This is a genomic window from Shewanella sp. MTB7 (assembly GCF_027571385.1).
Classification (GTDB): domain Bacteria; phylum Pseudomonadota; class Gammaproteobacteria; order Enterobacterales; family Shewanellaceae; genus Shewanella.
On record NZ_CP085636.1, the window covers coordinates 749,303 to 806,973 of the forward strand.

Genomic DNA, 57,671 nt, shown 5'->3' on the forward strand with positions numbered 1-57,671 from the left:
GCGGTCGAGATCGCGAAGAAGACCGCTGGTTTGCAAAGTTAGATTGGTACATGTCAGATGACCATTCAATTGGCTTCTCTGCAATGAATAACAAGCGTACATGGACAAATAAAACGTATGCTTATGATTGGGAAACCAATATTGTTGGTGAACAGCAAGGCGTAAATGCACCAGGTGAAGATGGTGGTAAAGTGTATAGCTTGAATTATAACGGTTATTTAACTGATGCTTTCTCAGTTTCAGCTGTTATTGGTCGAGTACAAGAAGATGTTGAAAATGTTGTGGCGTCAGCAAACCCTGGTGTTTGGGATTATCGTGATGGTTTTTCGACTTTAAGCCAACATACTAACTCGTCAGTATCAGAAGAACATTACACTCGTGACCAAGCTAGAATTGATTTCAGCTTGGATTTAGAAGATCACTCAATTCAATTTGGTGTTGATTATACCAAGGTTAAAGTTGATTATTCTTCGTCTCAAAACGGTATTGGTGATGCACAAGGTTGGTGGTCAATCTACACGGCTGGTGTTGATGATAACTCTGGTCAAACTCAGGGTGAAGACTATGTTGAACGCCGTGTGCGTGAACGTTTTACTGATTCGGACGTGACCTCTACTGCGTTTTATATCAATGACTCTTGGCAGGCAACTGATAACTTAGTGTTAAATCTTGGCTTACGTTATAGCGAGTTTGAAAACACCGTTTCTGATGGTCGTGCGTATGTGGAAATGGATAATCAATTTGCACCACGTATTCAAGCTATTTATGATGTATTTGGTGATGGTGAATCGAAAGTATTCGCAACCTATGGTCGTTACTTCCAGCCGGTTTCTGCGAATATGAATATTACTCAGGGCTCATCTTCTATTGAGTGGTTTGAGTATTCAGAACTTGATCAAGTCGATGCAGATGGACACCCCGTTATTAATGCCGACGGTTCGCCAAGCCGTGGTGCTATGCTTCGTGATCGTTGGGATCGTCAAAAAGGTATTACTGAACCAGGTTTGATAGCATCATCATCTCTTAAATCAATGTACTCAGACGAGTTTACTCTAGGCTATCAACAAGAAGTTTTTGAAACGATGACTGCTGGTGTGCGTGGTATTTATCGTGATTTAGGACGTAGTGTTGAAGACACTGATATTGGACCTGTTTTATCTAAGAAGCTTGCTGAGTTAGGTATCGAAGATAATGTTGGCCAGAGCTCTTATTACGTGCTCCTTAATCCAGGTGAAGATGTTGGTGTTTCATATGACTTCGATGGCGATGGCCAAGTAGATAACATTAACTTAAGTGCACAAGAGATGGCATTGCCTGAAGCTGAACGTAAGTATGTTGCGTTAGAATTTACTTTGGATGGTTCTGTGACAGATGATTTACGTATTAACTCATCGTACACATGGTCAAATAGCTATGGTAATACAGAAGGTCTAGTTAAAACCGATAATAATCAGGCTGACCCAGGTTGGACTACATCATACGATTATGGCGACCTAATGGATCACTCAAGTGGTGACCTACCAAATGACCATACTCATGCATTTAAAGTGAGTGGTGCATATAGCATTACTGAAGATTTAATCTTTGGTTTTGTCACTCGAGTCACTTCGGGTCGTCCTCAGAGTTATTTCTCACAGCATCCAGATGGTGTGGGTAGTTGTACTGCTGGGAGTCCTTGGGATGACTGTATAAGCCGTTACTACGACCAAGCTTCACACTATGATGAAAATGGTAATCCTGCACCACGTGGCACAGCGGGTAATCTACCTTGGGTTACTAATATCGATTTATCACTGACTTATATGACAGATATTTTTGATGGTGACTTTTCTATAAAAGGAACTGTTTATAATGTTTTAAATTCTGATTCTGCAATTAACGTGAATGAAGAAAGAGCACGTTATGCAGATACATCTTCAGGTTTAGAGCTTAGCCCTGACTATGGTATGACAACGGATCGTCAGGAAGAGCGATTCTTCTCAGTGGTGGCACGCTACGAATTCTAAATAGTTTATGCTAACAGGTAAGAAAGGCACTCATTGAGTGCCTTTCTTTGTTTATAACTTACCAACAATCAGTTCAGTATTTTGGCTAAATCTATCTCTAGAGAAGTTTCTGGTCGTTCGATAATCCGCCCTAACTCTTCACCATTTTGGCTAACAATAATGGTTGGAATACGGGTGAATTCGTATTGGGCTGCTAATCCTTCAGGATCTGATTTTGCTCTGTCGACACCGATATAAGTTACCTTGATATTCGGATTATTGACCTCTTCGAGAATACGAATTAAGCGGGGTGTTTCACGATGACAATCACCGCACCAAGTGCCGATAATAACCACAATTTCAGTTAACTCTTTTACATTTTTCAGTGGTGTAATGGCGGCTGTATCGACTTGGTATTCTTTATAGCCTTGTGAAAAATCATCCAGTTCAAGCATGGTTTGTGTTGCGACAGCTCCGGTTAAAATCACTTCCTGTATCTCCTCGTTGCATGTGGCAATTAAGCCGCTTTGATTCTCTTCGAATGCACAACCACTGCTGGCAAGAGTCTGGCAGCTAAAAAATAGGGCTGTAGTGGCAAGTAATGCCTTGATGTTATTGGTCACGATGATACCTCAGGCTTTGGAAAGTTGGCTAGTAATACTCGGCGCTGGAACGATATCTATTTAATCATTTAGCGCTGGGTTGGAAAAGTATCAAACTTGGTATTGGTTAGTTAGATCACATAGCAATGTTGTATTTGCTTGTGTGGGAGAGGAAAATATTGCCTCTCCCTACCTCGATTAATTATCTGACGGTAATACTGTCAATATTAAGTGGGTCACGCGTTGGTTTAGGTAAGCTTAATGCGGCGACTTTTGCAAATCCCGCATCAGAGATCCCACCTTCATATTGAGGTGTAGGATCGCCAGGATAAACAAAGGCTTTACTACCAGGGTTCCACGCGCGGAAAAAGTCACTTAGATCCGTTTGAGTTGCGTAAGACGCACATAGTAAGAGATGATCACTTTTACCTATGTTATCTTGTTGGTAACATAGGTTGTCGCCGTTAAGCGAAAACTGGCTATCATCGGGATTACGAGTTAAGCGATGCATCAGCTTGAATAGGTTCCATCCTTGCAAGCCTTTTTCATTGTCATAGTAAGCAGGCAACGTGCCTTGTGGATACCAATCATTGATCGTAAATTCAGTTTCTGCCCATTCTTTTAATTGAGCAAACATCACTAAACGCTCTCCTGCACCACCGGCAGCCCAAGCATGACCGTCTTCCGCTGCAACAAAATCAGGTGCTATACGAATATCTTGCTCTACCCGACTCATTTTGCCATGGTGTTTGTCTTGCATATAAAGTGCGAGCAGATTATTAACCACCTCTGTTGCCCCATCGATATTAAATGGTGCTTCAGCTGCATTATGGCCCACCTCGTGCCACAGTAACCAAGAGTTTAATGGCGATAACCCAATATTATCACTGCTGGCATTAAAGCCGTCACTCATCACTGGATAACCAGAGTGGGCATTACCTATGCTGATGGCCACATCGTTAACAAAGTGGTGGCGATTGGTTGGAATACTGCTGTCTGTTGCTTTGCGATTACGATCTCCTTGAAGACCTTCTTCACGGCTATAAAAGTCATTCATATCCGCGGCAAAGGTATCGAGTTCCTTAGCAAATAGCGCTGGGCTGCCCTTGTAATTGGTTGCCTTGAGGTTGGCTTTTGGCGCGGTATACGTAAAGCTTTGAGACATAACTTCACCAAGTGGAGCCGGAGAGTCCACTGGATTCAACCATTGCCCAACAGTACCGTTATATTGATAAAGAGGCGCGTCAACTGTAGCAGTGAAATTCAAGGTAACCGCTTGTCCATCCTGACCTTGGGCGTAAATTAAACCGCCATAGGGCGAGGTAATACTATAACTGCTGCCAATATCACCGACGTTTAGGGTAAATGATTGACTCATACGTGGTGGGCGTTTTAGCCCTAACTCATGCTTTTCACGTCCAGTAAGGTCATCAGCCAATGCCACAGTGATCGTAACGGGTTGATTGGTGCCGTTAACTGATACAGTAAACGGTGTTTGTGCTATTGCCCATTGGCCCGTTGGCTGACGGTTTCCAGCAAACCAAGCTGCAGTGTTATTGATAAAATCTAAGGTAATTGTTCCGCCGCCTTGAGAGCTTGTCGCTTCACCGGGGTACTGACGAGGATCGACTTTTACATCCAGATCCCAATAGGATCTGCCTAACATTAAGCGAGTCAGTGGTTTCTCCATGTAGTTCAGCGGATAACTCGGATTCATATATCCTGCGTATTTGCCTTGATCTTGTCCAAGTATCATCTGCTGCGTGAGCATCTGCTCTTGCAGTTCAGCGGGACACTCAGTACCGCCTTGAGCACGGTCATCGGTATAGCAGTTTAAAAACTGAGTAAAACGTTCGAAACCCAATTCGTCATCAAGGCTAGATTCATAACGATAGTCAAGATTGTTCCACAACCAGACGGTCATATTTTGGTAAATGCGGGTTAAATCCACATTGGTTAAACGAGATCCTTGGTCGCCTTTGGTACGGAAGTAGCGCTCGTGTTGATACAAACGCTCGATATTGGTGCCTAAATCTGCCGCTTTTACCATAGCACGGGCTTGTGCATCACCAAGATCGAGCTGAGTATATTGAGGGACTGACATCGTTCCAGTAACTGGGATATTGTTACCGGGTCGATATTCAAGGCAGTTGATCTCATAGTGAAAATTGGGATCTGTACACTCCTGATAAGCTGGAGAGCCATCAGATTTTGTGAATGCAGCTAAAATACGGGTTTTGGCTGCGTTTAGATCATCAGTTTGGCTCTCATCAATAAACGCGGTGTGGGTAAATTCTTTACCATCTTCTGTTGTTTCTACCCATTTAGCCACGGCCAGATTTGGTTTATCATCGGGTTTATTTTGTTGCTGGTATAGCCACTCTACACTGCCGTTTGCTTGGTTAATAATATAGGGAGATGTTTGAACTCCATCTTCACTTTCTACAGCGGCATAGCGTTCAATAATCCAGATGCCGTCGCCACGTTGATTGCGCACGCGATCTGCATAGCCGCCACTGGGTCCGTTACCATTGGCAACCACGGAGCCTCCCATACCAAACGCGATACCGGCACTATCAAGTAAACGCGATAATGCACCAGCATTATTTGTGTCAGCCAAGGTCTCCATGATCATGATATTGCCACCTTTGCTGACGTAATCCATCAAGGCTGTGACATCATCTTGGTTTAGTTTTGGCTTAGATGTATCTGCTTGCATAGGCAAAATATAGCCATTGTTGCCGGTATTAATGGTGTACTCAAAGCCATTAAGAATTAGCAACGGCATCGTTTGAGGGTCAATGCTTTGGAAGCTATCTAGCTGCTCAGTCGTAACACCGAAGATAGGGTCTATGACGTAGCTTTCTTGCTCTCCCATAACCTGTCCAGCACGTTTAAAGTAAACATGAGGAATATTGGTGCCAACGCTGTAGCCTGATTGGTTATTGGTCAGATATTTGAAGCTATTTTGGAAAAAATGCTTCATATCATCACTGTCACGACTTTCTCGACATTGACCGTTTTCGTCGATACCGCCATGCCAGCTATAGCCATTAGGGCAAACCAAAATAGAGTTATAACGTGCATTCCCCATGACCATTATTTTACCTAAACCTATTTCACCAATGCTGATAAAAGGCAGGTTATAGGTTGCCGTTTCGCCACTGACCTTGTCAGGGATAACTGTCGATGGTGCTTCGGTGATATATGCAAGGGTATCTTTGTCCCAGGCTTTGTTGGCGCCAAAGGGTAGCCAGTAGTTATTGTCATTACGCGCCATTAATACTGGAAAAGCACTATTGGCGATATTGACTGTTGCTTGACCGCGGGCATTACCTGTACTGCCATAAAAATTTGTACTATCGTGAAACACATGAAAAGCACTGACTTTATTCCAACCAACTTCAGATGTAGTGCCCCATAAACGTTGAATGTCAGCTAAAATTTGGCCACTGTCGTCGCTATTATTGACTGCTGCGTTAACATCAGTGCGATAAGATTGTGTTTCAGCTAGTAACTCCCTTTCTCTGACTGTTTGTTGGCAGTCGATATCACACAATAAATTATCTATGTCACTGGCTAACCCAGAGTTAAACTGATTACTAAACTCAGCTGGCAATATCTGTGTACCATTGCCTGTGTTTAATACTTTCTCTTTAGCATTTAATGATAAAGAGATAATTTCGTTTATCACGTTAGGGTATGAAGCAAAGACTTCTGCAACGCGTGCAGGCAATTGCCAGCCTTGTCCTTGAGTTGTGGCATAACGTAATACCAGCGCTTCGGCGTTGAGGCCGTTGTTGCCTTCGCCGAGCTGACTTAACGTGTAACTTTGCTGGTTACCGCGAACCTCTCCAAGCTCAAAAGTATCGATACCAAAGCTGATACTATCGCCCCAAGTAAATTGGAACGAACCATTATGGTCGGTTATCCCACGACCACTTCGATTAAAGTACTGAATGCCTGCAACTGGTTTCCCATGGGTGTCGGTTAATATTGCTGTTGATAGAATATTTTTCTCAGGCTTATATTGGTACGCCGTTTCTGCATCCGCCGCGACAAAATGCGCATTTAAATCTGTGGATGTACCGCTACTTACTTCAGGCTTTATATCAGGAATATGGGTAGAGGGGAGCTTATCTGCTTGAGCATCATTAGCTTGTTGCTCTAGTAATTCGCGGAATTCATCTTGATCCATAGACAAGCTGTTGAGGTAGATATTTTCGAACTGTAATGCCTGTAATGTCGATAGTTCAATATCGATCTGATTGCCTCGTACAATACCCATGGTTTTAATCAGTGTTTGGGCATTTGATGTTTCGACTGGCTTGCCTGTAAATTCATCAGCATTAGCCAATAATAGCTGTTTGCGTTCGGTCGGTGTTGACGTTTTGGCGACGTCAGGTCGAACATCACTAAAAGTAAGCAGTGCTAAATTGTTATATGAACAAGTGACGCTATCACCAATTTGTATTTCAAACCCATTGGGTTTTTGATCGTTACAAAGTATCGGCTCACCCAGTAATAATTTTCCATCTAGTGATACCGTTATGGCAAGTTTAATGGGTGTTGACGGACCGATTGGGATTGAGGGGATAGAAGGGGTCGGTGGTATCACTGGATCTGTATCATCGTTACACCCACCAAGGAGTGTCAATAACACCAGTGTCAAAATTGATTTTTTCATTGTAGTCCTAATCTGAGATTGTTTCTTATTCGTTCAGTTATATATGCGACATTTTTTCATTAAATATGAAAGCCGATTGTTATTTGGGGTGCATCTGCAACTTGAGTGTTTAGTAAAGGCAGTGGATGAGAATCGTCTCGCCATTATAAAAGTAAAATAATGGTATTTTAATTAAATAACGTATTAATAATTAACAAGACTATATTAATTTGTGAGCGTGATCACGTAGTTGGTTTTGGTGTCATCAGTATCTCGATAGAAAATACTCAGCAGCTTGCTAGAAACAAAAAAACCTCCGGATGGAGGTTTTAATTAAGGCTGAAAGATCTAGCCAAGGTTTATTTCACTTGATCTTCTTTTAGCCATTGAGCTGCATGTTTGGCAAAATAGGTCAGTATACCGTTTGCTCCGGCGCGTTTGAAGCAAAGCAGCGATTCCATCACGATGGCTTTTTCGGAAAGCCAGCCATTCTCGATAGCTGCCATATGCATGGCATATTCCCCACTAACTTGATAAGCAAAAGTCGGTACGCCTAGTTCACGTTTAACGCGGGTAACGATATCAAGATAAGGCATACCAGGCTTAACCATGACCATGTCAGCTCCCTCTTGAATATCGAGGGCGACTTCGTGTAGGGCTTCATCACTGTTGGCTGGGTCCATCTGGTAGCTGTGTTTATTGCCACCTTTAAGGTTACCCGCAGAGCCTACGGCATCACGGAATGGCCCGTAATAGTTCGATGAGTATTTAGCTGAGTACGCCATAATCAGCGTATTCACATGACCAGCAGCTTCTAAGGCTTGACGGATAGCACCAATACGTCCATCCATCATATCCGATGGGGCGATGATATCGGCACCTGCTTCGGCGTGTGATAGTGCCTGCTTAACTAAAATTTCTGTGGTGATGTCGTTAAGAATGTAGCCATCTTTATCTATGATGCCATCTTGGCCATGAGTCGTGAAAGGATCCAGTGCGACATCTGTCATCACACCTAATTCCGGGAAAGCGTCCTTCAGGGCCCGAACGGCGCGTTGTGCTAATGCATCGGCGTTATAAGCCTCTTCCGCTAATAGGGTCTTCTTTTCCGCTGGAGTCACTGGAAATAGTGCGATAAGTGGAATACCTAGCTTAACAATTTCTTCCGCTTCCTTAAGGAGTAGGTCGATTGAGTAGCGTTCAATGCCTGGCATTGAAGCGATCTGTTCAGTTCTATTATTGCCTTCTAATACAAACATCGGGTAGATAAGATCGTTCACCGAAAGTTGATTTTCAGCCATTAAGCGACGGCTAAAATCATGTTTACGCATGCGACGCATTCTGCGTTGTGGGAAGGCACTGGTAATAATATTCACGTTCGACTCCTAACTATATCCATTAGATGTAACTTGCCATTGGATGCTTGTTACTTAAGATTGGGTGTTGTTTATCTCTTTTTGAGGCCCAGGCGTATAAACCATTACTCGGTTACGCCCGTCATTTTTTGCACGATAAAGTGCTTTATCAGCTTGTTCCAATAATCTGGTTGGTTGAACCTCAGATTGTATGATTTCCGAACTGACACCGATACTTATGGTGAGAGGAATATCGATGTTCTCCCAAATAATCGGTAAGTTATCAATGGTTTTCCTTATCAGCTCTGCAACCCTTTCTGCACCAAGTTCATCTGTGTTTGGAAGTATAATAGCAAACTCTTCGCCACCAAAACGTGACACCAGATCAGCTGGTCGTTTTAATTTCTCTTTTAGTGTTTGAGCAATAAGTCGAAGGGTCTGATCACCTGCTAAATGACCGTAACTATCGTTGATTGATTTAAAGTGGTCGATATCAATCATTAAAATGGCCATAGGAGTTTGTTGTCTACGGCTTAATTTCCCCTCGGCTTGCAGGCGTTTATCGAAAGCCGCGCGGTTTTTTACGCCAGTTAAACTATCAGTCGTCGTCTGCTCGGTTAGTTTTTGATTTGCTTCGTTTAGTTCTCTCAGTGCAATCTCTAATTCTAGGGTTCGCTCTTGGACCATCTGCTCGAGCTTTTCATTACTATTTGCCTCGATGAGTAAGGCTTCTTCTTTGGTTTTATGGATCCGCTGTGACTGGAGTAATGCTTCCTTTTGGGTTTTAAGTTTTGATTTTCGCTCATCGTTATAACGAATAGCGAGAATGCTAGCCATAAAGATTATCTCGAAAGTGAGACCAATCATCAGCGGGGTTAGGTTTGCTATCGGCAATGAAAACAGCCCCAAATATAGGGAACCAGTGACAAATGAACCGAGCAGCATTCCGCTCCAAGCTAGGGTGTAAAGTTTAGCGAGTTTGTGTCCTCTCACTGCGAGTAAACAAGCGATAAACATAAGGAGCGCAGTCACAAATAGCACTGCAATTATGTTGATATACAGAGCTTGTGAATACTTAAGTAGTGGAGTGATAAACAGGAGTAAAAGTGCAAAGCTTGCACTGTAACGACACAATCTGAGTAAAGGGAGACTGTGGTATTTTAACTGCAGTACTTTCTCTGTGAAAAGTAACGCAAAAAACATACCTAAGGGGATTAAAAGTGTGATCATTAAAGGTTGGAATATTGGCCAGTTTGGCCACAGGAATCGAAAGGCAACCCCTTGAAGTGTGGCTACCAGTAAGGTGACCGATAACACATAACCAGCATAATAGCTGTAGCTAAATGAGCGCGATATTATCGCGATACAGAGACAAAAAAAGCCAATGGCAGTAAGCGCACCTAGTTGAAAGCCGGTTGATAATGAATGGGTTTCAGTGTATTGCACAAATGCAGTTGGCGACCATAAGCTTAGTGGTAAGTTGGCACTTCCCTCGGAGTCAATTTTAATATAAAAGGTGTGTAATACTTCAGGTTCTAATTTAAATGGATAGATAAACAGATTGTTGATAACCAGTCTTTGTGCAAAAGGAAGGCTATCCCCCATTTGGGTGTGATTAACCAGTTTACCTTGCACAAAGTGATAGATATCCAATTTATCTATGTGAGGATTCCCCAGCGAGATAAGCTTGTCGATAACGTTTGGCCCAGCATTATAGAGGTTAAATTTAACCCAGAAAGGATCGACATCAATGTGGTTATAGTTATTTTGTGGAAACCGCTCCCAGCGTGTTGAACTGAAGTTCTTAACTTGTTCAATATCTTGGTTATCAGTAGAAAATGCATAATACAGCCAAGAAGAGATCTCTAGGGCTTTATCTGAATCCTCGTTGAGGGCGAGTAAAGTTTCAGACTTAACCTGAGAACAGAAAACCAGACAAAGGGTGAGAAAAACTAAATTAATCAGTTTCATTGATCACCTATAACCCAAAAAATTTAATACTGTTTTGGTAAGTCTGTGCTGCAAAGTCCCTAGGGTTTTGCCCTCTCAGTATGGCAATATATTGTGCAATATAAGGTAGGTATTGAGGTTCGTTCTTACTGGATTTAGGCTTAGGCCTCATGCTTCTAGGCAATAAGTATGGGCTATCTGTTTCAATCAGTATTCTATTGTTGGGGATATCACCAACAAGTTCAGCTAGCTCAGCTCCTCTACGCTCATCGCAAACCCAGCCAGTGATCCCTAAATGCAGATCGAGTGCTAGATAGGCTTCCATACTCTCTCTATTACCTGTAAAACAGTGAAGCAGGGCATTTTTAAGATCGCTACGATATTCTTTAAGAATAGCTAGAAAGTCACCATGAGCATCACGTTCGTGCATTAACACAGGGAGTTGCAGTTCAACGGCTAAAGCTAATTGTGCTACAAAAGCCTCTCTTTGTTTTGAGCGTGGAGAAAAGTCGCGGTTATAGTCTAGCCCGCACTCCCCGATGGCAACCACTTTTGCTGATGTGGCGAGTAATCGCAGTTTATCGGCACTAGTGTCGTCCCATTCACTGGCGTGATGTGGATGGGTTCCGGCAGTGCAATATAGGTGTTGCGGATATTCAAGGCAGCAAGCTATCGCTTGTTCACTCTCTTTTAGATTACTGCCAATAACAATAAGCGGTGAAACCCCTTGGGCCACCGCTCGTTGAATAATCTCGTCTCTATTTTTTTCGAGGGCGCTGCCAATGAGGTTGACAGCGATGTCTATGTATTCAGACATTACTTTAGACGTTTCACTCGAATGGTCGAGTTGTGTGCGTCTGTGCCTAAGATAAAAGAGCCAAGCGCCGCTTTTTCGATAAATACAGTTTGATCCACTTTTAACTTGTAACGGCGACCGTCGGTTTGCTTCCAGACTTGGCCATTGCTAAAGCTAATTTTTAGTGCGCCGTAGGGGTCTTTGGTGAGTGAAGCGACTTGCAGATAGATCTTATCAATCTTATCTACTTCCGTTTTTTTGAGACTACCAAACTCATCTTCAATATTCGTTGGAAGCGTAACGGGAACGGGTCTAGCTGCAACTGTAGCAGATGCCACAGTCGCAAGAGTTGTCGGACTCTTTACTTTCACTGTTTGTGCAAGTGCGTCAAAACAGATAAGCCTATCAAGCTTATCTGTAATCGACGCGCAAGCTGATAGCTCTTGCTCTATGCCTGCTGTGGCATTAGCCGATATCAAGATAGCGGCTGTAGTGATCCAAAATTTGCGCATTAATATTCTCCCTTATGATATTTGAGCGCGCCATTATTTAGCTAATTAGCATGTGCCTATTTAACTTGTTGGCCAGGTTTATCCTGTTTTTCTTGCTCATCGTCTTCTTCATCATCCTTTTTACTGTAGAAACGAGCAGCAATCAATCCTACTTCAAATAATATCAGCATAGGTACGGCTAACATTGTCTGAGAAATGATATCTGGTGGAGTGAGCAACATACCAATAACAAAGGCGCCGACGACGATATAGGGACGTTTAGCTTTAAGCTCTTCTGGCGTAGTCACGCCAGCCCAACAGAGCAATATCACTGCAATTGGGATCTCAAATGCTAAACCAAAAGCAAAGAACAGCTTTAAAATGAAGCTTAAATAGCTCGTTATATCAGTTGCAACTTGTACACCCTCTGGAGCGACACTGGTAAAGAATCCAAATACCACAGGGAAGACAATATAGTAAGCAAATGCGATACCTAGATAAAACAAAAAAGTGCTACTAGCAAGCAGTGGCATCATTAGTCGTTTTTCATGCTTATACAAGCCTGGTGCGATAAAAGACCAGATTTGGTACAGGACATAGGGAATAGCAATAAAAAATGCTAAAACCAGTGTCAGCTTAAAGGGAGCAAAAAACGGCGCGGCAACATCGGTTGCAATCATACTACTGGCTTCGGGCATGACGTCCATTAGTGGCGTTGCCACATAATGGTAGATATCATTTGCCCAATATGCGATGCAGGCAAAGATTAAGAGTACACTGCCGACCGCGCGAAGTAATCTGGTACGTAGTTCAAGTAAATGACTAATGAGAGGCTGCTGTTGAGACATGGACTACCTGTTAGATTTGTCTGAGTTAGCGTTAACCTCAGCTGTTGGAGCCTCTGAAGGAGTGTTATCCGATGGCACAGAACTACTGGCCGAAGGTGTTTCTTCTACCTTATAAGGACGATTGACAGACTGAGCTGCTTCTTTTAACTGGTCGATCGATTCTTGTAACTCTGGAGAAAGATTTTTAAGACCTTGACCTTCAGCTTTTTTAAGATCTGAATGCAGTTGCTCAATTTTGAGTTCCTGCTCAAGCTCATCTTTGACAGAGTTAGCCATACGTTTCATGGCTCGGATCCAACCTGTGATTGAGCGAACTGCAACCGGAAGTCTTTCAGGGCCTAGTACTACTAGCCCTAAAATACCGATCAACAGCAGTTCCATAAAACCAATACCGTCGAACATAAGAGGTTATACCTGTTCTTTATCCTTGGACTCACTCTTTTTCTCTGCGTTTGGAGCTGTTTTCTCTACGCTAGGAGCCGTTTTTTCAGCAGTAGTTTCTTCAAGTGCTTTCTTCTCTTCTTCAGAAGACATGGCGTTCTTAAAACCTTTTACTGCGCCGCCTAAATCACCACCAAGTGAGCGTAATTTCTTGGTTCCAAATAATAATATTACGATCACAGCGATGATCAGAAGTTGCCAAATGCCCATATTACCCATGAAATTTTCCTCAAAAATATGTATATAGTTCTATTATGAACTTATCGTTTATTAGTGCTAGCTAAAGTTTGCTATTTTTTGGTCTAGATCGCCAGCCAAGTAACCAGGTTACCGTGCCAGCACAGATACTGCCATAAGACGCCCATAGTGTAGAGTGTTGATTGAGTAAAATCGTGCCGCAGATCACTAAAACAGCTGAAGTGATTAAAAGATAGTTACTCTTATGGGCTTTTTGTTGTTGTTTGACGTAGCGATCCAGCATCTTGTTCTGAGATCTGACGAAGTTTTTACCCATTTTAAGGTTGTCATAAACTAGCTCTGGGAGCTCAGGGAACTTGTCGATCCAGTAAGGGAACTCTTTTTTGATCTTACTCGCCATCCCTTTCGGGCCAACTTGTTGTGACATCCACTCTTCAAGGAAAGGTTTTGCCGTTTGCCACAGATCGAGTTGTGGGTAGAGTTGGCGGCCTAGGCCTTCAATATAGAGTAAGGTCTTCTCTAATAATACCAGTTGAGGCTGGACGACCATATCGAACCGTCTGGCGGTGCGGAACAACTCAAGTAGCACGTGGCCGAATGAAATCTCATCCAGTGGCTTATTGAACATAGGCTCACAAACGACTTTCACTGCTTGTTCGAACGCAGCGATATCAGTATCTGCTGATACCCAACCTGACTCAATATAGAGCTGGGCAATACGGTAATAATCCCGATTGAAAAAGGCGAGGAAATTCTCGGCTAAATAGCGCTTATCTTCATCGGTCAGGGTGCCCATAATGCCACAATCTAAACCAATATAATAAGGATCTTCTGGATGTTCTCGACTGACAAAAATGTTGCCAGGATGCATATCTGCATGGAAAAAGTTATCTCTGAACACTTGAGTGAAAAATAGCTCTACACCTTTTTCAGCCAAGATTTTAAGGTTAGTGCCTTGTGCTTTTAAGGCCGCCATATCGGAAACCGAAATTCCGTCGATGCGCTCCATAACGATCAAGCGGGTAAAACAAAGCTCTTCATACATATAAGGGATGTACAGTGAGCCAGAGTCTAAGAAATTATTTCTCAGCTTGACGGCGTTGAGCGCTTCGAGCTTAAGGTTGAGCTCACCTTCAATCGTGGTGCGATACTCTTCAACCACCTCAGCAGGGCGCAAGCGGTTGCCATTACCTAAGATGGCTTCCATAAAGTTCGCGACTTGAGACATTAACTGAATATCGGCATGAACCTGAGCTTCAACATTGGGCCTTAACACTTTAAGTACCACGGCTTTGCCATTGGACTTTAGTGTGGCGGTATGGACCTGTGAAATTGAAGCTGATGCGAGGGGAGTATTGTCGAAATCATCGAAATAAGTATCGATAGCGGTACCAAGCTCTGTTTCTATCATCTCTCTGGCAATCGCTGAATCGAAGGGAGGGACTCTATCTTGCAACATAGCCAACTCTTCGGCCCATTCATCATCGAGTAGATCGCGACGTGTCGACAACATCTGACCAAATTTGATATATACCGGACCCAGTTCCTGCATGGCTAACTTTAGTCGCTCGCCGCCGACTTTATTTTTGTGCTTGTTTCTAACCCAAAACAGGCTGCAACGTAGGAGTCTGAAGTACCATGGCGTCATTTTAGAGGGAATTAACTCATCTAAGCCATAGTGTAGGCTGGTTCTAATAACCTGATAAGCACGCTTGATACTGGAGACTGTCATGTTTTCGCTGTAGTCCTAGTTTGTAAGTCATTAATTCGCTTTTCTATGGCATCAATGTCGGCCACAAGATCATCGATTCTATCACCTAAATGAATAAACTCTATTTCATGGGGCGCCAATTTATACTCTTCGGTGGTTAATTGACCGACATGGTCGCGACTTTTACGAAACACGCGTCTTATATCGTTTTTTGCCTGCTCAATCCCAGTGATTAGCAAATGAGTCGGGGCATCACCCAAATAGTTAGAAATAGGTTCGGCGAAGTCGAATTCGACTTTTTGCAGAAAATGGCTAAAGGTTTGTAATAGGTTAAGATCGCCTTCTAAACTGAGTTTATCTTGTTTAATGAGTTCAGTGAGGTTGGCACCTTCGGTCAGCTGGTAGAGCGTGGTTATGTCGGCATTCACTTTGGTGGTGACTTCGCCCTCATATTTACCAAGGACTTGTATTTCTCGTGCAAATATAAGATAGATAGGCCAGCTGAGTTGACTCAGCTGGATACAGAGCACTTTTCCATGAAGTGAGCGCAGCTTGGCGTATTCATCGGGGGATTGGGCTAAAACGTGCTGTAAAGCCGTTTCTAGACCAGCACTGAGTAGCAAAGCTAATTCACGTTTCATGGCTTTCTCTATTAAAATTTATAGCCCTTATGAAGCGCAACAATGCCATCTGTCATATTGGTGTATTCAACTTGCTCAAAACCTGCTTCGACCATCATCCCCTTTAACGTATCTTGATCTGGATGCATACGAATAGACTCTGCTAAGTATTCGTAGCTGTCGGCGTCTTGAGTAATTAACGATCCCATTTTAGGTAAAATCTTGAAACTGTATAAGTCATAAATTTTACGCATAATATCGTGCTGAGGCTTTGAAAATTCAAGAATCAGCAGCTTTCCACCCGGCTTTAGTACACGTAACATAGAGCGAATAGCCGCATCCTTGTCGGTGACATTTCTTAAACCAAAGGCGATGGTAATGATATCGAAATGATTGTCAGGAAATGGCAAAGCTTCGGCATTTGCCTGTACGTAGTTAACGTTACCGACAATACCTTTGTTTCTAAGTTTTTCACGGCCGACTTTAAGCATGGAATCATTGATATCCGCAAGCGTTACTTGACCTCTATCACCCACGATATGAGAGAATTTTGCCGTCAAGTCACCTGTACCACCAGCAAGATCCAGCACTTTCATACCCGGACGAGCACCAGCACTTTCGATAGTGAATCGCTTCCACATGCGGTGAATACCGAAGGACATGACATCATTCATGATGTCATATTTGGCTGCGACAGAATGAAAAACATCAGCAACCAAGTCGGCCTTTTGATCGCTTTCAACTGTTTTGTAACCGAAATGGGTACTGTTTGGTGTGCCCTCTGACATCTATGTTTTCCTATTTACTTAAAAAATAATGATGAGTTTAAGCCATTCAATCATGTTGCAATATCACTCATCAACCACAGTGTGAGCTAGGTGAGTTATCTGTATCTAGATTTGCTTAAAATGAGTCCTAGCGCAGAGTTTCGCCCAACAGGCTGGTCGTTATACCGCTAAGACATTCTGCCAGTGAGGCATTATACCCAAACTGCTTTAATAAGCGAGTTTCTGAGCTTGGGTTCTTGCTTGAATATAAGCATAAATAAGCTCACTGATACTTTGTCCTGTTTCGCGGTAACCAGCTTGAACTCCAGCTACATGGCAGCTCGGTGCGGCTTCTGCAAGATGCAGATAACTACAGGCCGTGTTTTTGGCGATGGTGTGGACATAATGTAAGGCATCGATCAAAGGGATCCCTGCAGCTGTTGAGGCGCTGCTTGGCATATTGGTGATGGCATCGAGATCAAGCTCAAGGGCGACTGGGAGTTGGCTGTTATTGAGTTTAATGACTATTTCTTCTAAGGCTGCTGTTAAGCTGATTTCACGGCGTACCCAGATAGATTGAAGTGTATGCCAATGACCACCAAATGCGCTTAACTGAGACAGTGTCTCTTCACTATTTTTCAGTTCATGCATCCCAAGTATATGGTAATAACCTAGTGCGCCGCTCGCTGCTGCATAGCTGAACCCGTTACCACTGTGGCGGCCTTCTCGAGGGCGAAAATCGCTATGGGGATCTAAATTAACCGCTGCTATTGGTTTATTGTAAGCTTGCTTTGCAGCCATCAAAAGACCGTAAGCATTGTTATGCCCGCCGCCTATTACTATAGGCTCAAATCCTGCGGCCATTACTTGTGCAGTAATTTCAATAACCCGCTTATCCAGAGATTCAACATTGGCCCTGAGGACATCAGCAGATGTGCCTTCTGCTAACTGAAGGTCATCGGTCTTTATTTGACCCAATACTAAGCATTGCTTGCCATTAAAAAAGCGATTTGATTGCAGATTAAGAAATTGTGCCATCGCAGATTCGAACGCATCGCTTGCACCACCACGACCTAAATTAGCACGGGGGCCGATATCTTCACCGATGCCAATGATCACAAAACGAACTTGGTTATTTTTTGCTGTGTTTAATGTTTCTTCTAAACTGGTATCTTGCTTATGTGTCAATATGGTTTGAGCCAGTTTAGTTTCGCCCGCTCTATGTGTGACCAGTTGTTGACATTGCCGCTGGGTGAAAGGAAGTAAGTACTGCATATTGATTTAGTTCTTATTCTGATGCGTATGCTTACATTGTGGCCTAATGTGTTAGGGGTTATCAATAAAATAGTGGTGCAGTGAATTATTGTCGTTTTGAGTGTTCCACAAACTTATGGTTATAGAAGGGGGGAGAAGAGGAACCACTTAATGGCTTAGAGAGGGGGAGCTATAATGTATTGCTGGTTAATTGAATAGATCAAAAAAGACGATGAGAGCTTAATCTTATCGTCTTTTAAAGTAGATCTAGCCTAAGACATTAGTCGATATCTAATGGCTCTGGTGACAGAATGATACCTGTGTTGTCAGCGTAAACATGATCGAGAGGTAGGAAAGTGACCCCTCCGAAGTTCACTGGGATCTCAAGTTCACCGACTGAATTACTGTCAGCGCCGACAGGAATAGAGGCCATAGCTTGAATACCGATATCAAGATCTTCTAATGCATCGACATCTCTAACTGAGCCGTAAACTATGATCCCTTCCCAGTTATTATCTACAGCAACTCGTGCGATAGATGCATCAATAAGCGCGCGTCGCAGTGAACCGCCACCATCGACAAGGAGCACTCTACCTTCGCCTGGCTGTTGTAGTGCGTCGATAATCAGACCGTTGTCCTCGAAACACTTAATCGTGCTGATTGAGCCACCGAAAGAGTTACAACCACCATAGTTACTGAACATCGGTTCGACAACATCAACGACATCGATGTAAGTGTCACAAAGTTCTGAGGTGTTGTATTCCATAGTCATACTCCTGAAATCAATAATGTGCCGAGTAAGGCACAACTAGGTAGTTGTAGCTAGTATATAAGGCTTTCTTAAAAAGAAAAGTGCTATCAATCACGCAATTGTCAATAGCAACGATTGTTAACGTTTACTTGTTTTAGGAACATGGCCCTCAAATTCCCTTATTGGGTGGCAGAAGTATGGGTTAATACTAAGCTGGTACACTTAATTTGCAGACCGTTGAGAATGTCACAAGTTAATTTCTTATCTTTAGATCTCCTATAGACATCAGTTAGTTTTTTATGTTCTAGAGATGATATTTTCGAACGCTTCCCCTTTTATTCTGCATTCATTTGGTGCTAACGTCATTTTTTTTGATACTTGTTGGTTTTTTCTCTTGTTTGCGACTGTTGACTTAAACTGGTTATTTTATAGACTAGTGAGCCTCGTTAGGGGTTGTGATTATAGGGAGATAAGATGCTATCTGTGGAGGGATATGAAAAAAAACGGGTCTCAATACGGTTTACAGTGGTTAGCATATTTATCTTAGCGACCGTACTAACTGCTGCCATAGCGATAGGTTTGCAGTACTATTTTAGTCAATCTATGGCAACACAGTCTGCACTAAAATATTATAATTTTAATGCGGAACGTACCAGTAAATATTTATCTCAAGTGGACACTCAGGCTGTCAATATCACTAAATTGCTCTCAGGTTTAGATCAGTTAATTGAAGTCGATATCTTTAATCGTAAAGCCTTACATACTTTTGCCGAGTTGATGCAGGTAAACCCTATCTATTTTTCGATTAATCTTGGTTTACCTAACGGTGATTTTTACCAATTGGTCAACCTCGATTCATCCCCTTTGATAAGGGATCTGTTTTTGGCGATACCAGATGATCGTTGGGTGTTTATATTTGTCACTGGCAAGGGAGCAAAACGGATAAGGGAGATTAGTTATCTTGATAACCGTTTTCGCGAGCGGGTTCGTCGTGATGAGTTCACCGATTATGACCCAAGAGGCAGGCCATGGTTTATTAATGCCGTCGATGGGAGTGTGTCGAGAACTCAACCTTACCTATTCGAACTTACTCAATCACCGGGGCAGACCTATTCGATTAAACTACCAGATACTAATGCTGTTTTAGCCGTCGATATCACCCTATCTAGCCTTTCCAGATATCTGGGGGTGATTGGTCGTAGTATAAGCAGTGAATTTGAAAGTGAGGTTTATATGTATAAACCTTCCGGTGAAGTGATTGCCTCTAATCAACGGAAATTACATCAGATTGAGATTCCAAAATCTGAGCGTCTAACACTGACACAAAAACAGCTCGACTTTATCGACACTATGCCTGTGTTACGGGTCTCCAATGAGACGGATTGGCCGCCGATAGATTTTGCTATCTCAGGTCAACCTTTAGGTTATGGGATTGACATTATGGATCTCATTTCTCAGATGACAGGGTTAAAACTGACTTATGTGAATGGGTTCACTTGGCAAGAGCTGATCGGTGCCTATAAGTCAGGTAAGATAGAGTTGCTGCAGTCCATAATAAAGACGGAAGATAATAAACAGTTAGGTATCTTTAGCGAGCCATTTCTCACCCTGGCGTACTCTTTGGCGACCTTAAGTAACGTAGTGACAATTGGCCATGTCTCAGATCTTAATGGACACAAGGTTGCTGTGTCAGCAGGCTGGTCAATCATCCCCTCTGTGAAGCGATATTACCCAGAAGTTGAGTTAGTGGAATATGCCTCTAGTTATGAGTCTCTTTTGGCTGTAAAGCGAGGAGAGGTGTTTGCAGCACTAGATACCAGAGTCAATTTACACTATACCGCACGAAGATTTTTTATTCAGGGACTCAGCTTTCATGATGAATTGTCCTTTTTACCTCACCAGCTTCCTGGTGGCTTGAATATTTTAGCTAAAAAAGACCATGAACCTCTTATTGAGCTAGTCAATCAGGCTTTAGCTCAAATAACCAAAGAGCAGAAACGTGCCTTAAGGTTGAAATGGTTAGGTAGGGACTCTTTAAGCCAACCGATGAAAACCGTGGGGGTTGTTCCATACAAGGTCTTGATCGATATCGGTGCTAATCCTGAACAATACAAGACATTACAACAACGTTTGATTAAGGGGGTTGAACAGTTTGTCTATGTCACCTCATTTGCTGAGGGACGCTCCCTGTTCGCCATTGTGGTTCCCAGCGAGGCTTTATTGGCTCCGAGTGCCAATAAAGTGTTAACTTCGGTAGTGATCACCGCAATTTGCATGTTAATGATTTTACCCATCTCCTGGCTATTCTCAAACCCCATTATCAGACCAATAACCTTGTTGTGTAGGGAGAATGTAAAGATCAAACATCGACGCTATAACTCAGTAAGTAAGGTTCAGACAAATGTGAAGGAGCTGGATGAGCTTGCCGATTCTATGTTGGAGATGGCTTCGGCTCTTAAAGCTTATGAAGAGTCTCAGAAGGCCTTGATGGAGGCCATTATCCGATTGATTGCACAGGCAATTGATGATAAATCGCCCTATACGGCGGGACACTGTAATCGGGTGCCAGAACTAGGAATAATGCTCGCCAATGCTGCACAAAAAGCGAATAGTGGACCATTTAAAGATTTTTGTTTTAAGAATAAAGATGAGTACCGAGAGTTTAGAATGGCTGCTTGGCTACATGACTGTGGCAAAATCACCACGCCTGAACATATTGTCGACAAAGGGACTAAGCTTGAGGCCAACTATAATCGTATCCATGAGATCCGTATGCGATTTGAGGTGTTGTGGCGTGATGCTGAAATAGAATACTTAAAACAGCTTGCACAATTTCCTAAGAGTGAAAAACTTATGCTTGAGCGGTTGAAAGTACGACATGAACAACTTACAGATGACTTTGAGTTTATTGCCAATGCTAATGTTGGTGGGGAGTACATGGAGCCATCCCATATCGAACGATTGACTCAGTTAGCAAGCATCACTTGGTTAAGGAATTTTGACGATAGGCTGGGTTTATCTCCCATTGAGGAGAGCCATCTGTGTGGAGAGACCTCATTACTACCGACATATGAAAACTTGTTGAGCGATAAAGCAGAACACCATATTCCACGCATCTCTGCAGTTAAATTTAATCCCAAATTTGGCATTAAAGTTCAAGTGCCTGAGCTGCAGTATAATTTGGGAGAGCTATATAATCTCTCTATTTCCAGAGGGACGTTAACTGCAGAGGACAGATATAAGATCAATGAGCATGTCATCACCACGATAAAGATGTTGGAGGGGTTGCCTTTTCCTCCGGAGCTTGCACGAGTTCCGAGATATGCATCGACTCACCACGAAACCCTCAAGGGGACAGGATACCCTAGAAAACTTCACGGTGACGAACTCTCGATACTGGAACGAATTTTAGTGATCGCCGATATTTTTGAGGCATTAACCGCTGCTGACAGACCCTATAAAAAGGCTAAACCTATCAGTGTGGCCGTGGATATTTTGCACAAAATGGCGCTGGATGAACATCTTGATATTGATCTGTTCAGGCTCTTCCTTTCTACGGGCATTTATCTTGAGTATGCCAATAAGTTTCTCAATGCTTCTCAAATTGATGAGGTGGATATAAATCGATATCTTAGTTGATGCTAACTTGTTAATAATCATGATAAAAGTAAGGGTATTATTTTTGTTTAACTTCATTAATTGCTATTGACTTGTTGCTGACTTGTTATAAGATGTTCCCATTCAAGGACGAATGATACAATAGGGATATTATGAGAGCCGTGGCTAATGTAAAAAGTAAGCGATTTACTATTCGTTTCACTGTGGTGGGGATCTTTATTCTAGTCACAATTGTGACCGCCTCTATTGCCATAGGTTTGCAATATTATTTTAGTAAAGCCATGGTGACGGAATCAGCCGTTAAACTTTATAATCTCACCGCTAAAAATACCAGTAGTTACCTTGCTCAAGTTGACAATCAAGCTATCAATACAACTCAACTGCTCTCTAATTTTGACAACTTTGTGATAGATGGGGCTTTTAACCCCGAGGTTCTACACACTTTTTCCGAAGTGATGCGAACTAATTCACTCTTTTATGCTATCTATATCGGTATGCCTAATGGGGATTTTTATGAACTGATTAATCTCGATGCTCATCAGATAATCAGAGAGCAGCTTGGTGCATCTCATTTAGATCGCTGGGTGGTTATCACTATTAATGGAGAGGGAGAACTCCGTCAACGAGAGGAATCATACTTAGATGCTCAGTTTAACCTGCGAGTGACCCGCAGTGAACCGAGTGAATCTGATGCTCGTACAAGACCCTGGTTTGTTAATGCTAATAGTGAAGCAGTTTCTAAAACAGAACCTTACTTATTCCAGCATCTGCAATCACCGGGTCAAACTTACTCGATAAAACTGGCAGAATCGGGTGCTGTTCTCGGCCTTGATATCGCTCTTTCCACCCTGTCTGACTACCTTATTGTACAGGGAGAAGATGAAGAGGGTGTCACTCAAAAGCAGATATACCTGTATAAACAGAGTGGTGAGTTGATAGCATCTAACCAAGTGCCGACTCGTGATGTTGAAATTCCTGAATCTAAGACATTGTCTCTAAGCGTGAAGCAGCGGGAACTTGTCTCGATGACAGAACCGCTATTTGTATCGAATGAGACTGATTGGGCTCCCATCGATTTTGCGATCTCAGGAATGCCTCAAGGTTATAGTATTGATATCATCAATCTAATCGCAGATATGACAGGCTTACGGATCCGTTATAACAATGGTTTTAGTTGGAGTGGGCTAGTTGAGAGTTATAAAGCACAGGAGATAGACCTTTTACATTCAGTAATAAAAACGCAAGAGACAATGTCATTAGGTGTATTTAGTGAGCCTTTTTTAGAGCTTCCTTTTGCGATTGTTACTCAAAAAGGATCTCGAAAAATAACCCATATAAGGCAGTTGCAGGGGAAGCAGCTTGCTATCCCTAAGGGCTGGTCAATTATTGAGGTGATTAAACAAGATTATCCAGAGGTCGAGGTCGTTGAAATGCCTTCGACCTATGCCATATTACAGGCGGTAGAACAAGGAGAAGTGTTCGCTGCTTTGGATAACAGCATCATACTGCATTACACGGCAAATCAATTCTTTGTAGAGCAGATCCAATTTCACGAACAACTCGATTTCTCCCCCGTTAAGGTCAATACAGGCTTGCATATTGTGATGCCAAGACAGGAAGCAGCAGTTATTGAGATAATAAATCTAGCTCTGGCAAATATCACACAGGAACAAATTAAAGCATTAAGAGTTAAATGGTTTGGAGAAGGGGTTAAAAAGACCTTGTTGACACAGGGAACCGTTCCTTTTGAAGTATTGATTGATTTAGCTAATGAACCAAAAGATCAGAGAACATTAATTCGCTGGGACCTTAATGGTATTGAGAAGTTCATTTATGTGACTCCATTCGGCGATGCCTCTGCCGGAGGCCGTGAATACTTTGCCATTATAGTGCCAATTGAACAGTTGCTCGCTTCAAGTATTGAGAAAGTCCAACAATCTATTTTAATGACCTGCATATGTCTGCTGTTGGTGTTGCCTATTTCCTGGTTGCTTTCATCACCAATCATTCGTCCGATTAAGCTATTGGCCATTGAAAATGAAAAGATAAAAAACCGTCAATATAATCAAGTGAGACGTGTTGACTCTAATATCTCTGAGTTGGATGAACTGGCGAACTCTATTATGGATATGTCTAACTCTATTCAGCTTTACGAAGAGAATCAAAAGGCCTTGATGGAATCATTTATCAAGTTAATTGCTCAGGCAATCGATGATAAATCTCCTTATACTGCAGGGCACTGTAATCGTGTGCCTGAACTTGGTTTGATGTTAGCTGATGCAGCAGAGAAATCAGAGCTTGCACCTTTTAAAGCATTTAAATTTAATTCAGAGGATGAGCACAGAGAGTTCAGAATTGCAGCTTGGTTACATGATTGTGGCAAGATCACCACACCTGAATTTATTGTCGATAAAGGGACTAAGCTTGAAGCGGTTTATAATCGTATTCATGAAGTACGTATGCGTTTCGAAGTGCTTTGGCGTGATGCCGAGATTGATTACCTTAAGCGTATCTCTTCTGGCTTCACCTCTACCTCTTCTAAGGCTGAGCCGAGTGAGTTACATCTTGCAGAGCTAACCCATAAGCGAAATCAATTGATTACGGACTTTGAGTTTATCGCTAATGCTAATATTGGCGGTGAATTTATGGGGCAAGAAAACAAAGAGCGTTTAGCTCAACTTGCCAACATTACTTGGGAGCGTCATTTCGACGATAGACTCGGGCTTTCACCTATCGAAGAGCTTAATCTAAGCAAGCAAACTGCGGAGGAAAGCTACCCTGTTATCGAGTCGTTGTTAAGAGATAAGCCTGAGCATATTATTAAACGTATCAGTAACGTTGAGTTTGATCCTAAGTTTGGTATTAAGATGGATATCCCAGAGCATCAATACAACCTAGGTGAACTCTATAACCTCTCCATCTCCAAAGGTACCTTGACAGCAGAGGATAGGTTTAAGATTAATGAACACATGATCAGCACAATCAAGATATTGGAAACTTTACCTTTTCCACCTGAGCTTGCTCGTGTGCCAAGATATGCTTCGACCCACCACGAAACGTTAAAAGGCACTGGATACCCCCGAAAACTTAGCGCTGAGGATCTCTCTATTCCTGAACGAATTCTTGTGGTTGCCGACATTTTTGAAGCCTTGACCGCAGCCGACAGACCCTATAAAAAGGCGAAACCTCTCAGTGTTGCCATTGATATACTTTATAAGATGGCTCTGGATCAGCATCTGGATATGGATATTTTTAAGCTATTCCTCACCAGTGGGATCTATCTTGAATATGCTCACAAGTTTCTCGACCCTAAACAGATCAATGAAGTGGATATTGCTAAATATCTGGATGATGCGCCACTGAAGCGCAGTGCTTAAATAGCCAAAAAATAATTGCAGTAGTTAAAGACCTTGAGAGTAAACCGCCATTCCGAACGAATTTCAGAATGGCGGATTGCTGATTTTAAGCAAGACCTCAACCCTCCATCTTTACTTTAAACGTAATGTGATGATAACTCTTTTCTCAATCCTTCCAAGCTGAGCATGATGCTATTAAAGAGACCATAAGCTAAAAACAAATTAATGGTTCAAGGTTGATCACATGTTAGAATGCGCCCGGTAAGTCAATTGACTTCTCGATAGGCTGTTAAGCCTCTCCCTTATTTCCTACCATTGATTAGAGTTTTTATGAAACGGATTTTACTGTTAACCCTATGTGCATTTTCTAGCGCGGCCATCGCCGTTGAACCTCTGTTTGAAACACCAGAAAATATGGAGCCGACATGGGTTGATGAGATCCTGTCAGTCTTTGGTGCCGATGGTGAGTTTGATGACAGCAAAGCCATCGATATGAGTTACCTGCCAACGGCATATTACACGCCAGAGAAAAAGTTTGGTATAGGCCTGTTAATGGTCGGGTTATACAAAACCGACAACGCAACAAGTGAAGAGCAGCCATCCTCGTTAGTGTTAAATTCGTTTGTGTCGATGAACAACTCCTATGGCGTTGCAATTGAAAACATGACATTTTTCAACCAAGGTAAGCAACGATTATTGTTGGAGTTAGAGCTGCACAATGAAGCTTCGGTTTATTATGGTCAAGGTATCACACAAGGTAATCTAGACCGTAATCATCATGAGTTTGAGGAGCAGTTATACAGCTTCAAGCCTCGCTGGATGACAGAAGTTGCGGATAACTATTTTATCGGTGTTGGCGCTGATTTTATCTACGCCAGTGCAGAACAATTTCAGTTAGCAGAAACTGAAATTCCAGTGGACTCAACCGATATTTTGCCTAACAACGTGAGTTCTGGTGTCGTGGTAACCAGTATCTATGATTCACGAGATTATCGCTTAAATGCTACCAAAGGTTGGTTATTTCAAATTGATGCCGGCTTATATCAAAACAGTGAATACGCTTCGTTTTCGACCTATGACATTGAGTTAGCCAATTACATAGACTTGAGTTCAACATCTTTGTTGAGCTCAGCGCCGGGACTTATCGCATGGCAAGTTCAGGGACATTTTACCGATGGTGATGTGCCTTGGAATTTGTTACCTGATTTAGGTGGTTCTAATGCCATGCGCGGTTATATTAAAGGGCGTTATCGTGATGAGCAGATGATGATGGGACAAGTTGAGTATCGCTTACCCGTATTCCAACGTTATGGCATGGTCTTTTGGGGCGCAGTCGGCAGCGTAGCACCAAAGATAAACGATCTGACTGAGGAGTTATTAACTTCATATGGCACCGGGTTTCGTTTTAAAATCAAAGACAACATCAATTTGCGTCTTGATGTGGGCGTAGGTGAAAATGAAACCAATTTCTATCTGAATGTGAATGAAGTTTTCTAGTATGATGAAGAATTGCTTCACTGCGAATACGTTCACTTTTTTACTCATGTTAGCGCCATTGCTAGTGACTAATACAGCCTCTGCAAGTGAACAACAAAAGCAAGAACATCAGTTCACAAAGTGCAGCCGCATCTCGAATTATGTCATTTATCTGAGTGGCATAAATGTTGGAATCATGAATCGAACTGAGGCTTGGCAGGGAAAGACAGCGGTCGTTACCTCAACAAGCGAAGCCAGCATTTTAGGCATCGGCACTCATTACGAGCAGCGGGCAGAGCTATCTTGGTCGAATATCAATAATGTATGGCTAACCGATACCTTTCATCAAAAAGTGACCGGTTTTCGCTCGAGAGACATGCAGGTAACTTTTGCTAATCATGGCCTCGAGTCTCGGGTTGATATTGATGGTGATATCGACACTTATAAATCTGCAGAGATCCCTTTGCGAGATGTGGACACCTTGGCAATTCAAATTCGTGAGTACTTGCTACAAGGTCGAAAGCAGTTTGCCTTGATCAGGCAAGCGTCCGATGCGATAGAATCTTATCAGTTCTATGTTGAAGAAGTGCAAACAGCAAACATCGAACCATGGGGTGAACTAACCTTAATTCCTGTTGTGCAAACAGGGGCAGAAGACGTCACTTACTACTTTGCTCCTGCAATGGATTACCAATTAATTAAAGCCAAGTATCACGGCATTATACTCCAAGGCCTGATCGAACTTGATAGTTACACCTCATCTTGCGAGCTAAGTGTAGCTCGCTATCCTTGATGCTCTTAAGCCCTCATAAAAGCTATTCACCACTGAGGACAAGGAGAACTACGGAGAAAGGCAACGGCTAAAAGCCTTTGGAAATACTCCAGCTCTTCTGTGCTTACTTAGTAGGCAGGGCTTTAGCCCATCAATAACTTATATCGTATATACAAACCTGACGGCATAAATGCCGACCTACAATAGAAGAAGGCTTGATCGTATATTCTTCTCTGCTTGACCCGTAAGCAAAGCATTCCGTGCAGCCGTAGGCCATTCCGTTATCTGTAGCCGCTTGTGGCATTCGTTTTTATATTAGCGAAGTATTTAGTAGAGAGCTTGCGAACATACTCGTAGGCATGAAGTGCCGTCCTAGCAGGGCGAAGCCCGCTCTATGTGTTGCCTAAAATACTCTTCTCAAGATAATGTATCGACTGTCCACCTTCTGTAAATCCTTCATCTTTTAGTATCTGCTGTAACAGTGGGATATTGGTTGCTATGCCTTCGATGATGAGCTCGTTTAGAGCGGTTTGCATACGAGCGATGGCTTCATCTCGTGTTGCGGCCCAAGTGATCAGCTTGCCTATCATGGAGTCATAAAAAGGAGGAACTGTGTAGCCTGAATAGAGGTGAGAGTCCCAACGTACGCCAAGGCCACCGGGGGCGTGAATAGCTGTGATAGTTCCGGGGGATGGGGTGAATGTATTGGGGTCTTCAGCACTGATGCGGCACTCTATGCTGTGGCCATTGAGTTGAATATCTTGTTGTTTAATCGTGAGCGGTTTGCCCGATGCTATCTCAAGCTGCGCCTGAATCAGATCGACGCCAGTGACCATCTCAGTGATGGGGTGTTCCACCTGAATACGGGTATTCATCTCGATAAAGTAAAATTCACCATCCTCATAGAGAAATTCGAAAGTGCCGGCTCCGCGATAACCTATCGCAACACAAGCGTCGGCGCACTGTGTGCCTATCTGGTTGCGGATGAGGCTATCTATTCCTAACGCGGGTGCTTCCTCTACTACTTTTTGGTGTCTGCGCTGCATGGAGCAGTCACGTTCGCCTAAATGTATTGCATTTCCTTGGCCATCAGAGAGGATCTGAACTTCAATATGGCGAGGCTTTTGAAGGTACTTCTCCATGTAGACATCGCCATTAGCAAAGGCGGCTTTGGCTTCGGCCTGAGTGAGTTCGATAGCTGATAGCAGTTCATCTTGATGATGTACCACTCGCATTCCACGGCCGCCACCACCTGCGGTAGCCTTGATTATCACCGGATAACCGATACGGTCTGCTATTGCTTGATTCAGTTTATGATCTTGAGTCAGCGTGCCATCAGAGCCCGGTACTGTGGGCACGCCAGCTTGTTTCATTGCACTAATCGCTGAAACTTTATCACCCATCAGGCGTATCACATCGGCATTGGGGCCGATAAAGGTAAAGCCACTACGTTCAACCTGTTCGGCAAAGTCGGCGTTTTCAGAGAGAAAACCATAACCAGGGTGGATGGCATCAGCATTCGATTGTGATGCTGCTGCAATTATCGCTGCAATATTAAGGTAGCTTGATAATGGGGATGGCTTGCCTATACAGATGGTTTTATCTGCGTACTTAAGATGGAGCAGATCTCTGTCTGCCGTAGAATGAATCGCCACAGTCTCAATACCAAGCTGAGAGCAGGCGCGTTGAATTCTTAACGCTATCTCACCACGATTGGCAATCAATACGCGTTTCAAAGGAGCTGGCTTCATCCGTCTCTATTCCCTTGGCTATGTATTAAAAATGTGGCTAACTTTTCGATACTCGATACTCGATACTCGATACTACTTTTATTCATCCTCGATAACTATTAAGGCTTGATCGAACTCGACCCCTTCGCCGTTTTCAACAAGGATCTTGGTGATGATGCCTGAGCGTACCGCTTCTATCTGATTCATCATCTTCATCGCTTCGATAATGCAGATAATCTGTCCCTGTTGGACCTTTTGGCCTACTTTACACAGAAGCTCCGCATCTGGCGACGGAGAAAGATAGAAGGTGCCGACCATAGGTGAGATAACCGTGTTAGCCTCATTAAAATCGGCTAAATCCTCTGTATCTAGTGCACTCACTCCGGTGTTCATCGTCGTGTTTACCAATTGAGAGGAGGAAGCAGAGTAGACTTGCTGACTTGGCTGCTCCAAGCTTTTATGGGGAACATATTGACAGATCCTCACCGATTCTTCACCTTCGGTGACCTCGAGCTCAGCGATGCCGGACTCTTGTACTAACTCGATCAGCTTTTTAATTTTTCTAATATCCATGGTGGTTCCAATTAGTCACTGGTGAAAATGTCTACGAACTAGGCAGGTGTTTCTTGTAAGCGACTTATCGCTGCTTTGAGCGCAAATTGGTATCCATCGGCACCTAAGCCACAGATAACACCGATGGCTTTATCTGAAAAATAGGAGTGATGACGAAAAGGCTCTCGGGCATGAACATTTGATAGATGGACTTCGATAAAGGGGATCGCTACACCTAAAATCGCATCTCTTATGGCAACGCTGGTATGAGTAAATGCAGCGGGGTTGATAATGATAAATTCGGCATCTGTTTGATGAATGGCGTCAATTAACTCGTGCTCAGCATTGGATTGAATATGCTCCAACTCAATCCCTGCATTATTGGCGACACTTTGCAGGTTCTGGACAATACTGTCTAAGGTGTGGTGCCCATAATGACCAGGCTCGCGACGGCCTAATAGGTTCAGATTCGGCCCGTTGACCAATAGAATTTTTGCTTTGCCACTCATATCAAAATCCTTTGAGAATACTGATGAATAGTGCATTAAGGCACTGATAAGAATAATAGTCTGATTTCACCAGAAGTTGACGACGATGTCGACACATGACTGCTTTTTCGACGAAAATTAGGGGGGTATTATGAAAATATTATGGTATTAGCAAGTTTCCTGTTGTTCTCTGTGGGGAGATAACTTCGATTTTAGTGTCAGCACTGGAGTCCAAACTTAGTTCTCAGTAGCGGAAGTAATTGCTCTAGTTTGATATAACCCCGTAGATAACCGCTTAAGTTGCCATTCTCATCGGTGATCAAGGTCATTGGTGTGGCTGGTAGAGCACCTAGCTCACCCATCATGGTTTTCCCCACGAGATAACCGGGGAAGTTTAACTTCATTCTCCATAACTCTCTTCTTAGTGTCACTTTGTCCCCGTGGCTCCCTAATGCCACTATGTTGACGGCAGTAGGACATTGCTGTAACAGTCTATTGAAGGCTTTACCTTGCTTGAAACACCAGGAGCACTGAGGTTCGAAAAACATCATCAAAGTGGGTTTCCCCTTTAGCTTTTGCAGATTTTCTACTTTGTGGCTAGTCAGATTCTCATGCTGGTATGCTAATAATTGTGGTCCTAGATCAGGCTCCGCCGCTTTGGTCGGTGCTATTTGACCCAGCAAGAGTGATATCAACAAAAATAGTATAACCATTGCGTACTTCAGGTTGCGCATAGAGGAGATCTCCTTTTGACCTATAGGACCACAAGAAATTTGTGGCCCAGATCCTATGTTTGATATCTATCTGATTAAGATGATAGTTAGAAGTGCGCCTTGACACCTGCGTAGATTTCGCGACCTCGCAATGGTCCCCAAATATAGGCGACGTCATAGCCTCCGTCTGCATCGAAAAACAATGGTGTTTCTCCTTCATTCACCTGAGTGTAATCTAGCAGGTTATTGACTCCTGCATAAAAATCGACATTGTCGGTAAGCGACTTAGTGATCTTAAGATCCAGTGTCCAGTATGAGGGGGCATCGGTAGACTTCTTCGATGAAGCGATGACATCGCCATTAACATCGACTTGGTTATAGCCTTCGTAGCCATATTCAGACAAATCACGGCCACCAATCCAGACTAAGTTAGCAAACAGATCCCAACCATGAACATTCCAGTCGGCATTAAGGGTCAAACGTTGCTCTATGGGGGCGAGAGAGTATGAAGATTTAAAGGCATCGTCGTAGAAGAATCCTTCAGCGGTGAAGTTTAATGTCAGATCATCGGTGATGTCATAACCCAAGGCAAGATCTGCGGTGGTTACTCTTGCATCGCCTTGCAACTGAGTTAACAGAGGAACACCGTCAGCGGTTTCACTCAACATGGCCAAGTTTTCGACTTGAGTCCAAGCAAATGACGTCGTCGCTGTCAATTGGTCTGCACTATAGCTCAATGCATAGGTCGCTGAGGTAGAACGTTCCAGCTCTTGGATATCAATATCGAAGCCCAAAGATGCATCTAACACACCGTGATCCGTCTCGAAGAAAGACAGAGGCGCACGATAACCTCGGCCAGCCGACAAGCGTGAGGTCCAGCTATCATTGTGGTTGTAACGCATATCAATGCGAGGCGCTAAGATAGATTTATCGATCTCTTTACCCGGTTTTTTGGGGTCGATAAAATCGGCCTGCACATGGTCATAGCGTAGTGCCATGTTGATTTCCAGATCATCAGTAGCCTGCCAAGTATCTTGCAGGTAAAAGCCCTGAACATCATAGTCAAAAGAGTCGGACACGTAGTTTGGATTCCCCTCACCGCTGGAGCTGGACCGCATCTCTTCAGTGCGGCGATCCGAACCGAATGTCAGTAGGTGGTTATCATTGAGAAAGTAATTAAAACGGGCATCTAGGTACAACATCTTGTCTTCGGCATAATAACGAAAGCCTTCGTAGAAAGAGTCTTGAATATGGTCTGAATAGCTGCCAGACAGAGTCATGTTCCAGTTATCATTGAGTTCGCGCAGCCAACTCAGCGATAACTCATCCCGTTGAGTGTGGATCCACTCAGTGGTTTCCCATGCTTTGCCTATGAATTTATTGCGAACATCGCCACCTTCGAAAATAACGTCGGAAGCGATGTTGTCGAATGAGGACAGTACATCACCTATGCTGTCGGCTTTACCATCGGCAAAAGTTTCACCTAGCATAGGACCACCGAAAATTTCTGAATTTACATTAGAGTATCGCAGCACGAGATTATCCCGTTCAGTGAGATCGTGAGAGACACGCACAGTAAAAGTTCGGTTGTCTTGGCTGGGAGCTTCATTAACCTTATTATTATCTTCATCCGCCTGCTCTCGACTGTCATATTGCGCGATCAGTGTGGCTCGAGTACGTTCATCTTCGCTGACTCCAGTACCCAGAATACCTATTTTACGGTTACCGTTTTCACCCATAGATACATCGAGTGCAGCACCGTTTTCGGTCGCTGTTTTGGTGATGATATTGATGGTACCACCAATCGCTTCCGGAGCGATTAGTGAGGCACCTGCACCGCGTGCCACTTCGATGCGATCTAGGCCTGTTGTGGGGATTGCATCGACAGCATAGTAACCGGCTATCATGGCATGAACCGGCAAACCATCGACTAGAATGGTGGTTTGTTCACCACGTAGACCGTTGAGCATTATACGTTTAACACCACACATGGAGCATTCGTTGGACACCCGGACACCCGGAGTGTTGTTGATAGCCTCAGTTAGGTTGACCGCGTTTTTATTGTCCATCAACTCGGAGCTGATAACCTCTGTTTTCATTATACTGTCGGATAACATCCCCGCTTTTTCTAGACGCTGGCGAACCCCACGCACTTCAATTTTTTCTATTGAGCTTTTTTCTGCCTGAGCTTTAGTGGGCTCTACCTTGGTATGGGCCTGCACAGAAGATGTCTGAGTGGCTAAAAATACTGCTAGTGCAACTAAGGTTTTCTTAAACATAGATCTTGTCTCGGTAGATACCCATCCAACGAAGGCGTTAGCTCTCTCTGTAAATGTCATGGCCGCTATTTAGCGAATGGCAACTCCCTTGGTGGCTTCGCTTTGTTGACGGACATTGTTCCAACCACAGCTACAGGGCAACGTTCTAAATGGATTAGGTATGAATTAATAAGGGTACCTGACCGATGACAAGAAGAAGGTCATCAAGTCGGTAATAGGAATGTTAATGAGAGTTATTCGTAATGGCAATGTTGTTTTAATCAAATTCAATATAGGTTTTCAAAACTTATAATTTGATCACAAAGTGTTGCTATATAAGGTAATTTGTATTCCAGTTCAGAGAGTGGTGTGGTAGGGAAGTGTGGCGTATGTCATTTATCGTGGGGTAATTCCACTAACGATAGCGACGATGACAAGGTTGTTTCATCATCACTGTCTTGTCTCAGAAGCACTAATTTCTCGCTGGTTCGATTTTTCTCTCTGATTAATTATGCTTGAATTGATCTTCTCTTTCTCACCACGGAGCGTGTGTGCTACACGGAGGTAAAGCTGGAGGTCTATTCTCCCCGTGGTAGATGGCCTTCGAATGAAGACTGATTACATTTTCTTGGCTTGAGCCTCTGGTTGAATTAGTTATTTGGAAATGGGATTGATGGTCGAATCTTCATGGATACCTATCGCCTCCAGCGTGGTATGTGCAGCTACCTCTGTGAGACGTCGCGACTATAGTCCTTGTAGGCTCTGCGATGACTTCTATGTTATCGAAGCTCGCAGCCGCTCTACACCTGTTCATCTATCTCTTTGATTGTAGTTTCTGGGGTAGCTATAATCTGTTTTCAGGCTTTTCTGCCGTCATTCTGAACTTTTTTTATTGCTAAAATAGAATTCAGCTCGAGGGTAAAGCCCTCGTAAAACTCATCACAATATAAAGCTAAGGGAAGGATTTGAATCGCTACCATAACTTAAGTATTGTGGTTATATAATGTTAAGAATTAATCGAAAATGAGTAATTCTTCACGCTAGTTATATACTTAGGAGTACCAATGTCAGTTATCGCAGATACGCCTAATCCTCCATATTTTGCAGTTATCTTCACTTCTATTCGTACAGAAGGTGATAATGGCTATGGTGAAATGGCAAATAGAATGGTTGAATTGGCAGAGCTGCAACCTGGATTTTTGGGTATAGAATCTGCAAAAGAAGATGTCGGTATAACAGTTTCTTACTGGGCAAACCTAGACTCAATTAAAAATTGGAAAGCTAACTCAGAGCACTTAGAAGCTCAAAAAACGGGTCGTACGTCTTGGTATGAATCTTTTAAGGTTCGTATTTCAAAAGTTGAGCGAGATTACGGCATATAATCATTCATGATTAATAATAGCCGCTTTACGGTTTCCAAAAACCGCCCTGCTAAACGGCTAGCTCGCTATCCCTAGCTCTGGTTTATTAGCACATGGCTTTGCCATATTCGCCGTGGTGAATTGCTTTTATCTTGGTGTTTAGTAAGAGTCGGGCTTTGCCCTGCTACATCTGATATTCCACGGCCGCCACCAAAAGGGGTCGTAGCCAATTAACCCAAATCGAAGAGATAAACACTCAAGTGTAGATGCGGCTGTGAGCTTCCAAAACAAGGATGTTTTGTTAGAGCCTTCACGGAAGGATTTACAACAATATCCTTATCTAAATGCCAGTTCAGCATCCATGCTTCTCGTTCGTAAGTTTGAAGCAATGCTTCACTCATCGGCTCACAGAAGTATCTGCACATAAGCATGCTGCAAGCAATAAATACAATTGAAGTATGGTTTCCTAGATATCATCAAACACCAATTCAGCCTAATGAACTCAACCAAAAAGATACTTGAAACTTGTTATCAGACAAGTGTCAAAAATCCTTATTCTGGCGCAACACTTTTGTGGCCCCTTTCTGCTTTTTAGCATCTATCCGTCGGCGCTGGCTGCCTTTGGTGGGTTTAGTCGCCACACGCTTTCTTTGCACGATTCCTACACTGGCGACGAGTTCAATAAATTGGGCTAAAGCGGTTTGACGGTTGAAGTCTTGGCTGCGACTGGCTTGGCACTTGATGATGACCTTTCCGCTCTTGGTGATGCGGTGATCTGCCTTCTGAAGCAGGGCGTTTTTATAAAAGTCAGGCAGTGACGAAGCATTGATATCGAAAATGATTTGGGCTGCAGTGGAGACTTTATTAATATGCTGGCCACCAGCGCCACTTGAACGGATAAATTGCCATTCAATTTCATTTTCTTGAAGGGTGACACTATTTGAAATCTTAATCATGGCAAACTACTTTAGCTTCGGGATGAGTTATCTTATACCAATCTGTATTCCCATACTTAATTGGTTTTATTCACGATTGGTATTTTTGGTATGCTCTCCCTAGATTGAACCATTCGGAGTCTTTTTATGTTGTGTAAAATCCCTGATATTGCTGAGGGTGTGCTAAGTCTTTTTGCCAGTGGGCGGCTTTCTAGTTCGGACTATCAGCAAAAACTAAAACCTTTGATTGAACAGTATCGTGGAGAGGCGGGTAAGGTCTTTCTGTATGTTGAAGCGGATGTTCTACTTGAAGGTTGGGATGCTAATTCACTTGCCGGTAGTGGTGAAGTTCAGTTGGAACATTTCGAAGCTTTAGTGCTGGTGGGGGGGCCAGATTGGTTCGGTAATGCAGTACGCTTGATGGGGCCATTTATGCAAAGTGAAGTGGCTTGGTATCCCCTTGAGGATAAATCACTGGCGATTGCTTGGATTTCTGCTCGCTTAGACAAGTAAATAGGAAGTAAAATTGTAATCTAGTCTCAATCGTTTATTCTATTTCGTTAACAAGTGGATCATGAAGCTGATGGGCTTGTGGTAAACCTCTAAAAAGTTATTAGTTAGGGAAATACTGATAGCGACAATATTTAAGGAAAATTCGATGTCTTTATCTACTAAGGTAACTAAAACACTGTCTGTGACTTTCTCTGTACTTATGGCTAGCGTGTTCGCAATTAGCTTAAGTGGTTGTGCCCCTGAAGTGGGCAGTGATAAGTGGTGTAAGCAGATGAGCGAAAAAGATAAGGGTGATTGGTCTGCTAACGAAGCGGCTGATTATGCTAAACACTGCGTATTTAAGTAATGTAACAGACTGATATTTTAGTTAAAGTGTACCGAGATCTAAGTTTTAGATAATAGACACAATCTTTGCATTGAAATGATTGTGTCTATTGAACTTTTGCATACAATGCCAGTCTGATTGCTAAACCTAGAACCAGCTAATACTCTAGCCTAGAACTTTGAACCAGCTAGTACTCTAGCTTAGAATTGAATTAATAAGGGATCGTTTGCCACACTATTTTCGTCTATTTACCCATAAGATCGCCGTAATGATGATCGCCGTTGTGTTACTGCAGTTTGCAGTCGCCAACTTAGGCGCACATCAGTTGCATCTTGGGGATCATGAAGACGAAAGTGAAAATCATCCACATCTCGAGTTTACAGCGCAAATCACTAGCTTAGCTGAGTGTGTCGATTGCATATGCAACACTGAAACGGATACTGACATGCCATTTATGGCGGATATCAGTATTAACCAAACTTTAGATGTTCTGGGTGCTAAGCATAATCACCTTATCAGTAAAACTGAGACTCAGACTTTTGATCTTTGTCTTGATTGCCAGTGTCATGGTGGTCATGTAACGGCTATGTCTATCACGACCATGGTGCCTTCTATTCCTAAAGGCGATGCGCTAATAGCCAGCGTCGCTCGTTACCTTCCTCCCGAAGGCGTTCTAAATTACCGCCCCCCAATCGTATAACCTCTCTTTGCTAGCGCGAACAATATTCGCATATAGCAACTAAAAAGCTTATGGAACAGCATGGACTGACGTTAGTCATTTCGCTGCGCCTCACTTTTTTACCCTCATTTAGTCTTGTGTCTAAGCCTGTATTTAAGCAGCGCTCTTAGTATGCATTGTCGGCTTTTGGGGAAAGGAAATACGATGAAAAAAACTATAATTGCCAGTTTACTGCTTGCCTACATGGCGGGTGGAACACTGTATGTTCAAGCATCAACTGCAGATTTAACCCCAAGTGTGGATCAGAATCGATCTGCCTTAGTGGAGACCCCAGAAGCTACATTTAGCCGCTGGTTACCGAGTCTAATGCAAGGTTTCAATGCACTACCTGAAGTTAGAGCTCAAGAGATCAGACGCAGTCAGGCTCAATTGAAGATCAATGCAGCCGACCAAGCCGTGTATAACCCAGAGCTTGGCTTAGGTTATCAAAATGCCACTGAAGACACTTACTCACTGGAGATCAGTCAGACCATTGATTGGGGTGACAAGCGTGGCGCTGCCACACGCCAAGCTCAGTTAGAAGCAGAGATTTTACTTTCTGATATCGCATTAGAGCGTAGCCAGATGCTGGCTAATTCAGTGCAAGCTTTAGTTGATCAATCACAGGCTCGCAAAGCGTTACAGTTTCAAAAGCAGCAGCTCAACTCCGCTAAATCTCAGTTTGATATTGCCAAACAACAGATGCAGGTGGGTGAGTTATCAGCGGTTGAATTACAGCTAATTCAGCTTGATGTTGCCAGTAAATCGGCGGATTACGCCGTTGCTGAGTTAGCGTCGATTACTGCGGATGCTGAAGTTTTGATGCTGTTAGGTAATAGCGAACTGCCCTTCAATGGCTTTTTAGATACCTTGACTGTCGCCACTATGTCGGCGCAGATAGATCCAGAGCTTCCGGCATTAAAGAGCGCTTATCAGCAGGTGTTATTGGCGAAAGTCGCCGCGACGCAAGTGAAAGCGAATACGGCTGCGGATCCGACCATTAGCCTTAGTGCTGAACGAGAGGGAGAGGAAAATAAACTCGGTATAGGTGTATCGATTCCTTTGCAATTTCGTAATAACTATAGCGATACCTTAGCGGTTGCCAGTCAAGAAATAGCGGTTGCCGAGCAGACTTATTTAGCTCGGGAACGTGTGCTGATCCAACAACAGAAAAAATTCAATTTAAGTCTTCCAAGGCTCACTGAACGTTATCAAGAGTGGCGTGAATTGGTGTTTCATTCCGGCCAAGAAGCTGCATCGGCCTTAGGTCAGCAGTGGCAAGCGGGTGACATCAATACCAGTGATTATCTGCAGAGTCAGCGTCAGCTTTCGAGTAACTTTTTAGTGGGGTTGTCACTCGAAACTGCGCTTTACTCAAGTTGGCTTGAATGGATGGGAGCCAGCGGACAGTTAGAGGGTTTCCTCAGCGCTCAGCTTCCGGTAGCCACTAACCATGGGTCTGCTAATCGCAGCACTCTTGCTCACTAATTAGATTGGAATTTATCAATATGAAACATCATACAAGTTTGAAAATCAACGAGACTAACGCAGTGACTAAAGCCATCGCTAAAGCCATGGGCTTTGGATTACTGATCACGTTAATAATGGTTACCTCAATCTCAACGACAGTATTTGCTGGTGACGAACATGAGCATACCTCTATTGAGAACGGATCGACTGAACCACATGTGGAAGAGACTGCACATCAAAATGAAGAGAGTCATGATCATGAGGGAGAGTCGACAGTGCAAACTGATGATGGCCATGGTCACGGTGCTGCTGAAACAGCAGTAGAAGAGGAGGAGTCTCACCCCATCGCATTATCTGCTGCACAAATGCAACTTGCAGATATCAAGGTTGAGCAGCTTGCCGTCGCTTCTTTTAGCTTAGAAGCGGTTGCTACGGCGACCTTAGTGGTCGATCGAGATAGAACCATGACATTAGCGCCACAACTCGATGTTAAAATAGAGCAGCGTCATGTGGTACCTGGACAAGAAGTGATTCAAGGTCAACCACTACTGACGTTAAGTGGTGTCGCTGTCGCACAGGCTCAAGCAGATTATATTAATGCTGCCGCTGAGTGGAGTCGAGTGAGTCGCATGAGTAAGAGTGCTGTTAGTGCCAGCCGTTATCTTCAGGCGCAAGTTGATGCCGAGTTAAAGCGTGCGATTTTAGAGGCGATGAAGATGACTTCAAAGCAGATCTCACGGTTAGAAACTAAGCCTGAAACAATCGGTAGCTACCAGTTACTCGCACCTATCAAGGGTCGTGTTCAGCAAGATTTGGCCAAACTGGGACAAATTATTCCGGCGGGTACAGCATTAATGCAGTTAACTGATGAGTCTCATCTGTGGGTCGAGGCTCAAGTGACGCCGACACAGTCTGAGAAAGTTAGCATAGGCAGTGTCGCGCTGGTGCGTGTGGGTGATAGAAATATCGAAGCTAAAGTTATCGGGCGTTCTCATGAGCTAGATAGTGTGACCCGTACTGAGCAGATCTTAGTGAGTCTGGAAAATCCAGGTCATGTGATCCATGCTGGCCAGTTTGCCGAGCTTTACCTTCCAGATTCTCAGGAGACGGGTTTTGTTCTGCCTGATGCCGCATTAACTCGTGGCGGGGATGGTGATTGGCAGGTATTTATTCAAGGTAAAGATGGGTTTGAAGCCGTCGAGGTGGAAGTGGTGGAAAGTCAGCGAGGCATGAATCTGGTTCGCGGTTTAACTGTTGGCAGTAAGGTTGTGGTCTCAGGTGCCTTTTTCTTAGCGTCTGAACTGGCTAAGTCCGGTTTTGATATTCATAACCATTAATCACTATTGCTAAATAGTTTTTATCCAACATTCTTGAATAGAAAGAGGCTCTCATGTTACAGAGACTGATTGAGGTTGCGATCCGTAACCGTTTATTGGTGGTACTAGGCTTAATCGCAATTGCGGTAGCCAGTATCGCCATGTTACCGAAATTAAATCTGGATGCTTTTCCAGATGTGACCAACGTTCAGGTCACAGTGAATACCGAAGCCGAAGGCCTAGCAGCTGAAGAGGTTGAAAAACTAATAAGCTACCCGGTTGAGTCGGCAATGTACGCACTGCCAGCAGTAACGGAAGTTCGTTCATTGTCACGCACTGGCTTGTCTTTAGTGACCGTCGTGTTTGATGAAGGAACGGATATCTATTTTGCTCGCCAACAGGTGTTTGAGCAGTTACAAGCAGCACGAGAGATGATTCCTGATGGGATCGGAGTGCCTGAAATTGGTCCAAATACTTCAGGTTTAGGTCAGATTTATCAGTATATTCTACGTGCAAGCGCAGATTCTGGCATCGATGCCACTGAGTTACGGAGTCTGAACGATTATCTGGTCAAGCTTATCATGATGCCTGTGGGCGGTGTGACTGAAGTACTCTCGTTTGGTGGTGATGTTCGTCAATATCAGGTGCAGATCGATCCAACTAAGTTACTCAGTTATGGTCTTTCGATGGCGCAAGTCACAACAGCACTAGAGAGTAATAACCGCAACGCGGGTGGCTGGTTTATGGATCAGGGCCAAGAGCAGTTAGTGGTGCGTGGTTATGGTTTATTGCCAGCAGGTGATGCGGGATTACAGGCGATTGCCCAGATCCCATTAACTGAGTTTGGCGGTACACCTATTCGCGTGAGCGATATCGCGAATGTGGCTTACGGCAGTGAAATCCGTGTCGGCGCGGTGACCATGACACGTCGTGATGAGGCGGGTAATGCACAAAACCTAGGTGAAGTGGTTGCCGGTGTTATCTTAAAGCGTATGGGCGCGAACACGAAAGCGACCATCGACGATATCAATGCCAGAACGGCAATGGTTGAGCAGGCGCTGCCTAAAGGTGTGACCTTCGAAGTTTTCTACGATCAGTCGGATCTAGTGACCCAAGCTGTTACTACAGTGCGTGATGCACTCTTGATGGCTTTTGTGTTTATTGTCGTTATCTTAGCGCTATTTCTCGTCAACGTACGTGCGACACTTTTGGTTCTGTTATCCATTCCCGTCTCTATCTGTCTTGCTTTGATGGTGATGTCTTACTTTGGAATGTCGGCTAACCTGATGTCTCTCGGCGGTCTTGCCGTTGCTATTGGTATGCTGGTGGATGGCTCGGTGGTGATGGTTGAAAATATCTTCAAGCACCTGACTCAGCCAGATAGACGTCATTTGAGCGAAGCACAAGGTCGAGCCGATGGTGAGTCAGATCCCCACCATGTGGATGAGGATGGCTCTGTCGCTGGCTCTGAAGATGGTATTACCTTGCGAGTAATGTTGGCGGCCAAAGAGGTGTGTAGTCCTATCTTCTTCGCGACAGCGATCATTATCGTGGTGTTTGCTCCTTTGTTTGCGCTAGAAGGCGTCGAAGGTAAGTTGTTCCAGCCAATGGCTGTCAGTATCATCTTAGCCATGTTATCTGCGCTAGTGGTAGCTCTTGTTGCTGTACCAGCGTTGGCGGTATTCCTCTTTAAACGTGGGATCACCTTAAGAGAGAGCCCAGTACTCAAACCGATTGAAGTGGTTTATCGTCGTCTGTTAACCGTGACGATGGCCAAACCCAAAGCGGTAGCGATTACTGCAGTGACGCTGTTTGTATTGAGTATGGCGCTGCTGCCTCGTTTAGGGACTGAATTTGTCCCTGAATTAGAGGAGGGCACGATAAACTTGCGCGTGACATTAGCACCAACGGCAAGTCTAGGAACATCACTGGATGTGGCACCTAAGCTTGAGAAGATGTTGCTTGAATTCCCTGAAGTTGAATATGCTTTGAGTCGTATCGGCGCTGCAGAGTTAGGTGGCGATCCTGAGCCAGTTAACAACATAGAGATCTATATTGGTCTTAAACCTGTTGATGAGTGGCAGTCTGCTGAAAACCGTATCGAGCTGCAAAAGTTGATGGAGAAGAAGCTAAGTGTCTTCCCTGGACTATTATTTACCTTCTCACAACCTATTGCGACTCGAGTGGATGAGTTGTTATCGGGTGTGAAGGCACAGTTGGCGATTAAGATCTTTGGTCCTGATCTTGATGTTCTATCCCAAAGTGGTGAAAAACTCACTGCGCTAGTTGCCCAGATCCCAGGTGCTGTGGATGTCTCGCTAGAGCAGGTGAGTGGAGAAGCACAATTAGTCATACGCCCAAATCGTGAACAGCTTGCTCGTTACGGAATAAGTGTCGATGAGGTGATGAGCCTAGTTAGCCAAGGGATTGGTGGCGTAAGTGCTGGCCAAGTGATCGACGGCAATGCTAGATATGATATTAATGTGCGTTTAGCTCAAGAGTATCGTAACGCGCCGGACGTACTTAGGGATCTTATTCTAAGTGGTGTCAGCGGTGCCAAGGTGCGTTTAGGTGAAGTGGCTAGCGTTGAGGTTGAGATGGCGCCACCAAATATTCGTCGTGATGACGTTCAACGTCGAGTGGTAGTACAAGCTAACGTTTCTGGTCGAGACATGGGCTCGGTGGTGGATGACATTTATGCCATTATTCCTCAAGCTGAACTGCCTGCGGGTTATACCGTTGTGGTCGGTGGTCAATATGAGAACCAGCAGCGTGCCCAGCAAAAACTGATGTTAGTGGTACCCGTTTCTATCGGTTTGATTGCTTTGTTACTTTTCTTCTCATTTGGTTCAATTAAACAAGTGGGCTTGATCATGGCGAACGTACCTTTAGCCTTAATCGGCGGTGTGGTTGCCTTGTATGTCAGTGGTACTTATCTGTCGGTGCCTAGCTCCATTGGTTTTATCACCCTATTTGGTGTGGCGGTGCTTAACGGGGTCGTGTTGGTGGACTCCATTAATCAGAGGCGACAGCAAGCCTTGCGTGAAGCAACGGGGGCTGTAGGTAAAGGTGAAAGCCTCTATGATTCTGTGTATGAAGGCACGGTAGGTCGTCTGCGTCCGGTATTGATGACGGCATTAACCTCCGCCTTAGGTCTGATTCCAATTTTGATCTCAAGTGGTGTCGGCAGTGAGATCCAGCAGCCGTTAGCGGTGGTGATCATCGGTGGTTTGTTTAGCTCGACCGCCTTGACCTTGCTGGTACTGCCAACGCTTTATCGCTGGATGTACCGCAAAGAGGAAAATTAATCTATTTCAGCAGGTTATATTTATTATCTTCTGAAATTTTAAAAGAATAAGGACGGTCTTCTTCCTTATGGAACAGATGAGGTGCGTAGCGTTAGTCTGCCGTCGCACCTTTTATTGGTTACGGTCATTGTCTCATTTAGTGATTTAGTACGCGCAGCAGGATGCTGCGCTTTTTAACTGGTAGCTTAAATATGGATGTTATCGACTAGCTTGATCACTATCGCTCAATCCTAGCTCTAGGGTTTCTTATTACCCAAAAGTGTATATTCCTAGTTCTTTTTTATCCCTAAGATAGCCCATTTATCTGATTGTCCCCTCTACCTTTGGCTTATAGGATTGTTGTTTGTTTCAACTTGTATTAATCATTCTATATGGTTTTTACTTGGTCGAAGATGAAACGAACGATATTTGACCTCCTAAATTACCAGTCTATTTTTTTGTTGTGTCTGTTTGAACTGGATGTCATCAGGTTCGCTGCTATTGTCTTGCAGCAAACTCCCTAAATATAAATTTAATGGGTAACAGCATGATGCTAAATAACAAGATCTCATTGGTTTTTCTCGCAATTTCAGCAGCGTTAAGTTCTCAAGCGATGGCTGCTAATAGTGTGGATGTTTCAAAACTAAAAAATATACACTCTAGTAACGATATTAATAGTGCAATCTCACTTGAAAAAGGCAGCGATTTTAAAGTCGCAAAAGAGATTAAACTCGGAAAAAATGGGGTTAAACAACGCCTACAACAATACTTTTACGGTGTCCCCGTATTTGGTTATTCGATTAGTTCAGATGTTTCATCCATGGGAATTTACTCTGGATTGAAAGGGAATATGCTGGACAATATTGCTCAAGCTGAAAGCTTCGTTAATCCTAAGCTTTCCTCAAAGCAAGCATTAGCGGCTTCAATGAAAGGCAAAAATAGATTAGCCACTCAACTTAAGCGTCATAACGAGCAAGCTGATTTATGGGTATACCAGGATGATGCTAATCAGGCTCGTTTAGTCTATATCACATCATATGTTCAATATGGTGATAACCCGACTCGTCCTTTTACTATTATTGATGCCCAAACCGGTGAAGTGCTTAAGCGTTGGGAAGGTTTGACTCATGCTGAAGTTGGCACTGGTCCCGGCGGAAATGTCAAAATAGGACAATATGAGTACGGAACTGATTTTGGCTATCTGGATGTCGTTGAAGATGGTGCCAATTGCACCATGGATTCAACCAACGTAAAAACAGTTAATCTTAACCATGGTACAAGTGGTAGCACTGCGTTTGAGTACGAATGCCCACGCAATACTGTTAAGGAGATTAACGGGGCTTATGCGCCGCTCAATGATGCACACTTCTTCGGTAATGTTATCTACAACATGTATAGCGATTGGTACGATACTGCGCCACTGACCTTCCAGCTAACCATGCGTGTTCATTACGGTAACAACTATGAGAATGCCTTCTGGGATGGCTCTGCAATGACATTTGGTGATGGTGCGACGACCTTTCACCCATTAGTGAGCTTAGATGTTTCAGCCCATGAGGTGAGTCACGGTTTTACACAGCAAAACTCTGATCTGGTTTATGCTGCTCGTTCTGGTGGTATGAACGAAGCCTTCTCTGATATGGCTGGTGAAGCTGCTGAGTTCTTTATGCAAGGGAGTAACGATTGGCTTGTAGGTGCGGATATCTTCAAGGGCGATGGTGCATTACGCTACATGGAAGATCCTACGCTTGATGGTAATTCAATCGGTGATGCGGCTGATTACTATGATGGTATTGATGTTCATTATAGTTCAGGTGTATTTAACAAAGCGTTCTACACATTAGCACATATGGATGGCTGGGATACACGTACTGCATTCCAAGTGATGGTGGTTGCTAACCAGGTTTACTGGACTGCAAATAGCAAGTTTTGGGATGGTGCTTGTGGCGTGAAAAACGCCGCATCAGATTTAGGTTATAACACAGCAGATGTCGAAGCTGCTTTCATGGCTGTTGGCGTTGAAGCGTGTGTCGAGCCTGAGCCTGAACCAATTCCTGAGCCTACTGTGTTAGTTAATGGCGAGTCGGTTGATGTAAGTGGTAATACTGGTAGTAAAGCTTATTACACATTAGTGGTTCCTGCTGATGCTACAGAGTTAGCTTTTGCTCTCTCAGGTGGCACTGGTGATGGCGATCTGTATGTGAGGTATGGTGAAGCGCCAACAATGGAGACCTATGATTGTCGTCCATATAGCGGTGGTAATAATGAGTCCTGCCCTGTTGACCCTGCACAAGAGGGAATCTATTGGGTAATGCTACATGGTTATAATGCCTATGACGGAGCAGCGCTTGTTGGTAGCTATGAAGGTAGCGATATTCCCAATGAAGCGCCTGTTTCTGACTTTGATTCGAGCTTTAGCTTAGGTATGGCAAGCTTTACCAGCACCAGTACTGACAGTGATGGTAGCATTGTTGATTGGAACTGGAACTTCGGTGATGGTTCTACTGGAACTGGTGAAACGACCTCTTATGAGTACACTGTATCAGGTTCTTATGATGTGAGCCTCACCGTGACTGATGATGATGGAGCAACAGCTGTATCGACTCAGACGTTTGATGTTCAAGTTGACGAAGTCACTGATTTTAACCTAACAGTTAAAAATTCTCATAAGTCACGTAGTGGAAGAATTCGTGTCAGATTGGGTTGGGATAGCGTAGGCACCTTTACTATCTACCGTGATGGTGTTGAAGTTGGAACAACGACGAATAGTAGTCATACCGATCGCTTTAGAGATGTTGACGGAACAAGCTTTAGCTATAAAGTATGTGGCGCTGACGGCGGCTGTTCTGATGTTGAAGTTGTAAACTTTTAACGTTAGCTAGTTATACCGATTGGTATAATAATTCGCTAAGCGTTTGACAAAAAGCCATCGAATTTATCGATGGCTTTTTCTTTTAAATATTAATTACTGACTATTTTTGTAGCTGAGCTTTTGCGGCTTCAACTTTAGAGAAATCTAAGCCTAGTTCAGTAACGGCTTCTTTGATTAAAGCCGGATTTTGCATAACAAGGGTCATAAGTTGCTGTAGCTTTTCTGGCGGAATGCCTAACTGGCCGATCATGCCCATGGCCATCATTGGGTTTTCTGTCATTGCTTGGAACAGTTCACTAATTTGTGTGTCACTGATATCGTGTTCTTTTAAGATCGCAAGAATTGGGTTCATTGCACTGCCTACTTGGGGTTAAAGTTAACTTGGTACTGATTCTATCACTCATCTAACTAAATGATAGCAGTTGCATAAGAATTGCGTCAGTCATGGATTTACTCCTACTAACTCCCCTCCTAGACTAGGTTAACTGGACTTGATGCTAGAAACCGCATAGCTTTAGATATCGTGTTGCGCATTTTCTGATACGGATTGGTATGAACCGCTATGGCTAAATATTTAGCTCTTCTTTGTTTCTTTTATCTGCTGTTTATTGGCTCTGTTGTATCCGCTAATCCTTGGGGGCGAGTGAGTGAACCTTTGAGCGGAGAATCTAGGGCAATAGGAAGTTATGCAAATGGCTGTTTATCTGGCGGTGTCGCCTTGGCGAATGTGGGAGAAGGGTTTCAGGTTATGCGTACCTCACGCAATCGATATTATGGTCACGCTGATCTGGTTAGTTTTATTGAGGAGTATTCACTAAAAACCAAACAAACGGGTTTAGGCGATCTTCTTATCGGCGATATGTCGATGCCCAGAGGCGGTAACTTTACGTCGGGTCACAGGAGTCACCAAAGTGGTTTAGATGTCGATATCTGGTTGCGTCAGGTCGATAAAGCGCTATCGACTCAAGAGCTTGAAGTACCAAAAATGCAGGATGTCGTCAATCGAAAAGCCTTTAAGGTCAACGCAAATTGGTCAGATGCTCATCAGAGCATGATACATCTCGCAGCTCAAGATTCACGTGTGGCCCGCATCTTTGTTAATCCAGTGATAAAGCAACAACTTTGTGATAATCGTGGCCAGAATTCTGACTGGTTACAGAAGGTACGCCCTTGGTGGGGGCACTCATCTCATATGCATATCAGACTTAAATGTCCCGAGGGTAATGAACTGTGTGAGGAGCAAAAACAGCCACCCAAGGGGAATGGCTGTGATGAGCTAAGTTGGTGGAGGGAGCAGATGACTGCACCGAAAAAAGTGAAAGACACTAGCCCTACGCCTAAGGCAAAACCAACACCTAAAAAAATAAAGCCTAAGCAATGTATTCCTCTACTCGGTTCAGGTCTGGTTGATAAGCTAGATTTATAAGCTAGATTTATAAGCTAGATTTATAAGCTAGATTTATAAGCTAGATTTATAAGTTAGGTATTTTTAACTGTTGAGCGCATAGCCACCTTTGAGGTGAGCCACGTTTGCAAATCCAAGGCGGCGCATAGCTTGTGCTGCGACCATAGAACGACTACCACTGCGACAAACAAGTACCCACTCGGATTCTTTATCGCTCTGATGTTCTTGAATAAACTGTACCAAGCGTGTCATCGGGATATTAATACTTGTATTCAGCACATGTTCGGTATCACTTGGCTCGTTGCTGGTATCTAGCTTATGTTGCAGGGTATATTCATGGGGTTCGCGAATATCGAGAATTGTCACATGATTGGCAGTTGATAGTCGTAGTTTGAGATCTTCGCTGTTGTACTCCTTAATTTGGGCCTTATCACCGCTAGTATTATAGGCACCACATAGGATCTCGCCACCCACTTCATCCTGTAGATTAGCGTCTAAATCAGCTTTTCTAGTTGTGAATTGTGACTCACTGATTGCACCTGAGAGTACTATTTTTAACAACGGGTTACGTGTCACTTCGACAGACAAGCTGGTGGTAAATTCATTATTGTAGTCGTGACTGGCACATAACAGAGTTTGTTGACCTATGAGGCGATTTAGTTGTTTTAGGCTGTGGTACATCAGAATAGCGCTGCTTGAAGCGAAATTAGTTCTTCCCAGCGTGCCCATTAGAACCGTATCCCCACAGAAAGCATAGCGTGTATGGGTAGTGAGTTTGTGTGGGTCGGATGTCAGTAATAAGCTGATACTGTCATCGGTATGTCCTGGAGTGGGGACCTTTATTAAGGTTAGTTCTCCGAGATTCAGCGCGTGATATGTTTCATCAGCGAGCGGCAAACTATCTGTATTAATCGGCCAGCCTAGCGCATCAGTTTTCTGGCTGGCCAGGTATTTTTGTGCTAATGCAACACGCCCTGACACATGATCTGCATGGCCGTGGGTATCTAAAATGGCAATAGGGGTGAGCTGTTGGCATTGAAGTAAAGTATCTATACGCTTCTCAAGTTCAGGAAGGGGATCGATGACCAAGGCTTGCTTACTCTTCAGATCGGCATAGATCCAAGTGCAGCTAGAACCGGATCTTAATTGAACCAGTCCATCTAACGGGGCTCTATCTTGTAGAGTTTGAGAGTCATCTAACATCAGGCAACTATTGGATAGTGCTTTTGCTGCTGAGCGGATCCTCAAGCAAGCTATGTCAATTTCAGTTTGGGTCATCGCAGGTCCAAAGGAGAGTCGAATAGCGGATTCACTCTGCCATGCGGGTAGACCCATGGCATCTAGTACAAAGCTTCGTGTCACCTTTGAACTACAGGCGGAACCTGAGCTGACACGGATATTGGCTGCATCGAACAGATCCATTAGCTCTTTGCTGCTAAAACCGGGAACGGCGAAGTTGAGTGTGGTAGGGACACTATTTTTAAACTGGTGATTAAATACGATATCGGGAAAAGCTTGAGACAGGCTATGGCTCAATTGACGCCGGTAGTCAGTGAGCGTGTTCAGATCATAAAAACTGCTGTTATCTTGGTCTAGCAGCATCTCAAATATTACATTAAGGGCTGCTAAACCTGGGAGGTTTTCTGTACCTGAACGCAGCCCGCTTTCTTGTCCACCGCCTGCAATAAAGGGGGTAAATGGCGCACTATCACGTATATAGATAAAACCAATTCCCTTAGGAGCATAGAGTTTATGGCCGCTAAATGGCGCATAATCTATGCTGGTTGTTGCTAAATTCATTGGTCGCTTACCCAGAGCTTGTACGCAGTCAACTAACCAAAAGACCTCTTTGTTCTGCTCGCGTATACAGTGCTCAAGCTGTTGTAGATCTTGATACACACCGGTTTCATTATTGACTGCCATGGTGCATATCATTAAGGCGTTATTCACTTCATTTTTTATAAATTCTAGATCCAATTCACCAGTATGATCGACTGGGATGGCTATGATCTCGGCATGGATCCCTAAAATTTCATTCCAATGCGCCAGAGAGTTGGGCACGGCTTTATGTTCAGTCGCTCCGTATAAAAGACTGTATTTTTTGCCCGTTTGAAGCTGTGTTTTCGCTTTAATTAGGCCTGATATTATGCCGGTTTGAATTCCCTCAGTAGCGCCACTGGTGAAGATGAGCTTGCCATTACCTGTGCCTAACAGTGTCTTAGCCCGTTGACGGGTTTGCTCCATTAAGTGTTTGGCTTTCAGGCCGGTAATATGACTACTACTAGGGTTACCGAAGAGGTCTTGCATGGCATTCATAGCCGCTTGGGCAGCTTGTGGAAGTACAGGTGTTGTTGCGTTTGCATCGAGATATATCTGGCTTAAATTAGTTTTTTGGCTCATAGGTTACTCATATTATTATCATTAACCCGTATATAACTTAAGGGTATAACTAATTTCGTTAAGTTATATTAGCAGCTTTGCAGGAGTGAACAAGGTCACATTTACGTGGTAACGTGTCAGTCAGAGATTGAGCAGGAGAAAAGGCAGATTGAAGAAGTTGCATAGCCAAGAACCATGTCGGTGTTTCCCTTTTTGATTACTGACTGATTGGGGGCAGGGTTGGCTTATAGTTTCTTATGTGTTCAATTCTGTCACCCAATGCCGGGTGTGTACTCATCCAGCTGGGCATGTCGATGAGTTGTTGTGCACTTAATTTATCAAATAGATCCGCAAGAGGTTTTGCGCTTTGATGCCATAAGTAGAGTTGTTGTGCAGCAAACTCATCGGCTTCACTCTCATGCATTCTTGAGTAAGTTAATCCTCCACCTAGCACTGCTACACTGGTAAGGGTATCTGATATACCACTGCTGTCGCCGATTACCATCGCTGCGGTAATGGAGAGTATGGCGGTTTGTACTAGGTTGGTCATAACATGGTTACTCTGAACATGGCCCAGTTCATGGAGTATGACTCCTTCTAGTTGGTGTTCCTCGCTTGCCAGCTTTACCATGGCATCGGTGAGAATGACGGTTCCATCGGCCAGCGCAAATGCATTCGCATCGGCATCAGCATATTTGAGTTCCATTTTAGGCGGATGTTTAAAGGTGATGCCCTGATTTGTGAGTTTGTCTATTACAGCATTAAACCTCAAATTAAGCTGGTGCTGCTGCTTTTTTTCCAACTTGGATGCCTCAAACCCCATCTCATCGAGCATAGTGAGCCCTTGCTCACCTAACTTTCTAGATAGCTCAACAGGAAGTTGATTAGCGATCAATTTAGCGGCTTTAGGGACACCGTAAACATAGAGTCCATATCCGGTAAATGCGGTGATAACAGTGGCAAGGCAGATGAGTAGCAAATTACGTTCAAGCTTGACTAAAAGGGGCGTTTTACTGTGTCGATTTATCCAGCTATTGAGCTTATTAGCATCACTACTGATAAAGACCCAACCACTGGCGAAAGTGATATTTCTTGGTATAGAGCCGAGAGCATCTGATAACGTGACTGCATCTAGCTGACATTGATATTGGTGCGGCTCACTTTTAAGAATAATAAAGCCATTGCTGCTGAGTGTAAGCTCAGCAGCGTGTTTTGTGGAGTTTTGGGGTGCCATTAAGTGCCCCTTTACGATTTGGTTCATCGTGAGACGTTAGACGATATTGAGATTGATGTCGAAGACATCAACCATCTCATCGGCAATGGCATTACTGGTTTCAATATTATGATCTTGTACAGCCATTAAGGCGAGATCGCCATCCAGTTGGGTAACGCTTGCCATATACTGGGCATGTCTTATGTCAGCCCAAGCGCGTCCTAAGCCTAAGGTGAAAATCGTTAGCAGCAGGTTAGTGATGATCAGTGTCAGATACCCACCTAATGTCATGTTGGATACCAGTTGCAGCTCATTATCGATCTGGGTTTTACTAAACAAATAGTTACGAATTCTGGTTTTGACGAATGCAGCGATAACAAAGCCAATAAAGAACATGTATAGATAGCCTGCAAAAATGGTGAGAGCCGATGACATCTGTGTTGCGGGATCGATAACCTCGCCGGTGAAAAGGGCTTGGATAGTATCGAACATCCCCAGAGCGATGATCAGGAGAAATCCTAGGATAAATGAGCCAAGAAATAGCGCCCCACCCAAGGCTGCAATTTTAGCGTATTGTCTGATATTTAACCCCGCATTAAAGGGCTTATCGCCATATCGATAGCCGTTAACCACATAGCTTGCCATACCGACCATGACCCAGGCATAACCGAATACCGCGGTTAAGGTAAATAGCAGTATTCCACCAATAATAGCGACAGCGGGATGACTATCCATGAACAGAGCTGCAAATCCAAAGGAGGAGATAATGATGAGTGCATAGGTGGCTAAAGGCTTAACTAATATGTTGAGATAGGCGCTGGAGTAGCTGCCTTCAAAATTAAATCGTACATTTCTGAAGCGTGTAATTCTGGCATCAAAGCGGATGTTTCTGACTGATAAATAGGGGAGCGCTAAAGCTAATAGCAGGCCACATACAATGGCTGCAATGGGATTAATACTCGATAAAATAGTCCAGGCGATCAGTGCGACTACGGCAATGATACGTCCAATTAAGATCTGCATAGGTTTAGCAAGATACTCAAAGCGATCACCATCTAACTCTGTATTACCGTAAAAATAGGTGTTGGTTCTAACTTTTGCCCAGGCTGAGTAGATACCGAGGGTCACTATGGTGAGTAAGATATTAACGATCCAAATGCCGAAAAATTCACTGGCGTTACCGTGAAAGTTAAAGGAGTGCTGTTTAGTCGATAGATCCGTATTGTGCTCAGTCATTATATTTCCTTCCGTTGGAATAGATCTATATTAGAGACGATATGGGTCCATATATCAATTAACTAAGGTTATTTTTTTGTTAAATTTCAAGCCGTTTACCTAAACCCAAAGCGATGGCATTAACTTTGGGCTATTAGGTATCGTTTTTAGGGTCAAAGCTACAGCGTTTCTTTAATCTCCTCGATCAGTTTGTGCCACTGAGGATATTCGGCAAAACTGGTTGTCAGATTGCCCCATGGGCGCAATGTGGACTCTTGTATTACTTCGCTATCTATTGCGCCTGATTTGAGTTGGTATAGGTAATAGAAGGCTGAGGCACGATAGTTTGCTGCGCAATGAATAAGGATATCTTTATCTGAATTGGCATCCATGACCTTAAAAAATTGCTCTACATCTTCTCGTGTTGGCTTGTTCCAGTCGACGCCAATGTGAACATACTCCATGTTCGCACCTGTGACTAAACTGGCTTCATCTTGATGACCACTGGCGTTGCCAGCCGGAATTAGATTGATGACCAGATCGACACCAGCTTGTTGTAGCTTAGAGAACTCAGCTTTACTCGGTAAACCTGAAGTGATGATGTTGTCGTTATTAAACTCAATGGCTTTAATTCCTTCCAGTGTATCGGGGGAGATAGCAGCTTGAGTTGTGAGCGAAAATATACTTGTGAGTAATGCGATCATTAATACTGATTTATTCATGTTCTATTCATTCCATTTGGGAAGACGATTGGTGTCATGCCATTTAGAATATCAGCTTGGGGTTTAGTTCCTAGTTTAAGTTCTATGTGTGAATTAGCTTATAAAATCAATAAATTCTTGACGTTTATCTGTTATTCCCGTGAAAGTATTTGTACTGAGAGAGGAAACAAAAAACCGACAGTTAGGTCGGTTTTTAATTAATATAATTAGGTGTCGGTTAGTTATATCTTCACTTTAATGACCACTTTACGAACTTTTTCTGGTGTCGGAAAAGTGCCTGGCATATGCATATCTTGGGGAAAGAAAATAGCAAACATCCCAGCCTTAAAAGGGATGAAAGTAGCATCAGACTTATTACTCTCGTAATCGAATTCAGCATAGTCATGCTCAGCAAAGTAAGGCCGTGACGGTGTCTGATCTGCGAGTGGCAGATAACCAAATTCCTCTTCGCCACTGACAACATATTGGACGTCGATATATCGCTGGTGGACCTCAAAAGACTCACCCTCTTTTGGTTTAGTCTGGTAATCGTTGACGATAACAAAAATATCTTTGCCATCGAGCTCATAGTTTCCCACTTCAAGTTGGCTAAAATCTGTCTTGGATAGATGGACTAAGGCTTGGGTGAGTTTAGGGCTAAGGTGAGAGTATAACTTAGCGTTACTTAAAGTATCGACGATCATAATGGGCTTAATATGGATAGAGGTATATAGGAGGAGTTTAACCTTGTCTATGTTTGCCGTAAATATGAATTAAATAATGTAATGGCAAAGGGCAATGTTATGGGGCACCTTGAAGTCTTTTAAAATTATGGTGATTTTTGCAACAAATACCTGTCATAAGCTGTCTAATATAATTCAGCCTTTAGTACTGTTTGTTATGTGTGGAACATATGGTTAGCTACAGAGAACAGTTTCAACTGCTACACTTTAAGATCGTTAGTTTTTTATTTTATGAAATTAGTTAAAACTGGTACTTTCTAGCCGTTACCTACCCTAAGGGGAGGAGGTTACTATGAAAACACAGGAGATGGCGTTAATCACGCGAGATGCTTTGTTGCTGCCCGATGGAAGGCTTGAGCTGAATATAATAACCCCCAATCACCTGAAGATGGTCGCAGATGTATGCAAAGGCAAATACCCTTTAGCCTTTGGTATGTTTAAAGCCAATGGTACACCTCCCTGTTATCCTAGCGTTACTCAATGTGAGATCATCGATTTTAATCAAGGGAACGGCACCAGTTTGAACATAGTGTTGGAGGGTAAGCAGAGAGTGAAAATATTATCCGCTGCCCGGCAGAGAAATGGTGTCTGGATAGCCAGAACACTGCCAACTTGTAATTGGCGTGAAGAGCCTATCAGTGGCGAGTTCGAGCTGATAAGCGCAGCTTTGGAACAGTTCTATGAGGTAAACCCTGATCTGTTTGAGCTTTATTCTAAGGTTTATTTGCAGGATGCTTCCTGGGTCAGTCAACGTTGGTTGGAAGTGTTACCCCTCTATAATAAAGATAAATTAACTTTGATTAACCAACCTGATTGCCACCAAACAATGGAGTTTGTGCTAGAGCTGATAAAGTCACATGCGGATTAACTCTTGCAATTGTTTAGTTGGTGTCATCATCCTGAATTCGCTTTAGGATCCAGCATTAAGGTTTCTACTTCCTGTTACACTCACTTTCTCTATTTTCGGTAATTCTGTTAAAATGACACTTCTTATCTCTGAGCTATTTGAGTTACTTGAACCCTATGTCCTCTTCTGTCCTTGCAAGCCAAGCCTCCTACGTTGTTCTGTCTGAACATATTACCGACAAACCTACTGTGTTGAGTTTTCTTGCTGAGCGATTCGAACAGATTGGTGCTGATGTATGGTGTGCCAGAATAAGTGCAGGCAAAGTGCATTGGCAGGATGGCAGCTTAATTGATATTGATACCCCTTACAGGCCAAGAGCTAGAGTCTACTATTATCGAGAAGTGGAGAGTGAAACTAAAGTGCCATTCGATGAAGAGGTTATCTATCGTGATGAGCAAATCATTGTCGCTTTTAAACCTCATTTTCTTGCATTGTACCCAAGTGGAAATGTGATCAATGAGTGCTTAGTTAATCGACTTAGAATGAAGACGGGTATTGAGACTATTGTCCCTGCGCACAGGTTAGACCGAGCGACAGCTGGGTTGGTTTTACTCTGTCTGCAGCCTGAGCACCGTCAGCAATATCATGATCTCTTTAAATTTGGTTTGATCCGCAAAGAGTATCAGGCATTAGCCAAATTAACTCCTGAGTTGATAGCGCAACACCAGAGAACGGAATTAACCTTGCCTATTCACTGGACTGTTAAGAATCGCATGGTAAAAGGAGAGCCAACATTTACCATGCGAGTGACAGAAGGTGAGGCTAATAGTCATTCAGAGATATCTCTTATTGAAGTGAGAGGCGAGATTGGTGTATTTAATCTGTCGCCAATCACTGGACGAACTCATCAGCTTAGGGTGCATATGCAAAGTTTAGGCATGTCGATTTTAAATGACAGATGTTATCCGCACCTGCAAGATAAAGCTCAAGATGACTACAATAAACCACTTAAGCTACTCGCCAGACGGCTCAAATTTACTGATCCTGTAACCAATAAGTTGATAGCGCTAGAATACACAGCCATTGAATCTTAAGGTCTCTTTGAATATTGTATACCTTCATTGTATTTCTGCTGGCTTAGCTTTATGCTTAAGGTTAATTAAGTGTTCTCATTAATCGCAGAAACCTCAGCATGTGGTAGGGGTTGCTCATAGAATAAGGAAAATATAATGAGTAAAATGACCCTCACTGTAGGTTTCGTTACTTTAGTCGTCGCTGCTTCATTGGGTTATCAGAGCTTTTCTGACAGTAGCACGGTGACAGTGTCTAACGCCGTATCTAATGCAGAATCAGGCAATGAACAAAATTTAGCGTCACAGAAGCAGGCTAGCCCAGCTGTTGTCGAATTCGCTGCAAGTCCTTCATCTCGAACAGCCATTACATTACCATCGAGTGATGTTATCAGTGACGCTATAACTACAGAAGTTTCAGCTGATCAACATTTAGCTGATTCGATACCGACTCGAGAATCTGACCGTGATATGCAAAGAATGCCGCGTCAGGCTTTAGAACCTATGCGCACTCCGGGGGCAGGACCTAGGGCTGGAGAAGATTATGCGCATCACCCAAGACCGGGTAGCGAACAGTCGATTACGGCTCCAGTAAGCAGGTCTGCACCAGAGCCAACTCCGACGAATTAAACTGAATCGTTAGTGGATAACAATTAGTGCTCTGCCAGTTGCTGTTGATGCTTATTCACTAATCGTCAGTTTCTTTAACTGTCGAATGGGATCCATGTTTATCGCTGCAGGGTCTTTCGAAAAGAGTTTCGCTCATATCAGCGTGCAGTACGGCTATTTTTGTTGGAGCACCATTTTGAGCAAAGCTCACCATACCAATGCCACTCTTATTAAATAATCGCTGACTTGGGGCACCATTGGGCCTACGTCCTCGTATCGACATACGCTTACGTTTGGTGAAGAAGTTTAATGGGGAGAAATGTCCATATAACCAGCCATTGAGTTTATCCAGTATAGGCAGTAGTTTTTCTGGAAACTGATTCTTAATGCCACTGCAGGTTATCTGGTATATTTTAGGTCCTCCTTTACGAAAACGAATACGAATATCATAAGCAAAGGAGTAGTGAACATCCCCCGATAGGATCACAAACTGCTCAGGGGTTTTTCTGTGCTGGAAGATACTAAGCAAGGTGTTGGCTGTACCTGGGTGTGCCATCCAGTTTTCAGCATCTACTAATAGAGAGCCGCCCAATAAAGTTGCTGTTCTCTGTATGGTTTCAATTAACTTTACGCCGAACATCGGGGCGGGAGAGATAATGATGACTTTTTTCTGTCCTACTAGCTCATGTTGGAACTCCATTAACGCTTCCCAGTCCATTAAGCCGGAAGGTTTAGCCAAATTGGACTCACTGCGCCATCGTTGAGTTCGAGTATCGAGAACCACTATTTTAGGACTGGTATTAAGATTGTAATGCCAGTGCTCAAACTGCAGTAAATTATCGATAAGCTCATTGTGGTAGGCTTCATTAGGCTGATTAAAGAAGGTGTTTAGGCTGGGAATTATTTCAGCTTTAAATCTCTTTGGCGTATTGCCCAATCCTTGAAACAGTGCATAACCTATGAGTGCATTGCCGATAATTCTTTTTGAAAATGCATGCCCATAAGCGGCTTCCTCCCATTTGGCCGTTAGATTCCAGTCGTCGGTAACATCATGATCGTCAAATATCATATAAGTCGGCAGGTGAGCCAAGAGTCGTCTGACTTGCTTAAGTCCAGCCTTGAATTCGAGTATGTGGGTCCATTCACGTTGCCACCTAGCGGTATTAACAACAGATAAACCAACCACCTTTTTGGGAATATCTACGCGGTTCCACAGTTCAGGTGACCAGGTAAGCAGATAAAATGCGATGATCTCACCAAGACTGACTAGATGATTTTCGGCAATTGAAGAGGT

The 57,671-nt window shown here is 43.5% G+C and carries 44 protein-coding genes (2 of these 44 running past the window's edge); 17 read left to right on the top strand and 27 right to left on the bottom strand.

Features of this window, described 5'->3' with window-relative positions; genetic code table 11:
• Window positions 1-2,006, top strand: the 3' portion of a protein-coding gene (locus HWQ47_RS03090; RefSeq protein WP_269969733.1) for a TonB-dependent receptor. The gene continues 994 nt to the left of window position 1, outside the view; 2,006 of the gene's 3,000 nt are visible here — the last part of the coding sequence; its start codon lies off the left edge, out of view; it ends in the stop codon at window positions 2,004-2,006.
• A 68-nt stretch (window positions 2,007-2,074) separates the two neighbouring features.
• Here the strand turns inward: HWQ47_RS03090 and HWQ47_RS03095 are convergent, their stop codons facing one another.
• The 14 genes from HWQ47_RS03095 to rraA form a co-directional block, all read right to left on the bottom strand.
• Window positions 2,075-2,608, bottom strand: a complete 534-nt coding sequence (locus HWQ47_RS03095) for a thioredoxin family protein (RefSeq protein WP_269969734.1) — start codon at window positions 2,606-2,608, stop codon at window positions 2,075-2,077.
• A gap of 181 nt (window positions 2,609-2,789) precedes the next feature.
• A complete protein-coding gene (locus tag HWQ47_RS03100; protein ID WP_269969735.1) occupies window positions 2,790-7,274 on the bottom strand; it encodes an SslE/AcfD family lipoprotein zinc metalloprotease in 4,485 nt (1,494 codons plus the stop codon).
• A gap of 338 nt (window positions 7,275-7,612) precedes the next feature.
• Window positions 7,613-8,629 carry a porphobilinogen synthase gene (hemB, locus tag HWQ47_RS03105; RefSeq protein WP_269969736.1) on the bottom strand — a complete coding sequence of 339 codons (1,017 nt, stop codon included), beginning with the start codon at window positions 8,627-8,629 and terminating at the stop codon, window positions 7,613-7,615.
• Between the two features lie 54 nt (window positions 8,630-8,683).
• A complete protein-coding gene (locus HWQ47_RS03110) occupies window positions 8,684-10,579 on the bottom strand; it encodes a sensor domain-containing diguanylate cyclase (protein ID WP_269969737.1) in 1,896 nt (631 codons plus the stop codon).
• A 7-nt stretch (window positions 10,580-10,586) separates the two neighbouring features.
• Window positions 10,587-11,375: a TatD family hydrolase gene (locus HWQ47_RS03115; RefSeq protein ID WP_269969738.1), complete on the bottom strand. Its 789-nt coding sequence runs from the start codon at window positions 11,373-11,375 to the stop codon at window positions 10,587-10,589.
• Complete coding sequence (locus HWQ47_RS03120) at window positions 11,375-11,866, bottom strand: hypothetical protein (RefSeq protein WP_269969739.1); 492 nt, start codon at window positions 11,864-11,866, stop codon at window positions 11,375-11,377. The genes HWQ47_RS03115 and HWQ47_RS03120 overlap by 1 nt, the downstream gene beginning before the upstream one ends.
• Before the next feature lie 56 nt (window positions 11,867-11,922).
• On the bottom strand, window positions 11,923-12,693 hold the full coding sequence (gene tatC, locus HWQ47_RS03125) for a twin-arginine translocase subunit TatC (RefSeq protein ID WP_269969740.1): 771 nt from the start codon (window positions 12,691-12,693) through the stop codon (window positions 11,923-11,925).
• A gap of 3 nt (window positions 12,694-12,696) precedes the next feature.
• On the bottom strand, window positions 12,697-13,095 hold the full coding sequence (gene tatB, locus HWQ47_RS03130; RefSeq protein ID WP_269969741.1) for a Sec-independent protein translocase protein TatB: 399 nt from the start codon (window positions 13,093-13,095) through the stop codon (window positions 12,697-12,699).
• Window positions 13,096-13,101: 6 nt separating this feature from the next.
• Window positions 13,102-13,353, bottom strand: a complete 252-nt coding sequence (tatA, locus tag HWQ47_RS03135) for a twin-arginine translocase TatA/TatE family subunit (RefSeq protein ID WP_269969742.1) — start codon at window positions 13,351-13,353, stop codon at window positions 13,102-13,104.
• Between the two features lie 61 nt (window positions 13,354-13,414).
• Window positions 13,415-15,064 (bottom strand): ubiquinone biosynthesis regulatory protein kinase UbiB, encoded by a 1,650-nt coding sequence (gene ubiB, locus HWQ47_RS03140; protein ID WP_269969743.1) that lies wholly within the window; start codon window positions 15,062-15,064, stop codon window positions 13,415-13,417.
• Entirely contained in the window at window positions 15,061-15,684 is a 624-nt protein-coding gene (locus HWQ47_RS03145; protein ID WP_269969744.1) for a ubiquinone biosynthesis accessory factor UbiJ, read from the bottom strand. The genes ubiB and HWQ47_RS03145 overlap by 4 nt, the downstream gene beginning before the upstream one ends.
• Window positions 15,685-15,695: 11 nt before the next feature.
• Window positions 15,696-16,451: a bifunctional demethylmenaquinone methyltransferase/2-methoxy-6-polyprenyl-1,4-benzoquinol methylase UbiE gene (ubiE, locus tag HWQ47_RS03150; RefSeq protein ID WP_269969745.1), complete on the bottom strand. Its 756-nt coding sequence runs from the start codon at window positions 16,449-16,451 to the stop codon at window positions 15,696-15,698.
• 207 nt (window positions 16,452-16,658) lie between these two features.
• On the bottom strand, window positions 16,659-17,705 hold the full coding sequence (locus tag HWQ47_RS03155; protein WP_269969746.1) for a formimidoylglutamase: 1,047 nt from the start codon (window positions 17,703-17,705) through the stop codon (window positions 16,659-16,661).
• 259 nt (window positions 17,706-17,964) lie between these two features.
• Window positions 17,965-18,450: a ribonuclease E activity regulator RraA gene (rraA, locus tag HWQ47_RS03160; protein WP_269969747.1), complete on the bottom strand. Its 486-nt coding sequence runs from the start codon at window positions 18,448-18,450 to the stop codon at window positions 17,965-17,967.
• A gap of 459 nt (window positions 18,451-18,909) precedes the next feature.
• Between rraA and HWQ47_RS03165 the strand changes: the two genes are divergently transcribed.
• The 4 genes from HWQ47_RS03165 (at window position 18,910) to HWQ47_RS03180 (ending at window position 27,678) form a co-directional block, all read left to right on the top strand.
• A complete protein-coding gene (locus HWQ47_RS03165) occupies window positions 18,910-22,074 on the top strand; it encodes an HD domain-containing phosphohydrolase (RefSeq protein ID WP_269969748.1) in 3,165 nt (1,054 codons plus the stop codon).
• 131 nt (window positions 22,075-22,205) lie between these two features.
• Window positions 22,206-25,430: an HD domain-containing phosphohydrolase gene (locus HWQ47_RS03170; protein WP_269969749.1), complete on the top strand. Its 3,225-nt coding sequence runs from the start codon at window positions 22,206-22,208 to the stop codon at window positions 25,428-25,430.
• 309 nt (window positions 25,431-25,739) lie between these two features.
• Window positions 25,740-26,906, top strand: coding sequence for a BamA/TamA family outer membrane protein (locus tag HWQ47_RS03175; protein ID WP_269969750.1), 1,167 nt, complete (start codon window positions 25,740-25,742; stop codon window positions 26,904-26,906).
• 4 nt (window positions 26,907-26,910) lie between these two features.
• Window positions 26,911-27,678 carry a hypothetical protein gene (locus HWQ47_RS03180; RefSeq protein ID WP_269971647.1) on the top strand — a complete coding sequence of 256 codons (768 nt, stop codon included), beginning with the start codon at window positions 26,911-26,913 and terminating at the stop codon, window positions 27,676-27,678.
• A 371-nt stretch (window positions 27,679-28,049) separates the two neighbouring features.
• On the opposite strand, the gene accC is transcribed toward HWQ47_RS03180, so the two are convergent.
• The 5 genes from accC to HWQ47_RS03205 all read right to left on the bottom strand — a co-directional run bounded on the left by accC (window position 28,050) and on the right by HWQ47_RS03205 (window position 33,479).
• The gene (gene accC, locus HWQ47_RS03185; protein ID WP_269969751.1) at window positions 28,050-29,408 is read right to left on the bottom strand and encodes an acetyl-CoA carboxylase biotin carboxylase subunit; all 1,359 of its coding nucleotides are present in this window, start codon (window positions 29,406-29,408) and stop codon (window positions 28,050-28,052) included.
• Between the two features lie 78 nt (window positions 29,409-29,486).
• Window positions 29,487-29,960 carry an acetyl-CoA carboxylase biotin carboxyl carrier protein gene (gene accB / locus HWQ47_RS03190; protein ID WP_269969752.1) on the bottom strand — a complete coding sequence of 158 codons (474 nt, stop codon included), beginning with the start codon at window positions 29,958-29,960 and terminating at the stop codon, window positions 29,487-29,489.
• Window positions 29,961-29,998: 38 nt separating this feature from the next.
• Window positions 29,999-30,448, bottom strand: a complete 450-nt coding sequence (gene aroQ / locus HWQ47_RS03195; protein WP_269969753.1) for a type II 3-dehydroquinate dehydratase — start codon at window positions 30,446-30,448, stop codon at window positions 29,999-30,001.
• 197 nt (window positions 30,449-30,645) lie between these two features.
• Entirely contained in the window at window positions 30,646-31,161 is a 516-nt protein-coding gene (locus tag HWQ47_RS03200; protein ID WP_269969754.1) for a TlpA family protein disulfide reductase, read from the bottom strand.
• Window positions 31,162-31,247: 86 nt separating this feature from the next.
• Entirely contained in the window at window positions 31,248-33,479 is a 2,232-nt protein-coding gene (locus HWQ47_RS03205) for a TonB-dependent receptor plug domain-containing protein (RefSeq protein ID WP_269969755.1), read from the bottom strand.
• A 983-nt stretch (window positions 33,480-34,462) separates the two neighbouring features.
• Here HWQ47_RS03205 and HWQ47_RS03210 point away from each other — a divergent pair.
• Window positions 34,463-34,780, top strand: a complete 318-nt coding sequence (locus HWQ47_RS03210; RefSeq protein WP_269969756.1) for an antibiotic biosynthesis monooxygenase family protein — start codon at window positions 34,463-34,465, stop codon at window positions 34,778-34,780.
• A 521-nt stretch (window positions 34,781-35,301) separates the two neighbouring features.
• On the opposite strand, the gene arfB is transcribed toward HWQ47_RS03210, so the two are convergent.
• Window positions 35,302-35,715 carry an alternative ribosome rescue aminoacyl-tRNA hydrolase ArfB gene (arfB, locus tag HWQ47_RS03215; RefSeq protein ID WP_269969757.1) on the bottom strand — a complete coding sequence of 138 codons (414 nt, stop codon included), beginning with the start codon at window positions 35,713-35,715 and terminating at the stop codon, window positions 35,302-35,304.
• 126 nt (window positions 35,716-35,841) lie between these two features.
• Between arfB and HWQ47_RS03220 the strand changes: the two genes are divergently transcribed.
• From HWQ47_RS03220 to HWQ47_RS03250, 7 genes are all read left to right on the top strand, one after another.
• Window positions 35,842-36,207 carry an STAS/SEC14 domain-containing protein gene (locus tag HWQ47_RS03220; RefSeq protein WP_269969758.1) on the top strand — a complete coding sequence of 122 codons (366 nt, stop codon included), beginning with the start codon at window positions 35,842-35,844 and terminating at the stop codon, window positions 36,205-36,207.
• Between the two features lie 199 nt (window positions 36,208-36,406).
• Entirely contained in the window at window positions 36,407-36,553 is a 147-nt protein-coding gene (locus tag HWQ47_RS03225) for a DUF3012 domain-containing protein (protein WP_269971648.1), read from the top strand.
• A gap of 205 nt (window positions 36,554-36,758) precedes the next feature.
• Window positions 36,759-37,232, top strand: coding sequence for a hypothetical protein (locus HWQ47_RS03230; RefSeq protein WP_269969759.1), 474 nt, complete (start codon window positions 36,759-36,761; stop codon window positions 37,230-37,232).
• Window positions 37,233-37,415: 183 nt separating this feature from the next.
• A complete protein-coding gene (locus tag HWQ47_RS03235; protein WP_269969760.1) occupies window positions 37,416-38,738 on the top strand; it encodes a TolC family protein in 1,323 nt (440 codons plus the stop codon).
• A 20-nt stretch (window positions 38,739-38,758) separates the two neighbouring features.
• A complete protein-coding gene (locus HWQ47_RS03240; protein WP_269969761.1) occupies window positions 38,759-40,057 on the top strand; it encodes an efflux RND transporter periplasmic adaptor subunit in 1,299 nt (432 codons plus the stop codon).
• Between the two features lie 53 nt (window positions 40,058-40,110).
• A complete protein-coding gene (locus HWQ47_RS03245; RefSeq protein WP_269969762.1) occupies window positions 40,111-43,344 on the top strand; it encodes an efflux RND transporter permease subunit in 3,234 nt (1,077 codons plus the stop codon).
• Window positions 43,345-43,870: 526 nt separating this feature from the next.
• The gene (locus HWQ47_RS03250; protein WP_269969763.1) at window positions 43,871-46,195 is read left to right on the top strand and encodes a M4 family metallopeptidase; all 2,325 of its coding nucleotides are present in this window, start codon (window positions 43,871-43,873) and stop codon (window positions 46,193-46,195) included.
• Window positions 46,196-46,295: 100 nt separating this feature from the next.
• Here the strand turns inward: HWQ47_RS03250 and HWQ47_RS03255 are convergent, their stop codons facing one another.
• Window positions 46,296-46,547: a DUF2999 family protein gene (locus HWQ47_RS03255; RefSeq protein WP_269969764.1), complete on the bottom strand. Its 252-nt coding sequence runs from the start codon at window positions 46,545-46,547 to the stop codon at window positions 46,296-46,298.
• A 210-nt stretch (window positions 46,548-46,757) separates the two neighbouring features.
• Here HWQ47_RS03255 and mepA point away from each other — a divergent pair, with 210 nt between their 5' ends.
• Window positions 46,758-47,621, top strand: a complete 864-nt coding sequence (mepA, locus tag HWQ47_RS03260) for a penicillin-insensitive murein endopeptidase (protein WP_269969765.1) — start codon at window positions 46,758-46,760, stop codon at window positions 47,619-47,621.
• 63 nt (window positions 47,622-47,684) lie between these two features.
• Here mepA and HWQ47_RS03265 read toward each other — a convergent pair whose 3' ends face one another.
• From HWQ47_RS03265 to HWQ47_RS03285, 5 genes are all read right to left on the bottom strand, one after another.
• Window positions 47,685-50,000: an aminotransferase class V-fold PLP-dependent enzyme gene (locus HWQ47_RS03265; RefSeq protein ID WP_269969766.1), complete on the bottom strand. Its 2,316-nt coding sequence runs from the start codon at window positions 49,998-50,000 to the stop codon at window positions 47,685-47,687.
• A gap of 196 nt (window positions 50,001-50,196) precedes the next feature.
• Window positions 50,197-51,240 carry a M48 family metallopeptidase gene (locus HWQ47_RS03270; RefSeq protein WP_442802067.1) on the bottom strand — a complete coding sequence of 348 codons (1,044 nt, stop codon included), beginning with the start codon at window positions 51,238-51,240 and terminating at the stop codon, window positions 50,197-50,199.
• 9 nt (window positions 51,241-51,249) lie between these two features.
• Window positions 51,250-52,428: a YjgN family protein gene (locus tag HWQ47_RS03275; RefSeq protein ID WP_269969768.1), complete on the bottom strand. Its 1,179-nt coding sequence runs from the start codon at window positions 52,426-52,428 to the stop codon at window positions 51,250-51,252.
• A gap of 158 nt (window positions 52,429-52,586) precedes the next feature.
• On the bottom strand, window positions 52,587-53,129 hold the full coding sequence (locus HWQ47_RS03280; protein ID WP_269969769.1) for a protein tyrosine phosphatase family protein: 543 nt from the start codon (window positions 53,127-53,129) through the stop codon (window positions 52,587-52,589).
• A gap of 221 nt (window positions 53,130-53,350) precedes the next feature.
• Window positions 53,351-53,812, bottom strand: a complete 462-nt coding sequence (locus tag HWQ47_RS03285) for a YhcH/YjgK/YiaL family protein (RefSeq protein WP_269969770.1) — start codon at window positions 53,810-53,812, stop codon at window positions 53,351-53,353.
• A 331-nt stretch (window positions 53,813-54,143) separates the two neighbouring features.
• Here HWQ47_RS03285 and HWQ47_RS03290 point away from each other — a divergent pair, with 331 nt between their 5' ends.
• The 3 genes from HWQ47_RS03290 to HWQ47_RS03300 all read left to right on the top strand — a co-directional run bounded on the left by HWQ47_RS03290 (window position 54,144) and on the right by HWQ47_RS03300 (window position 56,398).
• Window positions 54,144-54,719: an LON peptidase substrate-binding domain-containing protein gene (locus tag HWQ47_RS03290; RefSeq protein WP_269969771.1), complete on the top strand. Its 576-nt coding sequence runs from the start codon at window positions 54,144-54,146 to the stop codon at window positions 54,717-54,719.
• A 155-nt stretch (window positions 54,720-54,874) separates the two neighbouring features.
• Window positions 54,875-55,792: a pseudouridine synthase gene (locus tag HWQ47_RS03295; protein ID WP_269969772.1), complete on the top strand. Its 918-nt coding sequence runs from the start codon at window positions 54,875-54,877 to the stop codon at window positions 55,790-55,792.
• Window positions 55,793-55,927: 135 nt separating this feature from the next.
• Complete coding sequence (locus tag HWQ47_RS03300) at window positions 55,928-56,398, top strand: hypothetical protein (protein WP_269969773.1); 471 nt, start codon at window positions 55,928-55,930, stop codon at window positions 56,396-56,398.
• 58 nt (window positions 56,399-56,456) lie between these two features.
• On the opposite strand, the gene HWQ47_RS03305 is transcribed toward HWQ47_RS03300, so the two are convergent.
• Window positions 56,457-57,671, bottom strand: partial view of an alkaline phosphatase D family protein gene (locus HWQ47_RS03305; protein ID WP_269969774.1) — the 3' portion only. The gene runs 741 nt beyond the window's last position; the window shows 1,215 of its 1,956 coding nt (coding positions 742-1,956); the start codon falls outside the window, past its right edge — the gene reads right to left on this strand; the stop codon is at window positions 56,457-56,459.

Coding starts and splice junctions, on each gene's coding strand:
- HWQ47_RS03100 (WP_269969735.1), bottom strand. CDS start 7,274: ATGAAAAAATCAATTTTGACACTGGTGTTATTGACACTCCTTGGTGGG.
- HWQ47_RS03110 (WP_269969737.1), bottom strand. CDS start 10,579: ATGAAACTGATTAATTTAGTTTTTCTCACCCTTTGTCTGGTTTTCTGT.
- HWQ47_RS03115 (WP_269969738.1), bottom strand. CDS start 11,375: ATGTCTGAATACATAGACATCGCTGTCAACCTCATTGGCAGCGCCCTC.
- HWQ47_RS03120 (WP_269969739.1), bottom strand. CDS start 11,866: ATGCGCAAATTTTGGATCACTACAGCCGCTATCTTGATATCGGCTAAT.
- tatC (WP_269969740.1), bottom strand. CDS start 12,693: ATGTCTCAACAGCAGCCTCTCATTAGTCATTTACTTGAACTACGTACC.
- tatB (WP_269969741.1), bottom strand. CDS start 13,095: ATGTTCGACGGTATTGGTTTTATGGAACTGCTGTTGATCGGTATTTTA.
- tatA (WP_269969742.1), bottom strand. CDS start 13,353: ATGGGTAATATGGGCATTTGGCAACTTCTGATCATCGCTGTGATCGTA.
- ubiB (WP_269969743.1), bottom strand. CDS start 15,064: ATGACAGTCTCCAGTATCAAGCGTGCTTATCAGGTTATTAGAACCAGC.
- HWQ47_RS03145 (WP_269969744.1), bottom strand. CDS start 15,684: ATGAAACGTGAATTAGCTTTGCTACTCAGTGCTGGTCTAGAAACGGCT.
- ubiE (WP_269969745.1), bottom strand. CDS start 16,451: ATGTCAGAGGGCACACCAAACAGTACCCATTTCGGTTACAAAACAGTT.
- HWQ47_RS03155 (WP_269969746.1), bottom strand. CDS start 17,705: ATGCAGTACTTACTTCCTTTCACCCAGCGGCAATGTCAACAACTGGTC.
- rraA (WP_269969747.1), bottom strand. CDS start 18,450: ATGGAATACAACACCTCAGAACTTTGTGACACTTACATCGATGTCGTT.
- HWQ47_RS03165 (WP_269969748.1), top strand. CDS start 18,910: ATGCTATCTGTGGAGGGATATGAAAAAAAACGGGTCTCAATACGGTTT.
- HWQ47_RS03170 (WP_269969749.1), top strand. CDS start 22,206: ATGAGAGCCGTGGCTAATGTAAAAAGTAAGCGATTTACTATTCGTTTC.
- HWQ47_RS03175 (WP_269969750.1), top strand. CDS start 25,740: ATGAAACGGATTTTACTGTTAACCCTATGTGCATTTTCTAGCGCGGCC.
- HWQ47_RS03180 (WP_269971647.1), top strand. CDS start 26,911: ATGAAGAATTGCTTCACTGCGAATACGTTCACTTTTTTACTCATGTTA.
- accC (WP_269969751.1), bottom strand. CDS start 29,408: ATGAAGCCAGCTCCTTTGAAACGCGTATTGATTGCCAATCGTGGTGAG.
- accB (WP_269969752.1), bottom strand. CDS start 29,960: ATGGATATTAGAAAAATTAAAAAGCTGATCGAGTTAGTACAAGAGTCC.
- aroQ (WP_269969753.1), bottom strand. CDS start 30,448: ATGAGTGGCAAAGCAAAAATTCTATTGGTCAACGGGCCGAATCTGAAC.
- HWQ47_RS03200 (WP_269969754.1), bottom strand. CDS start 31,161: ATGCGCAACCTGAAGTACGCAATGGTTATACTATTTTTGTTGATATCA.
- HWQ47_RS03205 (WP_269969755.1), bottom strand. CDS start 33,479: ATGACATTTACAGAGAGAGCTAACGCCTTCGTTGGATGGGTATCTACC.
- HWQ47_RS03210 (WP_269969756.1), top strand. CDS start 34,463: ATGTCAGTTATCGCAGATACGCCTAATCCTCCATATTTTGCAGTTATC.
- arfB (WP_269969757.1), bottom strand. CDS start 35,715: ATGATTAAGATTTCAAATAGTGTCACCCTTCAAGAAAATGAAATTGAA.
- HWQ47_RS03220 (WP_269969758.1), top strand. CDS start 35,842: ATGTTGTGTAAAATCCCTGATATTGCTGAGGGTGTGCTAAGTCTTTTT.
- HWQ47_RS03225 (WP_269971648.1), top strand. CDS start 36,407: ATGGCTAGCGTGTTCGCAATTAGCTTAAGTGGTTGTGCCCCTGAAGTG.
- HWQ47_RS03235 (WP_269969760.1), top strand. CDS start 37,416: ATGAAAAAAACTATAATTGCCAGTTTACTGCTTGCCTACATGGCGGGT.
- HWQ47_RS03240 (WP_269969761.1), top strand. CDS start 38,759: ATGAAACATCATACAAGTTTGAAAATCAACGAGACTAACGCAGTGACT.
- HWQ47_RS03245 (WP_269969762.1), top strand. CDS start 40,111: ATGTTACAGAGACTGATTGAGGTTGCGATCCGTAACCGTTTATTGGTG.
- HWQ47_RS03250 (WP_269969763.1), top strand. CDS start 43,871: ATGATGCTAAATAACAAGATCTCATTGGTTTTTCTCGCAATTTCAGCA.
- HWQ47_RS03255 (WP_269969764.1), bottom strand. CDS start 46,547: ATGAACCCAATTCTTGCGATCTTAAAAGAACACGATATCAGTGACACA.
- mepA (WP_269969765.1), top strand. CDS start 46,758: ATGGCTAAATATTTAGCTCTTCTTTGTTTCTTTTATCTGCTGTTTATT.
- HWQ47_RS03265 (WP_269969766.1), bottom strand. CDS start 50,000: ATGAGCCAAAAAACTAATTTAAGCCAGATATATCTCGATGCAAACGCA.
- HWQ47_RS03270 (WP_442802067.1), bottom strand. CDS start 51,240: ATGAACCAAATCGTAAAGGGGCACTTAATGGCACCCCAAAACTCCACA.
- HWQ47_RS03275 (WP_269969768.1), bottom strand. CDS start 52,428: ATGACTGAGCACAATACGGATCTATCGACTAAACAGCACTCCTTTAAC.
- HWQ47_RS03280 (WP_269969769.1), bottom strand. CDS start 53,129: ATGAATAAATCAGTATTAATGATCGCATTACTCACAAGTATATTTTCG.
- HWQ47_RS03285 (WP_269969770.1), bottom strand. CDS start 53,812: ATGATCGTCGATACTTTAAGTAACGCTAAGTTATACTCTCACCTTAGC.
- HWQ47_RS03290 (WP_269969771.1), top strand. CDS start 54,144: ATGAAAACACAGGAGATGGCGTTAATCACGCGAGATGCTTTGTTGCTG.
- HWQ47_RS03295 (WP_269969772.1), top strand. CDS start 54,875: ATGTCCTCTTCTGTCCTTGCAAGCCAAGCCTCCTACGTTGTTCTGTCT.
- HWQ47_RS03300 (WP_269969773.1), top strand. CDS start 55,928: ATGAGTAAAATGACCCTCACTGTAGGTTTCGTTACTTTAGTCGTCGCT.